Here is a 44,397-nt window from a genome sequence, read left to right as displayed (position 1 = left end):
ACGATCGGCACCCCGAGCAGGTCGAACCCACTGCGTTCCGGGGAGTCGTGACTGTGCCGGCCGGGCGAGCGGTCGAGCACGACACCGACGACCGACCAACCCGACGTCGGATCCCGCTGGGCCAGCCGGACCAACGCCGCCGCGGAGTCCCCCGCCCCGACCACCAGCACCCGGTGCAGGCAGCGGCCCGCCCGGCGCATCCGGTGCAGGTAGCCGCGCGCGGTGGCGCGGCCGGCCACGGTCAGCAGCAGCGCCGTCGGGAAGGCGATCAGCACGTAGGCACGCGCGAGCTCGGCCTTGGTCGCATAGGACAGGACGGCCACCACCGCGGTGAGCTGCGCGGCGGCGTTGAGGACCCGGCGGAACTCCTCCGAGCCGCTGCCGAGGAACCGGCTCTCGTACGCCCGGCTCAGGTACATCGACAACACCCACGCGACGGGCAGCAGGATCGACATGGCGACATACGGCGTCGCGGAGACCGGCTTCAGGTCGAACTCAACCAGTCCGCCGAACCGGACCAGGTAGGCCACTCCCGCCGCGACCACGCAGGCGGCCGCGTCGGAACCCACGAGCAGCCAGCCGTACGGCCGTTCCCAGCGAACCTTCGCCCGGTAGTCGACGACACCGTCGGATGTTCCGTCCGCGCCGGGGCCCGCGCCCACCTCGTACCCGTCGTACCGGGCGGGCTCATCGGCCCCGTCCAGCGGTTTCGGGATGGCATCCGTGCCCGGCCCCGCGGCCAACCCCACCTGTGCATGGCTGAAGACAGTGTCCGTCACCTGGCAGACCCCCCACGGCCGCAACATCTTCGGACCGACGACGACGGGGGGAGCGCTGCTTGGCGCCGACCACGCGTGTCACCTGCGTATCGACGTGCCCAGGCCTGGTGCCGAGCCCCCGAACCCGCCGCACCACCGGCCATCCGGACCCCCCATCCGACCGGCACCGCACATACGCGAGTAACTCTAACGTGCCGAGATAGGAGGATCCACGACGTCAACCCCGATGACTCATACGCGTAACAAAAATCGCGACTAGGCGGTCAAGGGACACGACAGTCAGGAGACACAACAGTCAGGAGACACAACAGTCAGGAGACACCGGACAGGTACGCCCGTAGCAGCCGCTCGGCCTCGTCGATCGCGGCGAGCTCGACGTACTCGTCCCGGGCATGGGCCAGGTTGGGATCGCCCGGCCCGTAGTTGAGCGCCGGGATCCCGAGCTCGGCGAAGCGCGCCACGTCCGTCCAGCCGTACTTCGCCACCGGCACACGACCGGTGGCGGCGACGAACGCCGCCGCGTGCGGGGCGGCGAGCCCGGGCAGCGCCCCGCCGACGAGATCGGTGACCTCGACGTCGTAGCCACCCAGCACCTCGCGAACATGCGCCACCGCCTCGTCGGGGCCCCGGTCCGGAGCGAACCGGAAGTTCACCGTGACCTGGCACCGGTCGGGGATCACGTTGCCCGCCACCCCACCGTCGATCCGCACCGCGCAGAGCCCCTCACGGTAAGTGCAGCCGTCCAGCGTCACCGTCCGCGCCCGGTAGCCGGCGAGGCGGYGGAGCAGATCGCCGGCCTTGTGGATGGCGTTGTCCCCGAGCCACGACCGGGCCGAGTGCGCCCGGGTGCCGGGAAGCGTCACGACCACCCGCAGGGTGCCCTGGCAACCCGCCTCGATCTCGCCGGAGGTCGGTTCCATCAGGATGGCCAGATCCGCATCCAGCCAGTCCCGGTGCCGGGCGGCGAGCCGACGCAGYCCGTTGCGGGCCGCCTCGACCTCCTCGTGGTCATAGCAGACCCAGGTGACGTCGTGGCTCATCGCGCCGGGCGTGGCGACCGGGAGCGTGGCCGCGAGCCGCAGCGCGACCGCGACCCCTGCCTTCATGTCCGACGTCCCGCAGCCGTAGAGCCGCCCGCCCACCACACGCGAGGGCAGGTTGCCCGCCAGCGGAACGGTGTCCAGATGGCCGGCAAGCAGGATCCGGCCGGGCAGCCCCAGCTCGGTCCTGGCCACCACGGCGTCACCGTCCCGGTCAACCCGCAGCCCGTCCACCGCGGTGAGCGCCTTCTCCACCGCGCCCGCGAGGGCGGCCTCGTCCCCACTCACCGAGGGCACGTCAACCAGCGCCCGGGTCARCTCGCCGACGGGCGCCGTGAGGTCGAGGCTCATGCCGTCACACCCTACGGTCACCGGGCCAGCGGATCGTTAACCGGCGATAAGATCATTAACCGGCGACAGGACGCCAGCCGGCAACAAGATCGTTAGCCGGCGACGCCATGCTCCCGCAGGATGTCGTTCAACGCCAGCTTGTCGTGGATCTCGCCCTCGGCGAGCGTCCGCAGCACCAGGATGCAGGGCATCGCGAACTCTCCGCCCGGGAACGACTTCACCCGGTTGGAACCGACCGCGACCGCCCGCTCCGGGATCTCCCCGCGCGGGTACTCCGCGCCGGTCGCGGCGTCGAAGACATGGGTGGAGGCGGTCAGGATCGCCCCGGCGCCGAGCTTGGCCCCGCGGCGCACCCGYGCGCCGTCCACCACCATGCAGCGACTGCCGACGAAGGCGTCGTCCTCGACGACGACGGGGACCGCGTTCGGCGGCTCCAGGACCCCGCCGAGCCCGACCCCACCGGACAGGTGCACGTTGCGGCCGACCTGGGCGCAGGATCCGACCGTGGCCCAGGTGTCGACGAGGGTGCCGGCGCCGACGTAGCCGCCGATGTTGGTGTAGCTCGGCATGAGGACGGCCCCGGGCTCGACGTGCGCGCCCCAGCGCACGATCGCGCCCGGTACCACCCGCACGCTGTCGAACCGGGTCTTGAGCGGCACCCGGTCATGGAAGTGGAAGTCGCCCGCGGACGACTCGACCATGGCGAGAACCTTGAAGGACAGCAGGATCGCCCGCTTGGCCCGCTCGTCAACGGCGACCGAGCCGTCCACGGTGACCGTGGCGACCCGGGCCACTCCCGCATCGATGGCGTCGACGGCGGCCACCACGATCTTGCGGGCGTCGGCGTCGGCGGGGGTCAGCTCCGCCCGCCGTTCCCACAGTTCGTCGACGGCGGGATCGATCGGAGAGTCGAGGGATGTGTTCGAGGCGCTCACAAGCCCGACCCTACGAGGTGACCCCGGCCGCACGAGATGGCGGGGCCGCGGATCCGGGCCGGGTGCTAACGGATGTCCGGCTCGGCACCCCCATAGCTGCCCTGAGTGACCGGCTGACCGTAGTCGGGCCGAGCGCCATGGCCGGGCCGAGCGCCATGGTCAGGCCGAGCGCCATGGTCAGGCCGAGCGCCACGGCCGGGCCGAGCGCCATGGCCGGGTCGAGCGCCATGGCCGGGCTGCCCCGTGGCGGCGACCGGCGACAGCATCGTCATCCGCTCGGGAACGGTCGCCACCTGCGAGTCCGCGGCGGTCAGGGCGATCCGGACGTGATACCGGCCAGCCTCCCCGTAAAACGTCCCGGGCGCGACGAGTATCCCGACCTCGGCCAGCGCGTCCACCGTGGCCCAGGCCTCCTCACCCCGGGTTGCCCACAGGTAGAGGCCGGCCTCGCTGTGATCGATGGTGAAACCCGCGACCGCGAGCGCCGCCGCGAGGAYGGCCCGCCGGTTGGCGTAGCGCGCCCGCTGATCCGCCACATGCATGTCGTCGGCGTACGCAGCCGCCATGGCGGCCTGCACGGGCGTCGGCATCATGAAGCCGGCGTGCTTGCGGACCGCGAGGAGACCCTCGACCAGGGCCGGGTCACCGGTGACGAACCCGGCCCGGTAGCCCGCGAGGTTGGACCGCTTCGACAGCGAATGCACCGCCAGCAGTCCCTCGTGGGAGCCGCCGCACACGTCGGGGTGCAGCACCGAGACGGGCCGGCTCTCCCAGCCCAGCTCGATGTAGCACTCGTCGCTGGCGACGATCACACCGCGCTCCCGCGCCCAGGTGACCACGGCGCGCATCTCGTCGACCGTGAGCACCCGCCCGGTCGGGTTCCCCGGCGAGTTCAACCAGATCAGGGTCACCCCGTCGGCCGGGCCCGCCACCGGTTCGCAGCGGGCGAGCAGCGCGCCGACCTCGTAGGTTGGATAGGCCGGGGTCGGCACCCACACCCGGTCACCGGGTTCGAGCCCGAGCTGACCGGGGAGCTGGGCCACCAGTTCCTTCGTCCCGAGCACGRGCAGCACCGCGCCCGGGTCGACGAGCACGCCGAGCCGGCGGGCCAGCCAGCCGGCCGCCGCCTCGCGCAGCTCCGGGGTACCCGCGGTCAGCGGGTACCCCGGAGCGTCAGCGGAGCCGGCCAGCGCCTGCTGCACGACGGCCGGCGTGGCGTCGACCGGAGTACCCACCGAGAGGTCGACCAACCCATAGGGATGCAGCCGGGCCTTCTCCTTGAAGGAGACCAGCTGGTCCCACGGGAAGTCGGGCAGTCGCACCCGGGACCGGGCCGGTGACCGCGGGACTCCGGAGATGTTGCCGGGTCTCCCAGGGCCGCTCAGGACTCGCCCTGAGGAGCCAGCGCGGCGACCGTCGGCGGGTCGAAGTCCAGGGCGCCGACCTTAGATGCGCCGCCAGGCGACCCGAGCTCCTCGAAGAAGTTCGCGTTGGTGTCGGTGTACCCCTTCCACTGATCGGGAACGTCGTCCTCGTAGTAGATGGCCTCMACCGGRCAGACCGGCTCACAGGCAMCACAGTCGACACACTCGTCAGGCTGGATGTAGAGCATCCGTCCGCCTTCGTAGATGCAGTCGACCGGGCACTCCTCGATGCAGGCCCTGTCCTTGACATCGACGCAGGGCTCTGCGATGACGTAKGTCACCGGTTTTCCTCCTCGGGCTCACGGGCGACTGAGTCCTTAGTATCGACCTGGACAGTTCCGTGTCGACAACAAGGGCGTGCGCTGGTGGTGTATGTCGTCCGCATCACTCCGGCCGATGTYGGCGCGCGAGTTATGCTTCGCCACCGCATCCCCGGACCGGTATCCCTCAGTGATGTTCTCGGAACGTTGCKGTCATGGTCATCGGGCGYGCTCACGGTTGTCACTGCCGAGGGCACACTCGTCCAGGTTACCGAGGATGCCGTCGTAGCGGCACGCGTCATCCCACCCCGCCCACCGACACGACGTACGCGGAATGTCCCGGATACGACGGCTCTCATGGAGATTGTCCCGAATACGACTACCCTGAATACGACTACCCCGAAGGCGACTATCGCGGGGGCGACTGTCCTGGGGACGACCGTCCCGGACACACCCGATCCGGACACGCCCGATCCGAAGGTGCCCGGCCTGAAGGCTGCTGCCCCACCAGGGGCGGCTGCCCCGGAGACGGCCGCCCCTGGCGTGAACGCTCCGAGCGAGCTCTCGTGAGCACCCGCAGCCGCGGCAGGTTCGCCGAGGTCGTGCGCCGCGAGCCGATCGACCTGGCGGTCGCCTGCCATCTGCTCGCCGCCGAGGTCGACCCGGCAGCCGACGCCCCCGACGCCACCGCCACCCTGAGCGCCCTCGACGCATTCGCCGCGCAGGCCCGTCCACTGCTCGCCGCGCGGACGACCTCGAGCCGACGGCCCCGGTTCCCCCGGGCCGAGCACGGTACGCCGGTGGCACGCCAGACCGGCGCACCGGGGCAGGCACAGCCGGAATCCGGATCCGAGGCGGCAGGGCGCCTGGAGGGGTTCGGCCCGGGAGCGGGGAATTTCGATCCGAGGATCGCCRCCGAGACGCTGCACGAGTCCCTGGGGCTCGCCGCCGGCTTCGCCGGGGCCGAGGACGACTACACCGACCTGCGCTCCTCGCTGCTCCCCGATGTGCTGCGCCGGCGGCGCGGCCTGCCGATCCTGCTCTCCGTCGTCTGGCTGGAGGTGGCCGCCCGGCTCGGGGTCCCCGCCTATCCTGTCGGGCTTCCGGGGCACGTCGTGGTCGCGGTGGGTTCCCCCCAGGACCACGTGCTCGTCGATCCGTTCGCCGCCGGTCGACTACTGACGGTGCACGACGCCGCGGAGAAGGTACGCGCGGCCGGGTTCGCCTTCACCCGTGCCCACCTCGCCCCGATGAGCGCGCAGGACGTGCTCACCCGGATCCTCGGCAACATCCGGATCCTCGGGGCCCGCTCGGACGCGCCGCACATGCGGCTGTGGGCCGTCGAGCTGTCCCTGCTGCTCCCCCACCACCCGGCGAGCCTGCGCCGGGAGCGCGGCGAGCTCCGCGTCCGGTTGGGCGACTTTCTCGGCGGGGCCACCGATCTGACCGCGTTCGCCGACACGGTGGCCGCGGTCGAGCCAGCCGCCGCGGCGGCCGCCCGCCAGGCCGCCGCCGCGGCCCGCGCCCGGCTCAACTAGCCCCGGAGACCGTCCGCCCGCCCGGGAACCGTCCGTTAGCTCTGGGAAGCGCCTGTTAGCTTCGGGAACCGTCTGTTTCCCTCTGCGCCTCTGTTCCTCCCGTATCCGCACCGACCGGGTCGAGGTAGCGCCCGTCGTAGAAGACGAGCGGTCCGACATCGTCCCGCGGCTGGGCGAACGAGACGACCTCACYGAGGACGAGGGTGTGATCCCCCCCGGGATGGGTCGTGACCGTCCGGCACTCGAAGACCGACAGCGCGCCGTCGAACAGGACCACTCCGGTCTCCGGCCCGATCGAGTGCTCCCATCCCGCGAACATGTCGCCGGGCTGGTCATACGCGCGTTTCGCAAAGCAGCGCGACGTCTCGGCCATGTCCTCGGCGAGCACCGAGACTCCCCACACCCCCGAGGCCATGAGCGGACCGTGGAAGCGGGCGTCCCGGCGGATGCTGGCGAGCACCAGCAGCGGGTCGAGGGAGACCGAGACGAACGAGTTCGCCGTCATGCCGAGATGGCGACCGTCGGCGACGGTCGTGAGAACCGTCACTCCGGTAGCGAACCTGCCGACYGCCCTGYGGAAGTCCGCCGTCCRCAGGATCGACCGGTCGGCCTGGGAGACCTGGAAGACCGGAGAGACCGGAGAGACCGGAGAGGCGGGCGCGCCGGCCCGGTTCTCTCCACGGTGCGCAGGGCTACCCACCCGGCCACGCTACCCGCTCCGCTCACCACGTGGGCGACAGTCCCCAAGGGCCGGTGACATCTCCCACATCACAAGAGCCGGTGACATCTCCCAGGGCGAGACAGGCGACCCGGTGACCGGGTGACCGGACCGGTGCTCAGCAACCGGGAGGAAGCGCCGTGAGCCCCCGCCGTGCCCCGACGAGGACGGCGACCGCGATCGGGCTCAGTGCCCCGAGCAACAGGAACGCGTAGCCAGATCCGCTCGCCCGCAACAGCAGGTCCCCCTCGGGGCGGGAGCTGGCGAACAGCAGCACGACGACGGCCCAGCCGATGAGCACGGTCGTGGGTCCCAGCCGGGTGCCCGTCAGCCACCGCACCAGCAGCGCGGCACCCCCGTTGCCCACCAGCGCGACCAGTACGCCGAGCGACAGCAGCATCCCCCCCGGCCGCGGACCGGCGGGAACGAGGAAGACGCCGTAGAGACCCAGCCCGACCCCCAGAAACACCCCCAGTGTGTAGGAGGCGGTCAGAAAGGCCCTGYCGGGTTGCGGGTCCGGGGACGGTTGCAACGACGGCCGTGCCGGCTGTCGTTGCAACCGGGTTGAGGGCGGCGTCCGGCGGGGACCGGCGCTGGGACGGGGCATTCTCCGACAGTAGGACATCGTCCGCCAGGCCCGCCCGGTCAGGCCGACCAGCCCCGAGGCCCCAGCCCCGAGACCCCCGTAGCGGACCCCGGTGGCAGATCTCGGTCCTCAGGCGATCACCAACTCGGCAGGTACGACGATCACGTCCACCAACGCGCCCCGCCGCCACACCGTGAGTTCCACTGGCCGGCCGATCGTGCCCTCGGTCAGCAGCCGCTGGAGATCACCCGGAGCGACGACGGGCGTCCCGGCCACCGACAGGACGAGATCCCCGGTGAACAGCCCGGCGATCCCGGCCGGACTGCCGACGACCACCTCGGCCAGCCAGACACCGTGGCGCTGCCCGATCCGCTCGGCCACGGCGGGTGGCAACGGAACACCCGCCCCCGCGACCCCCAGGTACGCCCGGCGGACCCGGCCGTCGCGCATCAACGCGGCGAGGATCTTCCTCGTCGTGTCGTTCACCGGGACAGCCAGCCCCAGGCCGACACCGGCGACGGCGGTGTTCACTCCCACCACCCGGGCGTCGGCCGTGACCAGCGCCCCGCCGGAGTTACCCGGGTTGAGAGCCGCGTCGGTCTGGATCACCTCGTCGACCACCCGCACGGCCGAGCCCGAACGGGTCGGCAACGACCGGCCGAGGGCGCTGACGACCCCGGCGGTCACGCTGCCGGTGAGCCCCAGCGGGTTGCCGACGGCCACGACGAGCTGGCCGACCCGCAGACCCGCGGCGTCCCCGAGGACGGCAGCCGGCGGGGTCGTGCCCCGGGCCCGCAGCACGGCCAGGTCCGAGAGCGGATCGGCACCCACCAGGTCGACCTCGCGCTCGGTGCCGTCCGCGAACTGCGCCAGCCCGACCGGTGCTCCGGAGGTGGCCCGATGCCCCTCGACGACGTGCGCGGAGGTCAGCAGGAACCCGTCGTCGGTGAACACCACCCCGGAGCCGGCTCCCGCGCCGCGCCGGGTACGCACCCGTAGGCTGGYCACTGACGGGGTCAGCGCCGCGGCCACCCGGGTCACGACCGCGGAGTAGGCGTCCAGCGGCTCGACCGGCAAGGAACCACCGGGCCGCGTCGGGTCGGGTCCGTCCCCCCTGGCACGTCTGGTCCGCATCCGACCTCCTCGGCCGACGCCACACTTACATTGATTACAGCGTTACGAACACGGGGCCGTCCAGAACATTCCCACCGAGGTGCCTGTGCCACCGCGGCGAGCGGGCGAGCGGGCGGGCAGGCGAGCGGGCAGCAGACGATCGGCCAGCGGGCAGGCAGGCAGGCAGGCAGGCAGCAGACGATCGGGCCGGGGCGTCAGCGGGCCGGGGCACCGGAGCCGATCAGGGCTCGCACACGAGACCGGCGAACAGGTCCCGCTCCCGCCCGTCCGGACCGTCCCCCGGCCCCCGGGCGCCCTCGGCCAGCACGAAGTGCTCGACACTCCAGGCTCGCTGGCCGATGCCGTCGGCGAGCGCGAAAAAGAACCCGTCAACGCTCATCTGCGTCCGGTGCGACCGCATGGCGGCGATCTTCGCCTCGAAGAAGTGGGGAGCGGAGAGCTCGGTCGTGATGTCCGCATCGTCGACAAGCGTCACCCCCAACTCGTCCACGGACGTCAGACCCGCGAACGGGTTGCTCTCAGCGGCGGAATCGCGGAAGTACTCGAAGCCCGCGACGGCGCTCGATCGCGCCAGCGCCGTCTCGTAGCGCTTGGCGACCTGCCAGACCGAACCGGCCTGCGGGGCGAAGGACGGGTCGGCGGCGTCGGTGAAGGCCCGCCGGGTGAGTTCGTGGGCCCGAATGTGATCGGGGTGCCCGTAACCACCACGGGCGTCGTAGCTGACGAGCACCTGCGGCCGGACCTCGCGCACGATCCGCACCAGCTCCGCCGCGGCCTCGTCCAGGTCCGCCCGCCACAGGCAGCGGGGATGGTCGTTGGCGGGGGTGCCGATCATCCCACTGTCCCGCCAACGCCCGGGACCGCCAAGAAAGCGCTGGTCGGTGATGCCGAGCGCGGCGCAGGCACCGGCCAGCTCGCCGATCCGGTAGCCACCGAGCTGGTCGCCCCGATCCGCCCGCAGATGGATCAGCTCGGGCACCAGTACCTCCCCCTCCTCCCCCAACGTGCACGTCACGAGGGTGACGTGGGTGTCGGGGGAGGCGGCGTACGAGGCAAGCGCGATCCCCGTCGAGATCACCTCGTCATCGGGGTGGGCGTGCACGAACATCGCCCGCCGGGTGGGAAGTGGCGCAGTAGAGGGTGATGATGGGGTAGCTGTCGTCACATTGACGACCCTATGGGTAGCTTTGCCGCAATGTAGGGACCGCTCAGGCTYGGCGGCGGGAGCGGATCTTCTCGCGCTCGGCGGCGGTCAGCGCCACCTTGCGCAGACGCACGAAGCCCGGGGTGACCTCCACGCACTCGTCCTCGCGGCAGAACTCCAGCGCCTGCTCAAGGGTGAGTATCCGGTGCGGGGTGAGCCGGACCAGCTCGTCGCCGGTGGATGAACGCATGTTGGTGAGCTTCTTTTCCTTGGTCGGGTTGACGTCCATGTCGTCCGCCCGGGAGTTCTCACCCACGATCATGCCCTCGTAGACCTCGGTCGTCGGCCCGACGAACATCGTGCCGCGTTCCTGGAGGTTGAACAGGGCGTATGCGGTCRCCACCCCGCTGCGGTCGGCGACCATGGAGCCTGTCGCCCGGGTGCGCAGCTCCCCGAACCAGGGCTCGTACCGGTCGAAGACGTGGTGCAGCAGCCCGGTACCGCGGGTCTCGGTGAGGAACTCGGTCCGGAACCCGATCAGCCCGCGGGCCGGGACCAGGTACTCCAGCCGGATCCAGCCGGTGCCGTGGTTGACCATCTGCTCGACCCGGCCCTTGCGCAGCGCGAGCAGCTGGGTCAGCGTGCCGAGGAACTCCTCGGGCGCGTCGATGGTGAGGCGCTCCACCGGCTCGTGGATCTTACCGTCGACAGTGCGGGTGACGACCTGCGGCTTGCCGACGGTCAGCTCGAAGTCCTCGCGCCGCATCAGCTCGACAAGCACGGCGAGCTGCAGCTCCCCGCGGCCCTGCACCTCCCAGGTGTCCGGCCGCTCGGTGGGCAGGACCCGGATCGACACGTTGCCGACGAGCTCGGCGTCCAGCCGGTTCTTGACCAGCCGCGCCGTCAGCTTCTTGCCGGAACGGCCGGCGAGCGGGGAGGTGTTGATGCCGATCGTCATGCTGATGGACGGTTCGTCAACGGTGATAACCGGCAGCGGCCGGGGATCATCGGCGTCGGCGAGGGTCTCCCCGATCGTGATGTCGGGGATGCCGGCGATGGCGATGATGTCGCCCGGCCCGGCCGACTCCGCCGGTACCCGCTCGAGCGCCTGCGTCATCAGCATCTCGCTGATCTTGACGCGCTGCTGGCTGCCGTCGGCCCGGCACAGCGTCGCCGGCTGACCACGCTTGATCGTGCCGTTGTGCACCCGGCACAGCGCGAGCCGGYCGAGGTACGGGGACGCGTCGAGGTTGGTGACCAGGGCTTGCAGCGGCGAGTCAGGATCAAACGACGGCGCCGGCACGGTCTCCAGCAGAAGGTCGAACAGCGGCTTGAGATCGGGTGAGTCCGGGCTCACCCCGTCGGCCGGGCGGGTGGTGGAGGCACGACCCGCCTTCGCGTTGCAGTAGACGATCGGGAAGTCGATCTGGTCCTCGTCGGCGTCGAGGTCGAGGAAGAGCTCGTAGGTCTCGTCAACCACCTCGGCGATCCGGGCGTCCGACCGGTCCACCTTGTTGATGACGAGCACCACCGGCAGCCGCGCCGCGAGCGCCTTGCGCAGGACGAAGCGCRTCTGGGGCAGCGGGCCCTCGCTCGCGTCCACGAGCAGCAGGACGCCGTCGACCATCGACAGGCCACGCTCGACCTCACCGCCGAAGTCGGCGTGACCGGGCGTGTCAACGATGTTGATCGTGATGTCGCCGTAACGGACCGCGGTGTTCTTCGCGAGGATCGTGATGCCCTTCTCACGCTCCAGGTCCATCGAGTCCATCACGCGGTCGGTGAGCTCGGCATGCTCGCCGAACGCGCCGGACTGGCGCAGCATGGCGTCGACGAGGGTGGTCTTGCCGTGGTCGACGTGGGCGATGATTGCCACGTTTCGAAGATCGGCACGAAGAGACATGGTGATGCGCTCCGGGGCGGACATGGGGTTCGCGACCCCGCAACAACGACGACGTCACCGCATGAAACGACGGTAACGCATGAACCGGTGACGCGAACGTTCTGGCGAGTGTCCGCCATGGTGTCGGCGCCGCGGCACGACGATCTGCCCGTCACGCGTACACCGGCAACGGTCGCACCGCCACTCATGGTACGGGTGCACCCATGGCACGGATGCACCCATGGCACGGATGCCTCGGCCACAACGAGCTTCACCGGWCCGGGGCTTCACCGGTCCGCGACCTCCCGTCGCCGACCTTCAGAAGAGTCGACGTTCAGAAGAGCGATCCGGGAGTCGACAGCACGCGGCGCAGCTCCGCCACCAGGGGACCGTCGGCCGRCATCCACCGGACATCGTCCAGTTCGGCCACGCCGAGCCAGCGCAGCTCGTCATGTTCGACGAGCCGGGGCTGCTGGCGCGTCACCCGGCCGAGYCACACCCGCAGCACCCATCCGGGGCTGGACAGCCCGACCTCACCGAGCGGCGGACCGACCTCGATCTCGACGTCGAGCTCCTCCCGGCACTCCCGGACGAGCGCGTCGAGCTCGTGCTCGCCGGGCTCGACCTTGCCGCCCGGAAACTCCCACATCCCGGCGTAGGGATGCGGTTCCCGGCGCCGGGCGGCCARCACCCGGCGATCATCGTCGAGCAGCGCGACGGCGACGACCAGACGTCCCTTCACCACCGGGGAGTCGGTGCCGTCCCGGTCCTCGGGTGTTCCACGCCGTCGTCCATGGGTAGAAGGGAGGGCATCCAAGCCCTCCACATCCGCGTTCATGGTGCCGGACTCTCCCAGAGTCCGGCCAGCCGTGGATCCGTTCCCGGCGGATCGTGTCTGATGACCCTTTCGGGTGGCTCCACCAAGACGGCTCGCCGAGCGGCGGGACGCGGACCGCAAGCCAGAGAATCCAAGCCAGAGAATCAGAGAATCACCAGCCGGAGGGAATCGGTATGCCGAGCAGACTGGACACCACCGAAGTCGCCGGGGCGCTGGYGGCACTACCCGGCTGGATCGGCGACGCCGACCGGATCCAGTTGGAGATCATGCTGGACGGGGACGAGGCCGACGCGATCGTGGCCGAGGTCATGCAGGCAGYGGACGCGATGAACCATCATCCGGTCGTCGAGCGGGGCCCGGGAACAACGACCTTCACGGTCTGGACCCACTCGGTCGGCGGCGTCACCGAACTGGACGTGGCCCTGGCCCGCAGGATCTCACAGATCCTGCGCTCTGCCGGCGTCTCGTACTGAGCGCTCGTACCGAACAGATGTCTCGTACCGAACAGACGTCTCGTACCGAACAGACGTCTCGTACCGAACAGATGTGGAGATCACCAGAGACTGGGCAGCACCCGGAAGACACCATCCGGATCAGGCGGGAACGGTACGACGATCGTCACCGCTGCGGTGTCGATCGTCCCGTAGAGATGCGGGAAGAGCTCCCCTGGCGCGGGCGTGCCCCCAGCGGGCGCCTGGCCGGCGGGCGCCACGGGCGCCGGCGGCTCCCAGCGCAGCTCCGCGCTCAGCCGCTCCGGGTTGACGACGACCAGCAGYAGGTCCGCACGCCCGGCGTAGTACCGGTTCGCGGTTGCCACGGCCTGCTCCGGGGCGGAGAAATGGATGAACCCCTCGGATGCCAGGCTCGCCGGGCGGTACCCGTCAGCCCCGGCCGCCCACTCGGACCGGCCCACCAGATGGYAGATCACGCCATCCTCCTCTCCTCGCCACTCATCGGTCGTTGACTGCCGAGCCACGGTCGCGGTGCCCGTGTCGGCCCGGAAACGCTCCCGGCGGGCCGGACGAAACCCACCTCCGCCCGAAGACCAGTCTGAAGGGCGTGCCCGCGATGCTTCAGCCCCGTCACCCGCAGGCCGCCGGGGAAAGCCGCCTACGCGGAGTCGACGCGGCGCGGGGCCTCGCCCTGATCGGCATGGTCGCGACGCACATCTATCCCGCGGTCGGGGATGACGGGGCGGTGACCCCCGCGCATCTGCTCGCCGCCGGCCGGGCCTCGGCGGCCTTCGCGGTACTCGCCGGGGTGGCGCTGGCGCTGTCGACCGGCCGGCTGCCGGCGCCACAGGCGCGCGCGTCGACCGTGGCACGAGCGGTCTGCATCGGGACGATCGGCCTCGCCCTCGGCTACACCCACTCCGGCATCGCGGTGATCCTCTGTTACTACGCGCTGATGTTCATCCTGGCCGTGCCGCTGCTGCGGGCTCCGGTCGCAGCGCTGGTCGTCGTCACGGTGCTGGCGTTCGCGGTCGTCCCGGCCGCGGGCCTCCTCAGCCGGGACCATCTGCCGCCCCCGACCCTTGCCGACCCGACCTTCGGCCGGGCGTTCACCCACCCGGTGAACCTGACTCTGGAGATGGGCTTCACCGGCTTCTATCCGGCGCTTGCCTGGCTCGGGTATCTCTGCGTGGGACTCGCGGTCGGCCGGCTGGATCTACGGTCCACGCGGGTCGCCGCCGCCCTGCTCGCGGGGGGTGGCACGATCGCCGCGGCGGYGTCGCTGGTCTCCTGGGCCCTGCTCCGGCACGCCGCGGGCATGGCCGCACTCGAATCCGTCGATCCCGTCGAGGTCGCGGGAGTCGGGCCGCTGCCGGTGCGGTCCATCCTCGACGCCGGGCTGTACGGCAGCACCCCGACGAACACCTGGTGGTGGCTGGCCGTCGACACCCCGCACTCGTCCACGCCCGTCGATCTGCTGCACACCGGCGCGGCCGCGATCGCCCTGCTCGGGTTCGTCCTGCTCCTGAGCCGGCTGYTGCCGCCCCTGATGCTGATCCCGCTCGTCGCCGTCGGATCGATGACGCTGACCCTCTACTGCACCCACGTGATCGTGATGTCCGCCTCCTTCCTCCCCGCGGATCCGACGCCGTCCTTTCTGCTCCAGGCGGCCGTAGCCCTGACCGTCGCCACCGCCTGGCGGGCGAGCGGGGCGCGAGGACCGGCCGAGGCGATCGTCGCCGCGGCCACCCGGGGCACCCGGCAGCTCGTTTAGCGCGGTGACCACGGCCGCCGGAGATCTTCAGGCCGCGGCCACAGCCTCGCTGTAGAGGCGGACGTTGATCCCAAAGCTACTTCCGGACTCGTATTCCTTCGCGGTCCGGCCATAGCGGTCGGRAGGCTGCGCCGGGCGAGAATCAATCTCATGAGTGCGGATGTCACGATCCCCTCGTACGGGGTACGCAACCGGGTTGAGCGCACCGGTCCGGCGGTCCGGGCCGCGCTCAGGCCTGACCATCGTGCCGAGTTCGAAGCCGAGTTCCACGCGGCGGCTGTCGAGGCCGACGACGCCCTTGACCTGGCGCCGCTGCACCGGGTCATTGACCGCTGGTGGSCTCAGGCCGTGCTTTGCGCCAACCCGGAGATCCAGGCGGGCATCGACGAGGACCGACGCCGCATTGCCGCCGGCGATCCGACCGTGATCGCCGAAATCTGGTACCCACCCGGCCATCCGCACCCGTCACGCACGGTCTGATGACTGCCTAAAACGTGACGATCAGTGGATAGCAACCTTCGGTGACGGTTGGAGACTCATCGTCTATACCATTGAAGATAGATAGATCATTATCACCGTGCTTCGCGTGATCTGGTTGAACGGCCGCGGTCTCAACAGGCATGTCGCCACGCGGTAGGTGCTTCTCATCACACGGGAACGGCCCCTGATCAGACGTTGAAGCGGAACTCCACGACGTCGCCGTCGGCCATCACGTAGTCCTTGCCCTCCATGCGCACCTTGCCGGCCGCGCGGGCGGCGGCCATCGAACCGGCCGCGATCAGGGCGTCGTACGAGACGATCTCGGCCTTGATGAAGCCGCGCTGGAAGTCGGTGTGGATGGCCCCGGCGGCCTCCGGCGCGGTCGCCCCGGCTCTGATGGTCCAGGCCCGGGCCTCCTTCGGGCCTGCCGTCAGGAACGTCTGGAGCCCCAGGGTGTGGAAACCGATCCGGGCCAGCTGGGCAAGGCCGCTCTCCTCCTGGCCGAGCGAGGCCAGCAGCTCCGCGGCGTCGGCCTCGTCGAGCTCGGCCAGTTCGGCCTCGACCTTGGCGCACAGCACGATCGCGTCCGCGGGCGCGACGGAGCCGACAAGTTCCTTGCGCCGACCGGGATCGGCGAGGACGTCCTCGTCGACGTTGAAGACGTAGAGGAAGGGCTTGGCGGTGAGCAGGAAAAGCTCCCGCAGGGCGTCGCGATCGATCTTCGGTTCCGAGGACAGCGTGCGGCCGGCGTCAAGCACCTCGCGCGCGGCCTTCACCGCGGCCAGCAACGGCTGCTTCGCCTTGTCGGCACGGGCCTCCTTCTCCAGCTTCGGCAGGCGCGCGTCAACGGTCTGCAGATCGGCGAGGATCAGCTCGGTGTTGATCGTCTCGATGTCGTCGGCCGGGTCGACCCTGCCCTCGACGTGCACCACGTCGGGGTCGGAGAAYACCCGGACGACCTGGCAGACCGCGTCGGACTCGCGGATGTTCGCGAGGAAGCGGTTACCCAGGCCCTGCCCCTCGGACGCGCCTCGGACCAGACCGGCGATGTCCACGAAGCTGACCGTGGCCGGCACCGTCCGGGCGCTGTCGTAGAGCTTCGCGAGCTCGCCKAGACGCGGATCGGGCACCCCGACCACGCCCACGTTCGGCTCGATCGTCGCGAACGGGTAGTTCGCGGCCAGCACCTCATTGCGCGTCAGGGCGTTGAACAACGTGGACTTGCCGACGTTGGGCAGCCCGACGATCCCGATCGACAAGCCCATGGCCGGTCAGTCTACGGACCTCACGGCTACGGACCTCACGGCTACAGGCCCCACGGCTACTAGGCCCCACGGCCGCTCGCCGGGAAGGGCCCGGCCGGGCAGCTTCCCGGCCGGGGACCGTCTCACCGCGAAACCGCGCGAAACTGTCGGAGGGCCGTGATTGCCTCTCTCCCGTGGACACGACCAGCGCGCTGCTGGCCCTGATCGGGCTGGCTCTCGGCGCCATGGGCGGATTCGCCGCCGCGCGCCGCTTCGCCGAGCCGCGGGTTGCCGCGCTCACGGCTGCGCACGCCACCGCCGTGCGGGAGCGCGACCAGGCCCGGGAGACCGCCGCCGCCGCTGCCGAGCGTGCGATGCTGGCCGAGTCGGACGTGTCCAGCCTGCGCACCGCGCTGGAGTACGAGCAGCGAGCGGCGGGCGAGCGGGTGGCGCTGGTCGAGCAGAGCCAGGACCGGCTTGCCGAGAGCTTCCGAGCGCTGTCCGCGCAGGCTCTGGAGGGCGCGAGCCGTCAGCTGGTAGAGCTGGCCTCCGCCCGGCTGGACGAGGCCGGCGCCCGCGCCCGCGGCGACCTCGACGCCCGTCGTTCGGCGGTCGAGAGCATGGTGACGCCGCTGCGGGAGGCTCTCGGGCGGATGGAGGACCGGCTGCGGGAGCTGGAGACCGCGCGCACTGAGGCCTACGCGGCACTCGTCGAGCAGGTGCGGTTCGCCCGCGAGGCGTCGGAGAACCTCCGGTCGCAGACCGCCGCGCTCGTGACCGTGCTGCGCCGGCCCCAGGCCCGCGGTGCCTGGGGCGAGATGCAGCTGCGCCGGGTGGCGGAGGTGGCCGGCATGCTCAACCGCTGCGACTTCACCGAGCAGATGACGATCCAGGGCGACGACGGCCCGCAACGGCCCGACATGGTCGTCCACCTTGCCGGTGGCCGCAACGTGGTCGTCGACGCGAAGGTTCCGCTCAGCGCGTTCCTGGAGGCCGCCGACACGACGGACGAGGAGCATCGCGCGCGCCGGATGGCCGCCCATGCCCGCCATCTGCGTGCGCATGTCGACGGCCTCGGCGCCAAGTCCTACTGGCGGCGGCTGCCGTCATCCCCGGAGTTCGTGGTGCTCTTCGTCCCCGCCGAGGCGTTCCTGGCCCCTGCCCTCGATCACGATCCCGGCCTGCTCGAACACGCCGCAGGCAAGAAGGTCATCATCGCCACCCCAACCACGCTGATCGCTATGCTGCGGACCATCGCCCACGCTTGGACTCAGGATGCGCTGACCGCACGGACGAAGGAGATCTTCGAGCTGGGTCGCGACCTCTACACCCGCCTCGGCACCCTGGGCGAACACGTCGATCGCCTCGGTCGCTCGCTCGGCCGGGCGGTGGGGGACTTCAACGCCACCGTCGGCTCGTTGGAAAGCCGGGTGCTGACCCCCGCCCGCCGGCTCGCGGCCATGGAAGTCGTCGAGGCGGGGCTCCCCAGTCCGGTTCCGGTAGAGACCGGCGTGCGGCCGCTGTCCGCCGCCGAGCTCSTGAGGAGCACCGGGGAGGGCGCGACGACCGGGCGGGGTGGCGCCATGGAGGACCCCGGAATCGATGTCGGGTACCAGACCCCTGACGGCGCAGATCCGRCCAGATGGGACGCGAACGACCAGCATAAGGAGGATTAAGCAACGGAAAGCAGTGAGATCGACACCGAAAGCTCAAATGCGAGAGCCGATGCGCATGTCTGGTGCATCGCCCTGACGCATTGGAAATCTGCGGGCGGTACCTTGCCTTCGTGAGTGTGCCGCCTCACCGGCAGTCGGCCGGACCGCCGGGCAGATCCGCACGCGCTCGCGGGCATGATGATCTGTACGCTCGCAGCTCGCGCGGTCGGGCGAGTGGGCCGCCGCCCACGCTGTTCACGGGCAGCCGCCGGGGCCTCACCGCGCTCGGCACCGGCATCCTCGTCCTCGTCATCGGTGGGCTCGGTGCCATCGCGGACTCCGCGATCTTCGGTTCCCTGAAGTTCGCCTTCGGCGTGCTGTTCATCGGCTCGTGCGTCCTCGCCGCGGTCCGCGTGCATGCGGATGACCTCATCGGCGTGGTGATCATGCCGCCGCTCGCCTACGCGCTCATCACCCTCGGCGTCGGCTACCTGAACCCCGCGGCCGGGAACGGCRGCTCCGGCCTGCGCAACAAGGCCATCGATGTCGGCTCGGAGATGATCCTTCACGCTCCGATCCTGCTGACGGCCTTCATCCTGGTAGTCGTCATCGCGCTCTTCCGGGGTCGCCGCGCCCAAGTGGCGCGCCGCGAGCGGCAACGTTCCCTCGCGCAGTCGTCCGCCGAGCGCCGACGCCGGCCGCTGTAGCCCGGACCGCCGCTTCCCCACGCCGCTTCCCCACGCCAGGTCGGCCGTACCGCCACAACCACCCCACAAGCAAATCCATGCCATCAATAAAAACAATAAAAGGCATGTAGATGGAACGGCCGACGACAAACACCGGCAACGCGACGGAACCTATTGCCACAGCTCGTGCTAGATTCCATGCCGCATCACGCACCCACCGTTCAGGTGCACTTCCACTGGCATATCGGGTGCCGCATCCCCGRAGGCGGCGGACGTAGGGAGGCCCGCTTGTCGTGCACGTCTCACGCTTTCTCCGGCGAGCACGTCCCGTCCGTTGGTGAGCCGGTCGGGCCCCGGTGACCGCCAGTCCCTGCTCAGCGGGACGAACGCCGATGATCCCGATGTTGCGCTACCGGTCTCTCGACACGCAGCCGCCACGCGRCCCGCGACGTCGGCTAATCCCCTTCACGACCTTCATGCGGCACTGCGCCCTCATCGCCGCCTCCGGCCGGCAGGCGCTCACCGTGTCGAAATATGCCGCGTCCCTGCGCGCGGCCACCGCGCCGGCCAACCCGGTCATCATCACCTTCGACGACGGCGGCGTGGAAACCTTGAAGGCTCTCCGCCGACTGGCCGAGACGGGTCTGACGGCGACGGTATTCGTGACCAGTTCACGGGTCGGTGATCCGGGCTATTTCAACCGGACCGACCTGCATCGAATACGGGGTCTCGGGATAGAAATCGGCGGGTCCGGTCACACCGGACGGCGGCTGGACGAACTGGCGCGGACCGACGTGATCGCCGAACTGACGCTGTCGCGTCGCCGGCTGGCCGTGGCGACCGGGGACGAACCTCGCACGTTCGCCTACCCCCTCGGCGGATACGACCTGTCCGTACGCCAGCTTGTGATCTCGGCCGGCTACAGTTCGGCCTGCGCGGTACGCGACGTCCTCTCGCATCCCGCCGACGACCGCTTCGCCCTCGCCCGGTTGACCGTCGAGGCGAACACACCCGACAGCCGGCTTCGCGCGTGGTTGGAAGGCGTCGGGCGGCCCGCGCCGCCTCCCACGGTGCCACGGACCCACACCCATCGGCTTCGGCGCGCGGCCCGCCCGCCTGGTCTTTTCACCCCCAGGCTCGGTCAGCCCGATCCTGGCCCGGTGACCGGCACCGGGGACCCGGGCGGCCTCGCATCCCCCGACCTCAGCTGGCCATCACCGGCCCTGCCGGAGCACTGAGCAGTCCGAACAAACTGAGCAGTCCGAACAAACTGAGCAGACGGGGTGGCGGCAGGACGGCTGGCTGCGGTGGTACCCCGCCCGCGGGCGGTCGGCGAGAGTGCCACGGCGTCCCGCGGCGGATCGGTGCGCAGGGCCAGATCACCGAGCGGACTGGTCACCCCGAGCCAGTACCGCTCGTTGCGGTAGTGGTGCAGACGATGCCCTCGCCACAGCCGCCGGTAGTAGGCCGTGCGCGGGGGGACCCGGGTATGGATGAGGAAATGCGTCCAGTCGTAGACGAGCGCACCCATCCCGAGGCAGAGCGCGCCGGTCGCCGCCCATGGCGGCCCGAGCAACGCAGGCGCCGCGACGGCGACGGTTCCGCTGATCACCTCGCGGGGGCRCAGGAACATCGTGTCGAGGTTGGTCGGATCGCGATGATGCTGCTCGTGCCCGTATCCGGCAAGTTGGTAACCGATCGATCCCAGCCGACCGCCCGGCCGGGCGTGGAGCAGTATCCGGTGCACACTCCACTCGACGAAGGGCTGCGCCGCCACGGCGGCCACCGCGACGCCGGTGTCCCGGATCCGCCACGGGCCTCGGACCACCCGCAGGACGGCAAGYGCCCCCACGCAACCAAGCAGAACGGGGGGCCGTGGATGGCGCAGGAACCTGCGTGCCGCACCCACCAGCGTCCGGACCTCCGCGGCGCTGCCGTGCGGTCCCGGGGGGTCGAGGCGCGCGAACACCCTCGCGGGGACGGACGGTCGCGGGTAGTGCACCATGCGACCACCTCCCGACCAGATCGGAGTCGGAACGGACCAGGAACAGCATGGAAACTGTACGGAACTCCGACCGGACCGGCGACTTGGATCGAAGCTGCGACCGGGACAGCGGCGGCTCAGAACGGGACAGCGGYGGCTCAGAACGGAACGGTGGAGTACGCCTGCAGCTTGGTGAGCTGATGCTGGCTGTCCACCCGGCGGATGGTGCCCGAGCGTGACCGCATCACCAGCGAGGACGTGTTTGCCCCGCCCGGCCGGTACCGCACCCCGGCGAGCAGTTCGCCGTCCGTGATGCCGGTCGCCACGAAGAAGACGTTGTCACTGTCGACGAGGTCCCGGGTGGACAGTACCCGGGCCGGGTCGCCCCCGAGGTCGGCAACCTTGCGATACTCCGCGTCGTCCCGCGGCCACAGCCGGCCCTGGATCACTCCACCCAGGCAGGTCACGGCGCAGGCCGTGATGATCCCCTCGGGAGTGCCGCCGATCCCCAGCAGCAGGTCCACGCCGGTGTCCGCCGAGGCAGCCATCACCGCTCCGGCGACGTCGCCGTCGGAGATCAGCTTAACCCGGGYGCCGGCCGCCCTGATCTGCTCGACCAGTTGGYTGTGCCGGGGCCGGTCCAAGACCACCACGGTGACGTCCCGCGGGAGGATCTCCTTGGCCTTCGCCACGGCGCGGATGTTGTCCTCCACCGAGGCCGCGATATCCACCACCCCGGCCGCCTCCGGGCCGGTGACCAGCTTCTCCATGTAGAAACACGCGCTCGCGTCGTACATCGAGCCACGCTCGCTGACCGCCATGACCGAGATGGCGTTATTCATCMCCTTAGAGGTCAGCGTCGTACCGTCCACGGGATCCACGGCGACGTCGCATTCGGGGCCCTCGCCCGAACCGACCACCTCGCCGTTGAACAGCATGGGGGCCTCGTCCTTCTCCCCCTCGCCGATCACGACGACCCCGCGCATCGAGACGGTGCCGACCAGTCGACGCATCGCGTCGACGGCGGCCCCGTCCGCGCCGTTCTTGTCGCCACGGCCGACCCAGCGCGCCGCGGCGAGCGCGGCTGCCTCGGTTACCCGGACGAGTTCGAGCGCGAGGTTGCGATCCGGAGCCTGYCCTTGCACGGCCAGCGTGTCGGGCACGGACGAGGCGTCGGAAGGCCTGGAGGCGGAGGATTCAGCAGTGGAAGACACGGCCCCGAGCCTAGTTCGGGAGCCCCGTCGGCGCCCGAACTAGGCCCGGAGTGACGCCGAATATACCTCCATGACCCTATCCCGCCGCGAAGGTGCGCCCGCGGCCGTCCGGCAAATCCGGCCTGTCGTCGACACGACATCTCGAATCCGCCGAAGAGGCACGCAACCTTCAACCCGGTGCGCGCGTCCAACGGAGCATCGGGCAGCCGTCACGCGGAGGGGGCGTGACGGCTGCCCGGCAGGCCCCGATCTGGCCGGTTTCTCGCCCCGCACTCCCCGATAAGGCCCTCCAGCCGGGCGAGAGTCTGAACACACCACCACCCCCGCGAGCCGCCCAGACGTGGTCCGGGTGCCCATTCGGGGGTTCGGACCTGGAAGATGGGGACGTGGCACGACGACGCGGTCAGGAAACGATCAGAGACATGGCGCTCTCTCTCGCCGTGGTCATGGCGGGTGTCCTGCTCTTCGTCGTCTTCGTCATGCCCCGCGGAGGCGACGAGCCCGCGGTCAAGGTCGTCGCGACGAGTGAGCCGATGGCGGCGTTCGCCCGCCAGGCGCCCTACTCCCCGCTCGGGCCGGCTGGCCTGCCCTCCTCCTGGAAGCCGACCTCCATCCGCCTGACGCTGCCCACCGGTGGTGGCGATGGTGGTCCCGCCGAGGCGACGATCGGCTACGTCGTCGATCGGCCCGACCATCGGACGTTCGCCCGCTTCGTCGAGAGCAACGCTCCCACCGCGGTCCAGCGGATCCTGGGGAACCGACCGGCCAACGGCACGGTCGATGTGGAAGGCGTCGCCTGGCAGCAGCGCCGGGACGGCGATGGGCATCTCGCGCTCACCCGAACCGACGGCGACGTCACCGTGATCGTGGATGACGGAGGCGGCAAAGGCGGGGCGAATCAGGCCGATCTGGTCACCCTCGCCGCGTCACTGCGACCGGTCGTTCCCGCCGCCACGAACTGATCGGGCCGCCGGTACGGGCCCGGTCGATGCAAGCCGCCCGGTCGATGCAAGCCGCCCGGTCAGCGCGAACCCGGTCAGCGCTGGACGGCGGCCGCGATGACGGGAGGCCGTGCGGGCGCGACGGCCGTTGCGGCCGGTGRCTGGCCCCCACCCTCCAGAGCGGTGGCGGCGGGGATGAGAATCGCCATGCCGATGACCAGCCCGGCCGCCCGACGTAGCAGCGGGCCCGTCGCCGGCATCCGCCATCCGAGGTGGGCGCCGCCAACCCGCGTCCCGATCATCCCACCCCTCGGCACGGCGCCCACGGCGGCAACCGAAGGCGGAGCGTGCTCTCGGGCGAGGTCGCCGAGAGGTCTGCGACGAGGCGTCGGGCGTAGCGCGGGCATTGCTACCTCCGGACTGGATGTCCTACGGGTAACGGCCGGTGTGCCAGGCCGGTCTGGTCCGTCTCGGACCGCGACCGGCCTGAAACGCCATGCAGTGACCTTGTACTATGGATCTCCACCGGACCGGCCGGGTTCAGCCATGATTGTTCCTTGTTGGATATCATGTTGGTCAGGCGGAGGGGAAATCGCCACGCCGGCGCCTCCTAGCCGCCGGGTCGCCCAACGGTGGATGCCGGGTCGGGACCGACCCGAAACCGCGCGGTCACGGATTGAGCGGACATCGTTATAGAGGATTGTGGAAGATAGAGGGTTGTGGAGGCGGCACGGAGGTGGCCATGCCCGAAGCATTCAACGACGGCCCTACCGGTCACACATCGGGCTCCGCCGATGTCCTCCCGCCGGGCGTCCCGGCCCCACCGGTCACCTACGAGGTCGCGCGGGCCGAACTCGAGGAGGTCGTCCGCCGGCTGGAGGCCGGCGGGGTGAGTTTGGAGGAGTCACTGATCCTCTGGGAACGGGGCGAGGGGCTCGCCAAGACCTGTCAGGCACTGCTCGACGGCGCCCGCGCTCGACTGGCCGCGGCGACTCCACTCTCCTGAGCGTCTCCTGATCTCCTGGACGTCTCCTGATCTCCTGAGCGAGCGGCCCCTCCAGCCGACCGGGCCGCCGGGCCTGCTCAGCCGTCCAYGACCGTCGCGCGCAGCGTTCCGCCCGCCACCCGGATGGCGAGCCCGTCCCCGGCCGCAACCTCGGCAGGTCCGCGCACAACCGCACCATCCACGGTGCGCTGCACCACGGCGTACCCGCGGTCGAGGGTCGCCGCCGGCGACAGCGCGCGCATCCGGGCGCGGGTGGCGGCCAGATCGTTCCCGGTCACATCTATCACGTGGCGGACGCAGCGGCGCGAACGGGCGAGGAGCGCCGACACGTCGTCCGCTCTGCGGTCCACGTCGCGCGTGGGCGTTGCGAGCACGGGGCGTCCCCGGGTGTCCGCCAGCCAACGTTCCTCCCGGTCGAGTCGGTGCTCGACGACCCGCCGGGCCCGGGCCCGCAGCTGGGCGACCGCGATCGCCTGCTCACCGACGTCCGGCACCACCCTCTTCGCCGCGTCCGTCGGCGTGGAGGCGCGGACGTCGGCGACGAAATCGAGCAAAGGGGTGTCCTGCTCGTGTCCGATTGCCGACACCACCGGGGTACACGCGGCCACGACAGCCCGCAGCAGCGCCTCGTCGGAGAAGGGCAGCAGATCCTCCAGCGACCCGCCGCCACGAGCGATGACGATCACTTCCACCTCGGCGCGCGCGTCGAGTTCCCGCAGCGCGTCGATGACCTGGGCGACCGCGAGAGGCCCCTGGACGGCCACCTCTCGTAACACGATGCGCACCGCCGGCCAGCGACGGCGCGCGTTCTCGACCACGTCCCGCTCCGCCGCGCTGGCCCGCCCGGTGATCAGACCGACGGCCGCCGGGAGGAACGGAGGACGCCGCTTACGGGACGCGGCGAACAGCCCCTCGGCCGCCAGCGTGGCCTTGAGCTGTTCGAGCCGGGCCAGCAGCGCACCGGCGCCGAGCGGGCGAATCTCAACAACCGCAAGGGCCAGCGTGCCTCGGCCGGGGTGGAACGACGGCTTGCCCCACACCACGACGCGGGCCCCGTCGACGAGCGCCGGCCCCACCGCGTCGCACACCGCGCGCGGGCAGGTGACCCGCAGGGACACGTCGGCGACCGGGTCCCGCAGGGTGAGGAAGACCGTTCCCATCCCGGGACGGCGAACGATCCCGGTCACCTGCCCCTCGACCCACACCCGCCCCAGCCGGTTGATCCAGTCTCCCAGCGCGCGCGACACGCTGCGGACCGGCAGCGGCTGTTCCGGGGACGATGTCAGTGCCACCCGGGCACCGTAACCTCGCCCACAACCACGCCCCACAACCACGCCCCACAGCCTCACCCCACAGCCTCACCCCACAACGGTCGGCGGCCCTCCCCACGRCCGGACCGGACGATGTCGCCATCGGGTGATGCATCGCCTAGCCGACTTCCCGGCCGCCCGCCGCCGCGTAGACTCCCACCCATGGGCCGGGTCCTTCTTGCCAAACCGCGCGGCTACTGCGCTGGTGTCGATCGAGCCGTCGTGACCGTGGAGAAAGCACTAGAGCTGTACGGTTCACCGGTCTACGTACGCAAACAAATCGTTCACAACCTTCATGTCGTGAAGACGCTGGAGGCCAAGGGCGCGATCTTCGTGGACGAAACCGACGAGGTGCCGCACGGCGCCACCGTCGTGTTTTCAGCCCACGGAGTGGCACCAACGGTGCACGAAGAGGCGGCGGTGCGCGAGCTCCRCACAATCGACGCCACGTGCCCTCTGGTCACCAAGGTGCATTCTGAAGCCAGGCGGTTCGCCCGTGAGGACTACGACATCCTCCTCATCGGCCACGAGGGCCACGAGGAGGTCGTCGGCACCACCGGGCAGGCTCCGGACCGCATCCACCTCGTGGACGGGCCCGAGGACGCCGCCGGGGTGAAGGTCCGCGATCCGGAGCGGGTGGCTTTCCTCTCCCAGACCACACTGTCCGTCGACGAGACGATGACGACGGTTGACGCGCTGCGCGAGCGCTTCCCGCATCTGCAGGGTCCACCGAGCGACGACATCTGCTACGCCACGCAGAACCGCCAGGTCGCCGTCAAGGAGATCGCCGGCACGGTCGACCTGGTCATCGTCGTCGGCTCGCGGAACTCCTCGAACTCGGTCCGGTTGGTCGAGGTCGCGCTCGACGCCGGCGCCCCGGCCGCCTACCTCGTGGACGACTCCACCGAGGTGGACCTGAGCTGGTTCGATGGTGTCGAGACCGTCGGGGTCACCAGTGGCGCATCGGTGCCGGAGGAACTCGTCACCGGCGTGATGGCCTGGCTCGCCGAGCGGGGCTTCACCGATGTGGAGGAGGTCACGTCCGCGGACRAGCACCTTCTCTTCGCGTTGCCGCCGGAGCTTCGCCGGGAGATGYGTACCCGCGAGCGCGCCGCCGGCTGAGYCCGGACCGCCCCTCACACCAGACTCGTCGGAGCCACCCTTCCCCGCATTGCGCCGAAGCCCCGACGTTCCCCTCAGGAACCTCGCCGAAGGCAAGGTGACGGAGACCCCGAACGGCCCCCTATAGCAGGGGTCCCGACATGTCCTAAGGTCGGCCCTGGGGCCGCGTCCAGGCGGCATCTCGCCGGGACGCGGCCCCAGTATGCGGTACAGGGCACGTGCGGTACAGGGCACGGGCGACGAGCATCGGGAGAACGGGCGCATGAGCGAGCAGGAATACCGCATCGAGCACGACAGCATGGGTGACGTCCGGGTACCGGTCACGGCCCGGTGGCGGGCCCAGACACAGCGGGCGGTGGAGAACTTTCCCGTCTCCGGCCAGCGGATCTCCCGCGCGCACATCGCGGCGCTCGCCCGGATCAAGGCCGCTGCCGCGACGGTGAACGCCAAGCTGGACGTGCTCGACGCGGACATCGCCGAGGCGATCGTCGACGCGGCCACGGAGGTGGCCCGTGGTGACTGGGACGACCAGTTCCCCTTGGACGTCTTCCAGACCGGCAGCGGCACCTCGTCCAACATGAACACCAACGAGGTGCTGGCCTCGCTCGCCTCCGAGCGCCTCGGCCGCCCGGTTCAYCCGAACGACCACGTCAACGCCTCGCAGTCCTCGAACGACGTCTTTCCCTCATCGATCCACATCGCCGCCACCCAGGGCATCGTCGGGGACCTGATCCCGGCCCTGGAGCACCTTGCCACCGCGCTCGGTCGCAAGGAGACCGAGTTCGCCGACGTCGTGAAGTCCGGCCGGACCCATCTGATGGACGCGACCCCCGTGACGCTCGGCCAGGAGTTCGGCGGGTACGCCGCCGCGGTCCGGCTCGGCGTCGAGCGCCTGCAGGTGGCACTGCCCCGGATCGGAGAGCTGCCGCTCGGTGGGACAGCCGTCGGGACCGGCATCAACACCCCGCCCGGCTTCTCCGCCGCGGTGATTGAGGAACTGTCCGCCAGCACCGGTCTTCCCCTGACCGAGGCACGCAACCACTTCGAGGCGCAGGCCTCCCGGGACGGCCTCGTCGAGGCGTCCGGCGTGCTGCGGGTGATCGCCCTCTCGCTCTACAAGATCGCTAACGACCTGCGCTGGGCCTCATCCGGCCCGCGAGCCGGGCTCGGCGAGATCCGGCTGCCCGACCTCCAGCCCGGATCCTCGATCATGCCCGGCAAGGTCAATCCGGTCCTTCCCGAGGCGGTCTGTCAGGTCGTCGCCCAGGTCGTCGGCAACGACGCGGCGGTCGCGTTCGGCGGATCAGCCGGGAACTTCGAGCTCAATGTCATGCTGCCGGTGATCGCACGTAACCTGCTGGAGTCGATCCACATCCTGTCGACGATCAGCCGACTGTTCGCCGACCGTTGCATCGACGGCATCGTCGCCGACGTCGAACGCTGCCGCCGCTACGCCGAGTCCTCCCCCTCCATCGTGACGCCGCTGAACAAGTACATCGGCTACGAGGAGGCCGCGAAGGTCGCCAAGATCTCGCTCGCCGAGGAGAAGACCATTCGCGAGGTCGTTCTCGAGCGCGGTTACGTTGCGGCGGGCCAACTCACCGAGGCAYAGCTCGACGCCGCGCTCGACGTGCTGTCGATGACCCACCCGTAGCCGAAGCTCGTCGGGCGGCCGCTCCCGACCGTCGCGTCTCCCGGGCACCTCCGTGACCCACGGAGGTGTTCCGTCCCGACGGCGCAACCCGACAGCGGCGCCCGACGGCGCGGCGGGGGCCGTGGAAGACCCCCCAGACAGCCTCCACGACCCCCGCTAGAGGTTTAACGGGTCGGCGGCGGGTTGGTTACGGGTGGCGGGTGCCCCAATTTCACCTGCCGGCACGACGGCCCGGCACGACGGCCCGGCGGCGGGGCCCGGCGGCCTGGCGTCGCGACTCCTCGACGGGTTCCCACCAGCTGGACTCGAAAAGCTCTCAGCCGGAACCACACCGGCACATATGGCGGACGTGGCGGCACGCCTCGGCCATCACGGACGGGTTCGCGACACCTACCTCAAGTGATAACCCGCAGGTAAAGCGACTCCCGAGAAATTTCCCAGAAGAAATGGACGTAACAAGCACGGCCAACATGCCGATCCGACCCGTCCGGCCGGATAGCCTCGGGTTCACCGGAGACCGATAGATTGCGGGGGATGTGACGATGTTCGACTACGACGTCCTCGTCATCGGATCCGGGCCGGGCGGGCAGAAGGCCGCGATCGCAGCGRCCAAGCTCGGCCGACGGGTCGCGATCGTCGACAAGCGGGAAATGATCGGTGGTGTCAGCATCAACACTGGCACGATCCCGTCCAAGACGCTGCGAGAAGCGGTCCTTTATCTGACCGGCATGTCACAGCGTGAGCTGTATGGGTCGAGCTACCGGGTAAAGGATGACATCACCGTCGGTGACCTCTCGGCGCGGACCAGACATGTCATCAGCCGCGAGATCGACGTGATTCGCAACCAGCTCAGCCGTAACCACGTCACCCTGCTGACGGGCCTGGCCAGCTTCGTCGATCCGCACACCGTGAACGTGCGGGCGGGCGGCGAGGACACCGAGGACCGCCGGATCCAGGCGGAAAGAATCATCATCGCCACGGGAACCCGCCCGGCGCGGCCGGACACGGTCGACTTCGACGGACGGACCGTCGTCGACAGCGACCAGATCCTGGCYCTGGAGAAACTGCCCCGGTCGATGGTCGTCGTCGGCGCCGGTGTGATCGGTATCGAATACGCCTCGATGTTCGCCGCGCTCGGCACGAAGGTGACCGTCGTCGAGCGCCGTGACCGGATGCTCGACTTCTGCGACCTCGAAATCGTCGAGGCGTTGAAGTATCAGCTCCGCGATCTTGCGGTGACCTTCCGTTTCCGCGAGTCGGTCGTCTCCGTGGAACGCCACAACGGCGGTACCCTCACCCTGCTCGAGAGCGGGAAGAAGCTCCCGGCGGACACGGTGATGTATTCGGCCGGGCGGCAGGGGCTCACCGACATCCTCAATCTTCCGGCGGCCGGCCTCTCCGCGGACAACCGCGGCCGGATCAAGGTCGGCTCGGACTTCCGCACAGAGGTCGATCACATCTACGCGGTCGGCGACGTGATCGGATTCCCCGCTCTCGCGGCGACGTCGATGGAACAGGGACGCCTTGCGGCGTACGCCGCCTGCGGCGAKGACGTCAACGCCATGCGGGCCGAGCTGATGCCGATCGGGATCTACACGATCCCGGAGATCTCCTATGTTGGMAGCACCGAGGACGAACTGACCGAGCAGGCCATCCCGTTCGAGGTGGGCATCGCCCGGTACCGGGAGCTGGCCCGCGGAGCCATCCTCGGTGACTCGTACGGGATGCTGAAGCTACTGGTCAGCCCGGACGACCGGCGCCTTCTCGGGGTGCACGTCTTCGGTACGGGAGCCACCGAACTCGTCCACATCGGACAGACCGTGATGGGCTGCGGTGGCACCATCGACTACCTTGTCGACAGCGTCTTCAACTATCCGACGCTCGCCGAGTCCTACAAGGTMGCGGCCCTGGACGCAATGAACAAGATGCGCGCGGTTGCCCGCTTCAGCGGCTGACCGGAGCACCAGACGGCGCATCGGGCCGGGGGCGGCCGCGAACCGGGCTCCTCGCCCCACGACGTCATGAGCTGACGAAAGGTAAGCCGCTATCACCGGATCGGGCCGGCTAATGGCGGGCAAGCATAGGCTGATCAGGKTGGAGCTGTCCTCGTTCTGCCCGCGCTACCACCATGCCGTCGAGACCATCGGGCGGCGCTGGACCGGGGCCATCGTACGCGCGATGCTGGCCGGCGCAACCCGGTTCTCCGAGATCACGACGGCGGTGCCCAACCTGTCCGACCGGCTCTGTTCCGTACGGCTGAGGGAACTCGAAGCCGAAGGGATGGTCAGACGCACCGTCGTCCCGGACACGCCCGCGCGGACCGAGTACCACCTGACCGCGAAGGGAGCGGACCTCGCGGACACGGTCGCGGCTCTCTCCCTCTGGGCCGAGACCTGGCTCCCCGACCCGTCCTGCTGACCCGTCCTGCTGGCCCGTCCTGCTGACCCGTCCTGCTGGCCCGGGGTTGCCCGGCACCCCAGCGGATCAGGCCCGCACGGGTCCGGTCAGCGCACCARCCCGGCCTGCTGGGACGCCCTGGTCAGCTTCGCGCCYAGCTGGCCGGAAATCCGCTCGGGCGCCACCCACCGAACCTGCGTCGTGGCGCTCTCCCGCACCGCGAGGCTGCGGTCCTCGACGTGGAAGAGATAGGTCATGTCGTAGTGCACGTGCTCGGGTTCACCGAGGATCGGCGCGGCGTCGACGATTCTGACCTCCACGTCGAACGGGAGGATCCCGCCCGGGATCACCGCGTCGGCCTCGACACCGGCCCGGCGCGCAGMGAGCCCGAGCGCGGCGCCGAGCAGCGAGGAGTCGTCGGCATCGACATGACCGCCGGGCATCCGCCAGACCGCGGTGGACGGCTCCAGGATCTCCAGCACCCGCCAGTCCGGGGACACGATCGCGGCTCGGCACGTGACATGGGCCGGCATCGTGCTACGGGCTGTGATGGATGGCCCGTGCAGAGCCAGCACGACCAAGGACCGCATGAGGTCCACTTCGTCCGGATTTGCCTCGATGTAGCCCAGGGCCACACCGATCACCGCGTTGTTGGTGACCGCCAYGCTTAAGGAACGTACAGGCATCGGGCGCCGATCACGACCCACTGAGACRGGACACACCGAAACTCGTATCGCACCAGCATACTCACTTACAGTGATAAAAAAGGTAACAGAACGGACCGAATCGGAATTCCGGCAGCAAGGAAGGGAGCTCCGCCTACGAGGGGATCCACCGTCGGCCGCGGAACGGCGGAAGCTGGAAGCAGTGGCACCAACACCCCGTGTAATCGTCACCCCCATGCGGCCCATCCCCCTCTTGTGACTACGGAAGGTAATTGTTGGTACCGGCGCGCCGCTCGACCGCCCCGACGCGCGACCCCGGCCCCCGACCCAACGTGAAGCTCAGGTGTGCTCCCCCGGGTGGCGACGCGCCGACGCATCCCCACGCGGGCCACCCCCACTCACGCGGGCCATCCCACGCGGGCAATGACGCCGAGCCGACACCGCCACGCGGCGTGCACCGTCCGCGACTAAGGTCGACGGCATGGATCCGAAAGATCCGGGAATCAGACACCTGGACAGATCCACAGTGATGATCTACCGTCCGCCCGCGGGACCCCCGTTCCGCCGGTCGGACCGAGCGGGAGGACCAGCCGTGCGGGAGAACCTCACCCTCGACGAACCACGCCGAGGGATCCGGTCCGGCCGAACCATGACGCTGCTTCCGGGGCTGGTCCTCGCGGGAATGGTCGCGCTGACCGCCGGTTGCGGGGGGTCCGACGACATCAGCGTGCCGCCCTCCGTCAGCACACCGACCCTGCCGACGTCGCTGCCCACCGCGCTGCCGAGCGGGCTGCCCACCGCGCTGCCGACCTCGCTGCCGGGGGTGGGAAGGATCGACGCCGTCAGCGGCGCGGATGCCCTGCGTGGCACGAATGTCCCCCCCGATTTCCCGGTGCCGCCCGGGGCCACCGTGAAGGTCGGTACGACCACCGGGAAGACGTCGACGGTGACACTGGGCGGGGTGTCCAGCGACCGGGTGGCCACCTTCTACCGGCAGACCCTGCCTGGCGCCGGCTACAAGATCACAACGGATGTGGGGATTCCGGGGGTCGCCAGAGCCATCCAGTTCAACGGGCACGGCGTCAACGGGAGTATCGGGGCCGCGGGGATCGGCAATACCGACGGCGYCGCCGTGGTGTTCACCAAGCGGTAGTCCCCCCGGGGAATCACGGCCGGGCTCACCCGGGCACGACCGGCCGTTGCGGAAAATCAAGCTGCGAGCGATCGAGCTGTGGAAGATCGAAATGCCGACGGATCTCCGCCTGCACCTCGCGCGGCGGGTGCCGGGCGTCCACGACGGCCACGAACTCCTTACGCTGGAAGATCTCCATGACCGGTCGGGTCTTCTCGTGGTACTCCCGCAGGCGGACGGCAAGTGCCTGCGGGTTGTCGTCGGCCCGGGTCAGCAGCGGCGCTCCGCACACGTCGCAGGTGTCCGGCACCTGCGGCCTACTGGCGATCAGGTTGTAGTCCAGGCCGCACCGTGAGCAGAACCGGCGGGCGAGCACCCGCCGATAGACCTCGTCGTCGGGGAGGTCGAGGTAGATGACCCCGTCGATGTCGTAGCTCTCCAGGAAGAACTCGGCCTGCYGGGCGTTGCGCGGGAACCCGTCGATGATGAACCCGTAGTTCCAGTCGTGCTCGGCCAGCCGGGAGCGCACCACCGACTCGACGAGGTCGTCCCCGACCAGGTGACCGGCCGCCACGATGCGTTTGACCTGGGCACCGAGTTTGGTGTGGTTCTGCACGTTCCAGCGGAAGACGTCGCCGACGCTGATGTGGACCAGGTCGAAGTCCCGGGCCATCATCGTCGCCTGGGTTCCCTTGCCGCTGCCCTGCACGCCCATGATGACGAACTTGCGCACGCCGACTCCCGATCGTTCCTCCGCCCCGGAGGCCGGCCGACGCGCGGCCGCCTCGGTGGCCCGCCCCCAGCTGTCCCACCGGCCTCTCCGTCGCGACGTTATCCGCCATGGAGATCACTAGGGGTTTCCGCGGCCCAGCGGTGGCGGGTACGTCATGACACCCGCACGGCCGACCGGCGGGCTATCCGTGGCCCAACCCGGACCGATGCACGCCGACAATGCCGTAAAGAGCAGGATGTCAGGATGTATGGGGATCGGGGGAGCGCGGAACGGGCCGCGGCTGCGATCCCGGRTTCTAGGAGGGAACGCGGGTGTCAAGGGGACTGCGTCAGACGCTCGGCGCCGGCCTGGCCGCCACCGTGCTGGCGGTGGGGCTCACAGCGTGCGGTTCCGGGGACAGGGCACCGGCTCCACCCGCGGAGATCGTCCTCAATCGGGGGCAGGACTCGTCGATCCCCTTCCGCACCGAGGCCGACGGCGAGGTGCTCCTGGACGTCACCACCACCGCCCCGGGGGTCTCCTGGGGCTCCCCGGGCGGCGAGTCCGCGGTGCTGTCGCTCTACGTCGACACCGCCTACGCCACCGATCTCGTGATCCCCAYGTCCTTCCCGATCAAGCGCAGCCTCGCGCTGGGTCACCTGGCCGCCGGCAAGCACACCCTGCGGACGCTGTTCGCCGCGGACCGGTCGCCCCGCAACGCCGCCACGGCGCGCCTGACCGATCTGACCTTCCGCACCGTCACGCCGCAGGACAACGGCYACCAGGCACTGGCGCACGCCCCGGTGATCTACGGCCGGACGGCGCCGGCCGCCGCCGCGGACCCGATGGCCGGCGGGCCGTTCCAGAACGCCGTCACCGACACCCCACTGCTCGCCTTCCACTCCGAGGCGCCAACCGCGATCGCCGGTCATCGCCTGCTGACCTACTCGATGGTGTGGAGCAACGAGGACGAGGGCACCCCGACCCCGGCCCTGATGGCGTTCTGGGGGCGGACCACCGACATCGAGTGGACCTACCAGGTAGAGATCGACGCCACCGGCAACGCCATCCCCGGCAGCGCCGTGATCCAGGGGCCGGAGCACACGTCGCAGCCGTTCACCGGCCGGTACGAGAGCACGCACCCGCTGCTCGGGACCTGCACGCGCAGCAACAGCATGTGCCAGAACACCGACGGCCCGATGCGGTTCGCCCTRTCAGCCGCGGACACCCTCGACCCGAACGCCGAGGCCCCTGAGCGGGAGATGGACCGCAACCCGTGGACCTACTGGGTGATGTCCCAGGAGGTCGCCCGGGAGGGCAAGGTCGCCGACGCCCCGGTCCCGGACCCACGCACCCGGATCAGCGACCCGCGTAACTACCTGTACCTGATCGTCCGGAAGAACACGGTCGGCACGCCGAACACCGCCGACGCCTGGGTCGGGCTGTCGGTCGGGGTGCGGCTCGCCGGCAACCCCGAGACCTACCGATCGAACAAGACCTACCCTGCCTGGTCCATCGAACGGGACGCGCCGGCCGCCACGGCCGTCGAACTCCCACCCGGGACGGTCGCGGAGGACATCGCGTCCATCCAGGCGACCCGGGTCGTCGGTGCGGGTGCCGACACCGGTGCGCGCGTCCAGGTCGACTCGATCGAGCGGGCGTTCCTGCTGGGTCCGGACGGCCTGCCCCAGCAGTCGTTCCTGTTCACGCCGACGAAGGTGACCCTGACCGCCGCCGCGCCGACCGCGACCCTGTTCCGCCGTTCGCAGGGCGGCTCCTGATCCCGTCCGGGGTTCCCTGATTCCGCGGTGGCCCTTCACCCACGTGTGGTGGACCCCGAGGTGTGCACCGGTCCCGGGCTCCGACCGTGCGTCCCGGTGCGATCGGGAGCCCCGGCTGGCGCCGGGCGGACGGCGGCCGTCGGCATGCTGTCGAGCGTCCGCACATCCCGACCGACGGGCAACTGGGCGATGCTGTCGACGATGGCGGTCGGTCGGTAGGGGAACCGGTCGACGTCGGTGATGGACGTGATGCCCGACAGCACCAGCACGGTGTCCATTCCGGCCTCCAGGCCGGCGACGACGTCGGTGTCCATCCGGTCGCCGATCACCACGGTGGTCTCGCTGTGCGCGGACAGCGTGTTCAGCGCACTGCGCATCATCAACGGGTTCGGCTTGCCGACAAAGTAGGGTGTGACGCCGGTCGCCCGGGTGATCATCGCCGCGACCGCCCCGGTGGCGGGCAGGAGACCCTCCACCGAGGGACCGGTGGGATCGGGATTCGTCGCGATGAAGCGTGCGCCGTCGCGCACCAGCCGTACCGCTTTGGTGATTGCCTCGAAGCTGTAGGTCCGGGTTTCCCCGAGGACGACGTAATCGGGTGACCGGTCGCTGAGGACGTAGCCGATGTCGTGCAGCGCCGTGGTCAGGCCCGCTTCGCCGACGACGTACGCCGATCCCCGGGGGCGTTGGGTATGTAGGAAGAGCGCGGTGGCGAGGGCCGAGGTCCAGATCCGCTCCGGCGGGATCGTGAGTCCCGCGCCAGCCAGCCGGGCGGACAGGTCGYGGGCCGTGTAGATCGAGTTGTTGGTCAACACGAGAAAACCCAGGCCTGCCTCGCCGATCCCGGCCAGAAAGRCATCCGCGCCCGGAATGGGATGTTCCTCATGGACCAGAACACCGTCCATGTCGATGAGATAGTTCTCGATCAGATGTTCCGCCATGACCCCCGATTCTCCCCGCCTGCGCTCGATGCCGTCTGCCGGGTGGTCCCCACTCGGCACCATGATGGGGACCACCCGGCCCGAACGATCCGGCGGGTTCGGTCACCTCACCTCAGCTCACCGGGTTCGGGTGATCCCTTCTCACAGCACCGCGATGGCGGCGATCTCCGGTTCGGTGGGCGACATCAGATACAGGGATGGGACGATGAGCCAGTCGGCGAATCCCCCGTCGCAGGCGTAGGCCTGCGCATGGCCGGGCGACCGGAACGGGCCGATGACTCCCTGCACCTGCCGGGTCCCCTGCTCCAGAACGACGATCGCCCAGCTACCCGTCCGGTCCGGTGCGGGTGTCCCCCACTCCGACTCCGACAAGTCCATCACGTAGTCCATCTGTGCCCCTTCGCGAACGTCCCTCACCGGTATCCACCGAGCCGCGGGGTGGTAAAGAACCCGGGATATCTTGGCGCTTTCGCGCGGCTTTGCGCATCGAAACGCCGGAGGTCGACCTGGGTCGGTCCAGGATCCTCCGCCGGCAACGGCCGGGCGCGGCCCGTTCGTACATCCGTGAGTACATCGCCGAGCCGGCCGGGAGCGGAACGCAGAGGTGTGTGACGAAAATCGAAGTTCCCGCGTGGGGATCCCCTTGGGAGGGAGTAGAAGACGGTGCATTTTCCCGCGCCGACGTTCGGGTGATGTCGTAGGCCGGTACTTTGTCCGCTGCCCGTGCTCTCGGTCGCGCGGCCGCATCTACCGCCGCGCATACCGCCGGTCCGGCGTATCGCTACGGCGGTGGTCGGGATAACCGCCGCAGAGCCCCGGAGCCGCAGAGCCCCGGAGCCCGTTTGGTGGCGCCCCTTTGGTGGTGCCCCTTTGGTGGTGCCCCTCGCGGTGTTCCCCTTTGTGGTGCCCCCCGCGGCGCCTCGGCGCCGCGGGGGGAGGTTGAATCGGGTAGGTGGGACGCCGGGCGTCGCGTCACCGGCGCGGTCGGGAGTCGCTCCCGACGCAACGTCAGGATTGAGCTGTGCGTCTGCTTTGTCGCTGACTTCTTGCTATCTGGCTATCTGGGGGATCCGTGAGCCGGCGCCGGAGCGATTACCGCACCTGGGAGGAACTGACCAGGGAGGAACGTCGACGCGGGCTGGCGGTTCTTTCCGTGGCCGGGGTCGCGGCGGTGGTCGTGGTGTTCCTCGTCGTCGGGTCCGGTGGCGGGGCCGGTGGCGGGGCCGGTGCGGCGGCACCGCCCACTAMCGACGTCAAGGCCCGGCTCACGTCCTGGTACGCCACCACCGCCCAGGTCCGTTCGGAGGTCGTGCGGGCGGTCAACGCGGTACGGGCCGACATTCAGGCGGCGGACGGCATGTCGCTGAAACCGGCCTGCGCCGACCTGGGGCGGGCCGTCGACCGCATCGGACCGCTGGGCCTCCCGCCCGTCGAGAGCGTGAGCAGGAACTGGACCGAAGGCGCCGGTGCCTACGCCCAGGCGGTCACGGCGTGCGGGAACCTGTTCGACGGCACGCCCGTCCCCCCGCCGGTGCTGCTGCAGCGCACGACCGACGCTCTCAACGCCGGTGACGGGCGCTGGACCATGATCGTCGCCCAGATCGGGGCCCCGGCGCAGATCGTTCCCACCGGCTGAGCACCGGCCGGCCGCGATTGCCCGCGCTCGGGCAAGTACGGCCACGCGGCACCCTCGGCTGCCAGAAGGTGATGATGATCGCGCAGTCCTTCTTGACGATCGCGGTCGGCGGGACCTCGGCGTCGGCGGTCAGCGAGATCGCGGTGAGGGTCGGGCCGGCCTTGCGGTCGGTGTCCCAGGTCCGGATGTGATCGCAGAGGCGTTCAGCGAGGGCCTGGCCGTCAGCCCCGTGGCCGTGGGCGCCGATCTCGTATACCGGATCGGGGCCGTCGAGGCGGCGCTTGGCGAGGTAGGCAAGCGAGGAGCCGGCGACCAGCGCGGGGCTCAGGTTCGGGATCAGCGGGACGCACAGATCGGCCTCGACCGCGCCACGGCTGGCGTTGATCCGGCAGACGGCCRGGTCGGTGGCAGTGGCGCGCAGCCAGATCCCGTCGATCGGGTCCTGCGGCCCGATGGTCGTGCCCGACCAGGCGGCGACCCGGGGGTGGCGAAGACGCCGGTGAGGTGGTCCGGGTCGATGTCCTGGTCGACGTCGTAGTGGATCTGGACGAGCGGGTTTTCGTGGAGCGCGGCGACGCGTTCGACGTCCTGACCAATCATCGGGACGARGCCGCGGAGGAACACCGCGTCCGAGCGCAGCACGTTGTCGCCGCCTTTGACGAACGCGACACCCCGGGTCTGGCCGCGCCAGCGCAACGGCAGGACCATCCGCCCACCGGGGACAAGCTGGCTGAACCAGGCGGGGGTCAGACCGGGCCCTCCGGCCGCGTCTCCCACCCGGAGCCCTCCGGCGGCTCCGACCCGGGCCGAATCCCGGCGCCCACACGTCCGGGATATGCGGGCAGCGCGTCACCGGCGGCTGGAGAGTCAGGCTGGGCAGCCCGTCGCGCATCCGCGCCCCGCGCGCGGACCGGCGCAGATGCTCCGCGCGCGCCCTCCGGCACTCGYCGCAGGACGGGAACAGCGCGTGCACCTCGGGTTGGGGGCCCGTAGGCCCCTCCTCGCCGCAGCTTTCCCCTGCACTCACTTTTTCTGAACCTTCCCAGAGCCGCCGCATCGCGGGCACCGGATCATGCTGGCGCCATCGAAATCCTCGCCCTCGTGCCGCTCAGCGGCCGGGTTGCCCACCTGCCCGCTACTACTGCCCCGCTTGTCCGCGTTCCRCCCGAAGCCCATCCTCCCTCCATCTCCGCCGTCAGCTCATCCGGGAGGGTAGCCCGGCAGATGCGGGCAGGTAGCAAACGTGCCGGATCCGTAACCGACAGGCGGTTCACGCTGATGCCGGTGGCTTTGCTTCCAACGCCCGCCGAGAATGATCGATAACCTCTCCAAGATCCTGAACGGCTGCGATCTTCGGCCACCGGTGGTGCATTTCCCGCCACATCTCGCCTGATCGCTGGATCACGCCACGCGTAGGCCGCCCGTCGAGCACGTCGAGCACGTCGAGCGCGTCGCGAGCCGATGCCGCTGCGGCTATCGGATCGGGGTCGGCGCGATAGAGGAGGGTCCGTGCCAACGTGTTATGGGGTCCGGGTCACCGTCCACGCCACGGTCCTCGGCCACCCGCAGAGGTCCATCTGGCATTGCCCGTGGTGCGCCGGCACGGCCGCACCCCGTGGGCGCCGCCGGTCTGACCGTGAGACATCTGGATATACCCGAGGAGATGTCATGCCGCCCACAACCATGCCCGCGCTCGACTTTGTCGCGTTGGAGATCACTGGCCGGTGTCAGCCTGCGTCCACTGCTACGCGGACTCGTCCCCGCTCGGGGACCACGGGACGTTGAGCACCGCCGACTGGAGTGCGGTGATCAACGACGCCGCCGGCCTCGGTGTCGGCGTGGTCCAGCTCATCGGCGGGGAACGTCCACTCCGCGCCGCTCGACGCGATCCTGTCCGGGGATGCGTTCGGCGCCCAAGTCGAGCATCTCGACCAGCTTCGCCACCCCGGCTCCGGACCAACGGCGTGCCAGCCGAACCCGAAGTGCGGCCCGGCGTCGTCCCGCAACTTCGCGGGGCTGGCGGGTCAGCCGGTCGATGTGCCAGCAGACGATCGCCTGGAGGCGGCCTGCTTTGATGTCGTCAACGAGCCGGTCCCACTCCGGGCGTGGCCGTCCGGAATGGGCACCGACATCCTTGTCCGTAGTAGACGTCCTCGACCGCCCAGCCCTTACGGTCGCAGAGGGGGCGGCAGCCCGGCCTCCTGACGTGAGACTGCTAGCCCTGCGCCTGTTCGGTCCTGGCCGGCTCTGACGTAGATTCCCGCTCTGACCATGGGCCACATATTGACAGGCCCGTGCCACCCAGGCCGCAGTAGCCGCCGGGGTTCTTGGCGTCGGAGAGGTACTGCTGGTGGTATTCCTCCGCATAGTAGAACGGACCAGCCGGGGCGATCTCGGTGGTGATCGCCCCGAGGCCCGCGGCGGTCAGCACCTGCTGGAACGCCTCGCGGCTGGCAGCCGCCGCGGCGGCCTGCCCGGCAGTGGTGGTGTAGATCGCCGAACGGTACTGGGTGYCCGTGTCATTGCCCTGCCGCATGCCCTGGGTCGGGTCGTGCCCTTCCCAGAACACGCGCAGCAGCTCCTCGTAGCCGACCTTCGCGGGGTCGTACACCACGAGGACGACCTCGGTGTGCCCGGTCAGCCCGGAACACACCTCCTCGTAAGTGGGGTGCGGGGTGTGCCCTCCGGCGTAGCCGACGGCGGTGGTGTACACCCCGGGAACCTTCCAGAACGCGCGCTCGGCCCCCCAGAAGCAGCCGAGGCCGAACACGGCGGTCTCCAGCCCCGCCGGGAACGGGCCGGCGAGCGGGGTCCCCAGCACGGTGTGCGGGACGTCGCCCGCGAACACCGGCCGATCCCGGCCGGGAAGSGCCTGCTCGGGCGTGGGCAGTGTCGTCTTGTGACGACCGAAGAACATGGGAAGCCACCTCCGGTGGTTGTCTCCTCGCACAACCGCGCACCGCGGCCACACRTTCCCGCAGCCCGGGACCCTCGGACGCCCCCCAGATACTCTCCAAATGTTCTCCGGAGGTTCTCCGAAGGTTCATCGAACGTTCGCCGGACGATCGGGGAGCACGCCGCCAGAGAACAAGATCGCTCAGAGAACGAGATCMTCCAGCATCGTCGTGACCAGGGCCGCAATCGGCGATCGCTCGGAACGGGTGAGCGTGACGTGCGCGAACAACGGGTGGCCCTTCAGGGTCTCGATCACCRAGGCGACCCCGTCGTGCCGGCCGACCCGCAGGTTGTCGCGCTGTGCCACGTCGTGCGTGAGCACCACCCGTGACCCCTGCCCGAGCCTGGACAGCAMGGTCAGCAGCACCCCGCGCTCCAGGGACTGGGCCTCGTCGACGATCACGAACGCGTCGTGCAGGGACCGGCCACGGATGTGCGTGAGCGGCAGCACCTCCAGCATCCCGCGATCCACGATCTCCTCGATGACCTCGGGGGAGACGAGCGCACCGAGAGTGTCGAACACCGCCTGGGCCCAGGGCGCCATCTTCTCGTTCTCGCTGCCCGGGAGGTACCCGAGCTCCTGGCCACCGAMGGCGTACAGCGGGCGGAAAACCACCACCCGGCGGTGCGCCCGGCGCTCCATCACRGCTTCGAGCCCGGCGCACAGGGCAAGCGCCGACTTACCGGTGCCGGCTCGACCGCCGAGGGAGACGATCCCGACATCCGGATCGAGCAGGAGGTCGAGGGCGACCCGCTGCTCGGCGGAGCGACCGTGCAGGCCGAACGCGTCGCGGTCGCCGCGGACGAGCCGGACCTGCTTGTCGGCGGTCACCCGGCCGAGCGCGGAGGCACTCCCCCCGGTGGTGGTGAGGACCAGGCCGGTGTGGCAGGGCAGGTCGGCGGCCTCCAGGATCTCGGTGTACTCGCGGGAGTAGAGCCGGTCGAGGTCCTCCTGGGTGACGGTGAGCTCGGCCATCCCCGAGAAGCCGGTGTCCACCGGGGACAGCGCCTGGTACTCCTCGGCGGGCAGCCCCAGCACCGACGCCTTGACCCGCAGCGGGAGATCCTTCGTGACCAGTACGACGTCGGCGCCCTCGCGGRCGAGGTTCATCGCGACGCACAGGATCCGCGAGTCGTTCGTGTCGACCCGGAACCCCGGTGGAAGCACCGCCGCATCGGTGTGATTGAGTTCCACCCGTAGCGTCCCGCCGTTGTCCAGCGGGAGCGGTTGATCAAGGCGACCATGCCGGATGYGCAGATCGTCCAGGATGCGTAGTGCCTCCCGGGCGAACCAGCCCAGTTCCGGATGGTTCCTTTTGCCTTCCAGCTCCCCTATGACAACGAGGGGGRGCACGACATTGTGCTCCGCGAACCGCAGCAGCGCGCCAGGATCAGAAAGCAGCACGCTTGTGTCGACGACATGCGTTCGTGGCACACGCCCACCCRCTTACTCGGAGGTAGTCCGGGACCGACCCCTGCAGGGGCCGGGCACCGGCCTCCTGGTGTAGTCGCGCTTGCGGCACCGAGGGGCCTCCCGAGAGGTCCGGCACCATGCCGGACCACGGCTTGAGACGCTAGCGCTCCCACGGTAACCGCAGCCCTCGATGATGGCGACCCACTTCCGACAACACGTTACGTTAAGAACTGGAAACGTCTCGCACCCCGGAGTTCCCGTCGCACCCCGATCGGTCACATTGCGTCCGGATCATGACGCGGAGCATCAGCCGCCGCGCGCGGCGCCGTCGGAGGCCGGACCACGAGCGTCCGCCCGAGGAAGCCAGGTCACCGCTCCCTGCTCGGTTCGGAAGCCCCGGGACCTGCGCCGACTCCGGCGACGGGCACCGACCGGGGCAACAGTCACCGACCGACCGGGGCAACAGGCACCGACCGGCCGCAGGTCGCCACCGGATCCATGAGCCCGGCGACCGACGAGAGCCGGATGACCGCGGGCGTGCCGGCCAGAGACACGGTGGGCCGAAACGCGACAGGCCAGAACGTGACAGGCCGAAGCGTGATGGCCGGTGAGGGGTCACCCGAAACGCGACGACCGAGAGGTGACGGCAYGAGGCGCGCCCACGGGGGAAACACGACGGAACACCATGGAACACCGCGGGCTATGGAACACCGCGGGCCGATGATCGGACACTCGTTGTCTCGACATGTCATCGAGATCGGATCGAACCAAACCGGGCCCGAAAGAGGGCGCCGACTGGCACCGTCGGGCGGGTCGGAGGAAATTCAGCCAACCGGCTGGGGAATTCCCGGAAATTCACCCGGGGGAGGGATTGATCCCCGGCGAACATGCGGGATCCGCGGGGTGGTCATTATCGGATGGTGCTCCGCTCAGGTGAGCCGTACCGCGACACTCGGTAGGAACGCGGCCCGCCGACGGTGGAACAACGGACGCGACGCGGAGTTACGAACGAGTCCGGCGCCGGGCTGGCCGCCGGGCCGGCGAAGGAGGGCCGAACCCTGCCGACCGGTCGCCACGGGCCGGGCCGGGAGCCCGCCGAGCGGCTCGGCCCGTGGCCGACCCGCTCGGGGGTATCACACGAAGTGGTGCCACGGATGCCCTGCGCTGCCACGGTTGCCTTGTGAGGCGCTGCCACGAAGTGCCGTGCCGGCGGTGCGCTCCCCGGACGGAGCTCGCGGTTGGGTGCGTCAGCCGCTCAGTCTGCGCTGTTCAGCCGCTCGACAAGCGCCTCGTGCTCGGTCCACAGGGCGGCCGGAAGCCGTTCCCCGAACGTCTGGTAGTGCTCGGGGATCAGCTGGGCCTCCTGTTTCCACACCTCGACGTCCACCGTGAGCAGGGTCTCGAGGTCCTCCTCGGCGATGTCGATGCCGTCAACGGGTAGGGCGTCCTTCGTCGGCAGGACGCCGAGCGGCGTCTCCACCCCGGCTGCCGTGCCCTCCAGGCGACCGACGATCCAGGCGAGGACACGGCTGTTGTCGCCGAATCCCGGCCACAGGAACCTGCCCTCCGGGCTCTTGCGGAACCAGTTCACGTAGTAGACCCGCGGGAGCTTCGTCTGGTCGGCCTTCTGCCCGACCTCGAGCCAGTGGGCGAAGTAGTCGGCCATGTTGTAGCCGCAGAACGGCAGCATCGCGAAGGGGTCCCGGCGCAGCTTGCCGATCGCTCCGGCCTGGGCCGCCGTCGTCTCGGAGGCGACGATCGAGCCGAAGAACACCCCGCGCCGCCAGTCGGGAGCCTCGGTGACCAGCGGCACCGCGGTCGCCCGGCGCCCGCCGAACAGGATCGCCGAGATCGGCACGCCGCGCGGATCCTCCCACTCCGGGGCGATCGTCGGGCACTGGCCCGCCGGGACGGTGAAGCGGGCGTTGGGGTGTGCGGCGGGCTCGCTGGACTCGGGGGTCCAGTCGCGGCCCTTCCAGTCGATGAGGTGCGCCGGCGGCTGCTTGGTCAGCCCCTCCCACCAGACGTCACCGTTATCGGTCCTGGCCACGTTGGYGTAGATGGCGTTGCCCCAGAGGGTCCTGACCGCGTTGGGGTTGGTCTGCTCGCCGGTCCCCGGGGCGACCCCGAAGAACCCGGCCTCCGGGTTGACCGCGTACAGCCGGCCGTCCTCACCGAAGCGCATCCAGGCGATGTCGTCACCGACAGTCTCCGCCTGCCAGCCCGGCAGGGTTGGGATGAGCATCGCCAGATTGGTCTTTCCACAGGCCGACGGAAATGCGGCGGCAATGTAGTGGACCTTGCCGGCGGGAGACGTCAGTTTGAGGATGAGCATGTGCTCGGCGAGCCAGCCCTCGTCGCGGGCCATGACGGACGCAATACGCAGCGCATAGCACTTCTTGCCGAGCAGTGCGTTTCCGCCGTAACCCGATCCGTAGGACCAGATCTCCCGGGTTTCCGGGAAATGGGTAATGTACTTCGTCGTATTGCACGGCCACGGAACATCGGCCTGGYCGGGTTCCAGCGGAGCGCCCAGGGAATGGACGGCCGGGACAAAGAAACCGTCCGTTCCAAGCTGCTCGAGGGCGGGCGTTCCCATCCGGGTCATCGTCC

The 44,397-nt window shown here is 70.0% G+C and carries 40 protein-coding genes and 2 pseudogenes; 16 read left to right on the top strand and 26 right to left on the bottom strand.

The window, feature by feature from the left end; genetic code table 11:
- The 5 genes and pseudogenes from Manayef4_RS04580 to fdxA all read right to left on the bottom strand — a co-directional run.
- Positions 1–662 (bottom strand): annotated as a pseudogene (locus tag Manayef4_RS04580) (sugar transferase); the annotation flags it as partial.
- A gap of 428 nt (positions 663–1,090) precedes the next feature.
- Complete coding sequence (gene dapE / locus Manayef4_RS04575) at positions 1,091–2,170, bottom strand: succinyl-diaminopimelate desuccinylase (RefSeq protein ID WP_070130750.1); 1,080 nt, start codon at positions 2,168–2,170, stop codon at positions 1,091–1,093.
- A gap of 92 nt (positions 2,171–2,262) precedes the next feature.
- The gene (locus Manayef4_RS04570; RefSeq protein ID WP_023840104.1) at positions 2,263–3,105 is read right to left on the bottom strand and encodes a 2,3,4,5-tetrahydropyridine-2,6-dicarboxylate N-succinyltransferase; all 843 of its coding nucleotides are present in this window, start codon (positions 3,103–3,105) and stop codon (positions 2,263–2,265) included.
- A 260-nt stretch (positions 3,106–3,365) separates the two neighbouring features.
- Positions 3,366–4,427, bottom strand: a pseudogene (gene dapC / locus Manayef4_RS04565) (succinyldiaminopimelate transaminase); the annotation flags it as partial.
- Positions 4,428–4,486: 59 nt separating this feature from the next.
- A complete protein-coding gene (gene fdxA / locus Manayef4_RS04560) occupies positions 4,487–4,810 on the bottom strand; it encodes a ferredoxin (protein WP_070130748.1) in 324 nt (107 codons plus the stop codon).
- 545 nt (positions 4,811–5,355) lie between these two features.
- Here fdxA and Manayef4_RS04555 point away from each other — a divergent pair.
- Positions 5,356–6,327 (top strand): transglutaminase-like domain-containing protein, encoded by a 972-nt coding sequence (locus tag Manayef4_RS04555; protein WP_070130747.1) that lies wholly within the window; start codon positions 5,356–5,358, stop codon positions 6,325–6,327.
- Positions 6,328–6,382: 55 nt separating this feature from the next.
- Here the strand turns inward: Manayef4_RS04555 and Manayef4_RS04550 are convergent, their stop codons facing one another.
- The 6 genes from Manayef4_RS04550 to Manayef4_RS04525 form a co-directional block, all read right to left on the bottom strand.
- Entirely contained in the window at positions 6,383–7,027 is a 645-nt protein-coding gene (locus Manayef4_RS04550) for a flavin reductase family protein (protein WP_070130746.1), read from the bottom strand.
- Between the two features lie 136 nt (positions 7,028–7,163).
- On the bottom strand, positions 7,164–7,577 hold the full coding sequence (locus Manayef4_RS04545; protein WP_349257423.1) for a DUF6113 family protein: 414 nt from the start codon (positions 7,575–7,577) through the stop codon (positions 7,164–7,166).
- A 183-nt stretch (positions 7,578–7,760) separates the two neighbouring features.
- Entirely contained in the window at positions 7,761–8,765 is a 1,005-nt protein-coding gene (locus Manayef4_RS04540; RefSeq protein WP_070130744.1) for a trypsin-like peptidase domain-containing protein, read from the bottom strand.
- A 220-nt stretch (positions 8,766–8,985) separates the two neighbouring features.
- Positions 8,986–9,873 (bottom strand): N-acetyl-1-D-myo-inositol-2-amino-2-deoxy-alpha-D-glucopyranoside deacetylase, encoded by an 888-nt coding sequence (gene mshB, locus Manayef4_RS04535; RefSeq protein WP_023840098.1) that lies wholly within the window; start codon positions 9,871–9,873, stop codon positions 8,986–8,988.
- A 100-nt stretch (positions 9,874–9,973) separates the two neighbouring features.
- Complete coding sequence (gene typA, locus Manayef4_RS04530) at positions 9,974–11,812, bottom strand: translational GTPase TypA (protein ID WP_070130757.1); 1,839 nt, start codon at positions 11,810–11,812, stop codon at positions 9,974–9,976.
- A 313-nt stretch (positions 11,813–12,125) separates the two neighbouring features.
- Complete coding sequence (locus Manayef4_RS04525) at positions 12,126–12,629, bottom strand: (deoxy)nucleoside triphosphate pyrophosphohydrolase (protein WP_070130743.1); 504 nt, start codon at positions 12,627–12,629, stop codon at positions 12,126–12,128.
- Between the two features lie 173 nt (positions 12,630–12,802).
- Between Manayef4_RS04525 and Manayef4_RS04520 the strand changes: the two genes are divergently transcribed.
- The gene (locus Manayef4_RS04520) at positions 12,803–13,102 is read left to right on the top strand and encodes a 4a-hydroxytetrahydrobiopterin dehydratase (protein WP_070130742.1); all 300 of its coding nucleotides are present in this window, start codon (positions 12,803–12,805) and stop codon (positions 13,100–13,102) included.
- A gap of 80 nt (positions 13,103–13,182) precedes the next feature.
- Here the strand turns inward: Manayef4_RS04520 and Manayef4_RS04515 are convergent, their stop codons facing one another.
- Complete coding sequence (locus Manayef4_RS04515) at positions 13,183–13,557, bottom strand: DUF952 domain-containing protein (RefSeq protein WP_070130741.1); 375 nt, start codon at positions 13,555–13,557, stop codon at positions 13,183–13,185.
- A 140-nt stretch (positions 13,558–13,697) separates the two neighbouring features.
- Here Manayef4_RS04515 and Manayef4_RS04510 point away from each other — a divergent pair, with 140 nt between their 5' ends.
- Together Manayef4_RS04510 and Manayef4_RS04505 are read left to right on the top strand one after the other, a co-directional pair.
- Entirely contained in the window at positions 13,698–14,855 is a 1,158-nt protein-coding gene (locus tag Manayef4_RS04510) for a heparan-alpha-glucosaminide N-acetyltransferase domain-containing protein (RefSeq protein ID WP_070130756.1), read from the top strand.
- A 150-nt stretch (positions 14,856–15,005) separates the two neighbouring features.
- Positions 15,006–15,335, top strand: a complete 330-nt coding sequence (locus tag Manayef4_RS04505; protein ID WP_070130740.1) for a DUF6247 family protein — start codon at positions 15,006–15,008, stop codon at positions 15,333–15,335.
- Positions 15,336–15,523: 188 nt separating this feature from the next.
- Here the strand turns inward: Manayef4_RS04505 and ychF are convergent, their stop codons facing one another.
- Positions 15,524–16,600: a redox-regulated ATPase YchF gene (ychF, locus tag Manayef4_RS04500; RefSeq protein WP_011438245.1), complete on the bottom strand. Its 1,077-nt coding sequence runs from the start codon at positions 16,598–16,600 to the stop codon at positions 15,524–15,526.
- A gap of 173 nt (positions 16,601–16,773) precedes the next feature.
- Between ychF and Manayef4_RS04495 the strand changes: the two genes are divergently transcribed.
- From Manayef4_RS04495 to Manayef4_RS04485, 3 genes are all read left to right on the top strand, one after another.
- Positions 16,774–18,255 (top strand): DNA recombination protein RmuC, encoded by a 1,482-nt coding sequence (locus Manayef4_RS04495; RefSeq protein WP_070130739.1) that lies wholly within the window; start codon positions 16,774–16,776, stop codon positions 18,253–18,255.
- Positions 18,256–18,317: 62 nt separating this feature from the next.
- A complete protein-coding gene (locus Manayef4_RS04490; protein WP_175443318.1) occupies positions 18,318–18,941 on the top strand; it encodes a DUF6542 domain-containing protein in 624 nt (207 codons plus the stop codon).
- A gap of 380 nt (positions 18,942–19,321) precedes the next feature.
- Positions 19,322–20,158 (top strand): polysaccharide deacetylase family protein, encoded by an 837-nt coding sequence (locus tag Manayef4_RS04485; RefSeq protein ID WP_254665454.1) that lies wholly within the window; start codon positions 19,322–19,324, stop codon positions 20,156–20,158.
- Here Manayef4_RS04485 and Manayef4_RS04480 read toward each other — a convergent pair.
- A complete protein-coding gene (locus tag Manayef4_RS04480; protein ID WP_070130737.1) occupies positions 20,062–20,925 on the bottom strand; it encodes a sterol desaturase family protein in 864 nt (287 codons plus the stop codon). The two genes, Manayef4_RS04485 and Manayef4_RS04480, sit on opposite strands and share 97 nt — an antisense overlap.
- A gap of 137 nt (positions 20,926–21,062) precedes the next feature.
- Positions 21,063–22,067 carry a class II fructose-bisphosphatase gene (gene glpX, locus Manayef4_RS04475; protein ID WP_217494093.1) on the bottom strand — a complete coding sequence of 335 codons (1,005 nt, stop codon included), beginning with the start codon at positions 22,065–22,067 and terminating at the stop codon, positions 21,063–21,065.
- A gap of 437 nt (positions 22,068–22,504) precedes the next feature.
- Between glpX and Manayef4_RS04470 the strand changes: the two genes are divergently transcribed.
- On the top strand, positions 22,505–23,080 hold the full coding sequence (locus Manayef4_RS04470; RefSeq protein WP_076804920.1) for a DUF4245 domain-containing protein: 576 nt from the start codon (positions 22,505–22,507) through the stop codon (positions 23,078–23,080).
- A gap of 74 nt (positions 23,081–23,154) precedes the next feature.
- Here Manayef4_RS04470 and Manayef4_RS04465 read toward each other — a convergent pair whose 3' ends face one another.
- Positions 23,155–23,361, bottom strand: coding sequence for a hypothetical protein (locus Manayef4_RS04465; protein ID WP_070130736.1), 207 nt, complete (start codon positions 23,359–23,361; stop codon positions 23,155–23,157).
- A 440-nt stretch (positions 23,362–23,801) separates the two neighbouring features.
- Between Manayef4_RS04465 and Manayef4_RS04460 the strand changes: the two genes are divergently transcribed.
- Positions 23,802–24,065 carry an exodeoxyribonuclease VII small subunit gene (locus tag Manayef4_RS04460; RefSeq protein WP_049761136.1) on the top strand — a complete coding sequence of 88 codons (264 nt, stop codon included), beginning with the start codon at positions 23,802–23,804 and terminating at the stop codon, positions 24,063–24,065.
- 77 nt (positions 24,066–24,142) lie between these two features.
- On the opposite strand, the gene xseA is transcribed toward Manayef4_RS04460, so the two are convergent.
- On the bottom strand, positions 24,143–25,357 hold the full coding sequence (xseA, locus tag Manayef4_RS04455) for an exodeoxyribonuclease VII large subunit (protein ID WP_070130735.1): 1,215 nt from the start codon (positions 25,355–25,357) through the stop codon (positions 24,143–24,145).
- 180 nt (positions 25,358–25,537) lie between these two features.
- Here xseA and Manayef4_RS04450 point away from each other — a divergent pair, with 180 nt between their 5' ends.
- From Manayef4_RS04450 to Manayef4_RS04435, 4 genes are all read left to right on the top strand, one after another.
- Positions 25,538–26,497, top strand: coding sequence for a 4-hydroxy-3-methylbut-2-enyl diphosphate reductase (locus Manayef4_RS04450; protein ID WP_070130734.1), 960 nt, complete (start codon positions 25,538–25,540; stop codon positions 26,495–26,497).
- A 262-nt stretch (positions 26,498–26,759) separates the two neighbouring features.
- Positions 26,760–28,151: a class II fumarate hydratase gene (locus Manayef4_RS04445; RefSeq protein ID WP_070130733.1), complete on the top strand. Its 1,392-nt coding sequence runs from the start codon at positions 26,760–26,762 to the stop codon at positions 28,149–28,151.
- Between the two features lie 542 nt (positions 28,152–28,693).
- Positions 28,694–30,106: a Si-specific NAD(P)(+) transhydrogenase gene (gene sthA, locus Manayef4_RS04440; protein WP_070130732.1), complete on the top strand. Its 1,413-nt coding sequence runs from the start codon at positions 28,694–28,696 to the stop codon at positions 30,104–30,106.
- 112 nt (positions 30,107–30,218) lie between these two features.
- Complete coding sequence (locus tag Manayef4_RS04435; RefSeq protein ID WP_023840092.1) at positions 30,219–30,569, top strand: helix-turn-helix domain-containing protein; 351 nt, start codon at positions 30,219–30,221, stop codon at positions 30,567–30,569.
- A gap of 86 nt (positions 30,570–30,655) precedes the next feature.
- Here the strand turns inward: Manayef4_RS04435 and Manayef4_RS04430 are convergent, their stop codons facing one another.
- Entirely contained in the window at positions 30,656–31,234 is a 579-nt protein-coding gene (locus Manayef4_RS04430; protein WP_070130731.1) for an NUDIX hydrolase, read from the bottom strand.
- Between the two features lie 571 nt (positions 31,235–31,805).
- Between Manayef4_RS04430 and Manayef4_RS04425 the strand changes: the two genes are divergently transcribed.
- Entirely contained in the window at positions 31,806–32,366 is a 561-nt protein-coding gene (locus Manayef4_RS04425) for a hypothetical protein (RefSeq protein WP_070130753.1), read from the top strand.
- Positions 32,367–32,391: 25 nt separating this feature from the next.
- Here the strand turns inward: Manayef4_RS04425 and Manayef4_RS04420 are convergent, their stop codons facing one another.
- A complete protein-coding gene (locus Manayef4_RS04420; RefSeq protein ID WP_070130730.1) occupies positions 32,392–33,078 on the bottom strand; it encodes a nucleoside monophosphate kinase in 687 nt (228 codons plus the stop codon).
- 311 nt (positions 33,079–33,389) lie between these two features.
- Between Manayef4_RS04420 and Manayef4_RS04415 the strand changes: the two genes are divergently transcribed.
- Positions 33,390–34,838, top strand: a complete 1,449-nt coding sequence (locus tag Manayef4_RS04415; protein ID WP_070130729.1) for a hypothetical protein — start codon at positions 33,390–33,392, stop codon at positions 34,836–34,838.
- A gap of 35 nt (positions 34,839–34,873) precedes the next feature.
- Here Manayef4_RS04415 and Manayef4_RS04410 read toward each other — a convergent pair whose 3' ends face one another.
- Both Manayef4_RS04410 and Manayef4_RS04405 read right to left on the bottom strand, forming a co-directional pair.
- Positions 34,874–35,779: an HAD-IIA family hydrolase gene (locus Manayef4_RS04410; protein WP_070130752.1), complete on the bottom strand. Its 906-nt coding sequence runs from the start codon at positions 35,777–35,779 to the stop codon at positions 34,874–34,876.
- Between the two features lie 141 nt (positions 35,780–35,920).
- On the bottom strand, positions 35,921–36,169 hold the full coding sequence (locus Manayef4_RS04405) for a hypothetical protein (RefSeq protein ID WP_011438264.1): 249 nt from the start codon (positions 36,167–36,169) through the stop codon (positions 35,921–35,923).
- A gap of 682 nt (positions 36,170–36,851) precedes the next feature.
- Between Manayef4_RS04405 and Manayef4_RS04400 the strand changes: the two genes are divergently transcribed.
- Positions 36,852–37,415 (top strand): hypothetical protein, encoded by a 564-nt coding sequence (locus Manayef4_RS04400; protein ID WP_070130728.1) that lies wholly within the window; start codon positions 36,852–36,854, stop codon positions 37,413–37,415.
- A 336-nt stretch (positions 37,416–37,751) separates the two neighbouring features.
- Here Manayef4_RS04400 and Manayef4_RS04395 read toward each other — a convergent pair whose 3' ends face one another.
- The 5 genes from Manayef4_RS04395 to Manayef4_RS04380 form a co-directional block, all read right to left on the bottom strand.
- The gene (locus Manayef4_RS04395) at positions 37,752–38,192 is read right to left on the bottom strand and encodes a hypothetical protein (protein ID WP_175443316.1); all 441 of its coding nucleotides are present in this window, start codon (positions 38,190–38,192) and stop codon (positions 37,752–37,754) included.
- A 1,071-nt stretch (positions 38,193–39,263) separates the two neighbouring features.
- Positions 39,264–39,695: a recombinase family protein gene (locus Manayef4_RS26540; protein WP_076804937.1), complete on the bottom strand. Its 432-nt coding sequence runs from the start codon at positions 39,693–39,695 to the stop codon at positions 39,264–39,266.
- The gene (msrA, locus tag Manayef4_RS04390; RefSeq protein ID WP_070130726.1) at positions 39,631–40,332 is read right to left on the bottom strand and encodes a peptide-methionine (S)-S-oxide reductase MsrA; all 702 of its coding nucleotides are present in this window, start codon (positions 40,330–40,332) and stop codon (positions 39,631–39,633) included. The genes Manayef4_RS26540 and msrA overlap by 65 nt, the downstream gene beginning before the upstream one ends.
- Before the next feature lie 180 nt (positions 40,333–40,512).
- The gene (locus Manayef4_RS04385) at positions 40,513–41,805 is read right to left on the bottom strand and encodes a PhoH family protein (protein ID WP_070130725.1); all 1,293 of its coding nucleotides are present in this window, start codon (positions 41,803–41,805) and stop codon (positions 40,513–40,515) included.
- 1,234 nt (positions 41,806–43,039) lie between these two features.
- On the bottom strand, positions 43,040–44,397 hold a 1,358-nt coding region (locus Manayef4_RS04380), incomplete at its 5' end, for a phosphoenolpyruvate carboxykinase (GTP) (RefSeq protein ID WP_070130724.1).

Origin of the sequence: Frankia sp. CgMI4, assembly GCF_001756285.1 — a bacterium.
GTDB classification, from domain to species: Bacteria; Actinomycetota; Actinomycetes; order Frankiales; family Frankiaceae; genus Frankia; species Frankia casuarinae.
Note: the sequence above shows the minus strand (reverse complement) of the source record. Positions and strands in the feature narration are given on the sequence as shown.

Coding starts and splice junctions, on each gene's coding strand:
- mshB (WP_023840098.1), bottom strand. CDS start 9,873: ATGTTCGTGCACGCCCACCCCGATGACGAGGTGATCTCGACGGGGATC.
- Manayef4_RS04460 (WP_049761136.1), top strand. CDS start 23,802: ATGCCCGAAGCATTCAACGACGGCCCTACCGGTCACACATCGGGCTCC.
- Manayef4_RS04405 (WP_011438264.1), bottom strand. CDS start 36,169: ATGGACTACGTGATGGACTTGTCGGAGTCGGAGTGGGGGACACCCGCA.